Origin of the sequence: Arthrobacter sp. MP_M4 (assembly GCF_035984855.1) — a bacterium.
Taxonomy (GTDB): domain Bacteria; phylum Actinomycetota; class Actinomycetes; order Actinomycetales; family Micrococcaceae; genus Arthrobacter.
On record NZ_JAXCHX010000008.1, the window covers coordinates 1 to 54867 of the forward strand.

Consider the following 54867-nt stretch of genomic DNA (forward strand, 5'->3'; position numbering starts at 1 on the left):
AATGTGACCGTGGTAAGCCATATTTTCCCCCAGAACGGGGCATTTCGTGTTTAAAACGCCGGACCCGATCCAAGGATCATCGGTGGATCAAGGCTAAGTCCGGGGACGCGGTAACTGGGAACGAGCGGCGGCCTCCGGGCCCTATCGAAGTAAGGCCGGGGCGGTACTGGCGTTTTAGCGTGCGCTGCGGGTCGTGTCCGTGTAGCTTCCGGGACGCCCGACGCTGGCGGCACTGCTCAGGATATCCACTCCGGTGTAGCTGCCCGGACGGACGCTTCCGGACGCTGGACCGGCCAGGGTGTCCACTCCGGTGTAGCTGCCCGGACGGACCGTCCGCCCGGCATCGCGCCGGATGAGCGTATCAATGTCGGTGTACCGGCCGCGGGCGGAGCGGCCCGCCAGGGGAGTTCCAGCAGGCGAGCCGGTGGCGGAATGGGTCCCTGCGCTGGTGCGAATTCGGTCCTGGGTGATCATGGGATCTCCGATGCTAGGAATGCGTTGGCAGGCCGGGATGCAGGCCTTCTGAGATCCACTTTCCGCCCCCAGCCTCGTAGGTATCAAAGAAGGAGCAGTGATTGCCCGATAGGCAGCGGCTATGGTGCCTGCTCGCGGGGGAGATGCTCGAGGAACGTGAGATCCGTCTCCCAGCTAATGGCGGTTAGGGCGCGGGCCATGACGGAGCCCGGCTCCCGCGCCAGGGTGACAAGCCCAACGGGTATGGCGCGCTCCGGTTCCGTCAGGGGCGCTGCGGTCATCCCTGCGGGGACTCCGAAGACGTGAAGCCAGGCGGACGGCAGGACGGTTGCCCACGGCCCCGTCCTTACCAGCGCGAAGAGTGAGGACACCGAGTCCGTTTCCACCCTGGGTGAAGGCATCACGCCCACTTCGGCGAACACGTCATCGAGGCGTCGCCTGCCCTGCATCGCCGGATCCAACAGGCAGAGCGGGAGGGCGGCAGCGGCCGCCCAGGTTGCCGGCGGGGTTCCGGCTCCCGCGCCCCCGGCCGTCAGCAGGACGTACTTCTCCAGATACAGCTGGGCTACCTGAAACTCGTCCGGGAGGGGGTCCTGGACGTAAGTGATGCCGGCATCGATCTCGTAATTCTGCAGCTTGCGAAGAACATCCTCGGATCTCAGGTCAGACACTGCCTGCACCCGCGCCAGGGGGTGCATCGCGCAAAATGGGGCTGTCAGCAGGGAGACCGCGATCGAGGCCGTGGGAACGGAGCCGAAGCGCAGCCGGCCGCTGAGCCCGGCGCGCATCGCACCGATCTCCTCTTTCAGCCCGTCACGGTCCGCGAGGATCCTTCGGGCCCAGACCACAATCTCCAGGCCTTCGGCTGTGAGCCCTTCAAACTTGTTGCCCCGACGGATTATGGAAACGTCCAGCTCCGCTTCCAGCTTCCGGATCCCCTCCGACAGCGCCGGCTGGGAGACCGAACAGGACTGGGCCGCGCGGACGAAGTGCTGTTCGCGGGCCAAGGCGACGACGTACTCAAGTTGACGGAAGAACATGAGATCGGTTTACAGCACCCTCCCGGCCGGGCGCCAGCGGTCCACCGTGCCAGCTGGGGACTCAGTCGGTGAACAGCCCGGCCAGGTCCTCGGCTGTGAGCGCACCGCCCGTGAGCGCATCGCCTTCCATGACGTCGGCGAAGAGTCGGGATTTCCGGGCCTTGAGCGCCATGACCTTCTCCTCAATGGTGTCTTTGGCGACCAGCCGGTACACCATGACGTTCCGGGCCTGTCCGATCCGGTGCGTGCGGTCTACGGCCTGGGCCTCCGAGGCGGGGTTCCACCACGGGTCCAGCAGGAACACATAATCCGCCTCCGTCAGGTTCAAACCGAAACCGCCGGCCTTCAGGCTGATCAGGAACACCGGCGCAGCCCCGTTTTTGAACTCATTGACGACGTCGGTGCGGTTGCGGGTGCTGCCGTCGAGGTAGCAGAACTCGATGTTCTCCTCGACAAGACGCTCACGGACTTTGCCCAGGAATCCGGTGAACTGGCTGAAGATCAGGGCCCGGTGCCCTTCGGCCACCAGGTCCTCCAACTGCTCGAAAAGCACGTCGAGCTTGCTGGACCGCACTCCGGAGAGCGAGGGGTCGATCAGCGAGGGATCCAGGCTGAGCTGCCGCAGCAGCGTCAGGGACTGGAAAATGGTGAAGCGGTTCTTGTTGACGTCATCGATCAGTCCGAGGATCTTCTGGCGTTCGCGCTGCAGGTGCGTCTGGTAGACCTTCTGGTGCCGCGGATTCAGCACGACTTCAAGGATCTGCTCCTGCTTCGGCGGCAGGTCATGGATGACCTGTTCCTTGGTCCGCCGCATCATCAGCGGCCGGACCCGACGCCGGAGCTTGTCCAGCTGCGCCTTGTCACCGTTCTTCTCGACCGGTTTCTGGTAGTACTCGGCGAACCGCTTCGGGCTGGAGAAAAGGCCGGGCGCCACAATCGAGGTGAGCGCCCAGAACTCCATGAGGTTGTTCTCCAGCGGGGTGCCGGTGATCACCAGTTTAAAGACGGCCGGGAGCTTCCGGGCGCACTGGTACGCCTTGGACTGGTGGTTCTTGACGAACTGGGCCTCGTCCAGGACCAGCCCGGCCCATTCTTTGGAAGCGTAGGCCTCGAAGTCGATCCGGAACAAGGCGTAGGAAGTGATGATGATATCCGCGCCGGCCATCGCCTCGCCAGGGTTTGAACCGCTCTTCGCGAAGGTCTCGCTGACGGCGCGCACCGTGAGGCCGGGAGCGAACCGCGCGGCCTCGGCCTCCCAGTTGCCCACCACGCTGGTGGGTGCCACCACCAGGAAGGGCGCTGAGCCGGGGGAAGCAACAGCGGCACCACCGCCGTCGGACACTGCAGCGGGCACAGCTGCCGCGTCCTTGGCAGCGCAGATCAGGGCCAGCGCCTGCACGGTCTTGCCCAAGCCCATGTCATCGGCGAGCACCCCGCCCAGTCCGTGCCGGTACAGGAAGCTCAGCCAGTTGAAGCCTTCCAGCTGGTACGGGCGCAGCTCCGCGTTGAGGCTCGCCGGCAACGGCAGACCCTTCACTCCGCCTTCCAGCAGCCCGCCGACGGCCTCGCGCCAGGCCGCGGCCTGCTCGTCCACGAGGCCCAGTTGCGCGAGCTCGTCCCAGAGCCCGGCCTGGAAACGACTGATCTGCAGCGGCGCGTCCTTGTTGTCCTGCAGTTCCCGGGCCTCCTCGATCAGGGCCCGCAGCTGGTGCAGCTCGGGAAGATCCAGGGAGAAGTAGGCACCGCTGGGAAGCAGCATCTTGGTCTGGCCGGACGCCAGGGCGGAGAAGACCGCCGCAAAGGACACCGGCTGGCCCTCAAGGGAAATCTGGATGCCGAGGTCAAACCAGTCCCGCTGCTCGGTGGCCTTGGTGGAGATGGACACCACCGGGGCCTCTTCCGCTTCCCGGTAGTCGGCGATCTCGCCGGCCGTGTCCACGCTGACGCCGGGGACCTCCCGAAGCCGGGGGAGCAACTCCTCGGTGAATGCGAGGGTGTCCAGGCCGCTGAGCGCCGCGGAGGCCGCGAGCCGCGGTGTTCCCCAGCCGCCCGTAGCTGACTCGCCGAGGGCCGGGACCACGTCCCACGGTTGCCCGAGAGCTTCCAGGATGCGGGCCTCGGCGGGGTCGTCCCGGTAGCCGTGGTCGCCGGGATGGCGCCAGAGCGGCTGGGACGTGACGAGCGTGCCGGACTTGTAATGCCATTCCCAGTGCAGCCGGACCCGGTGGTCCGCGCCGTAATTGGCCAGCAGCGACAACGTGGGAACGGCGAGCTGGGGCAGCTCCACGGACTCGTCGGAGGCGGTGACCCGGGTGCTCTGCTTGAGCTTGGGGTAGAAGCCGGTCAGGAAGCGGCTCTCATCCCGGGACGGGATGTGCAGGGTGGTTCCGGCGGTGACGAACGTGAGCAGTTCCTCGCTGAGTCCCGCTTCCAGCGGCGCGAGCGTGATGACGGTATCCGCCGGTCCTGCCCCGGGCAGCGCGTCGGGCCCGGAAGTCAGGAAGATACCGTGGGCTGGGCGTCCGATGGTCCCGACCGATGCCGGGTCGACCACCTTGCCTTCCACGGTGATCACGGGGGCCAGCGACAGCCCGGCGTCGTTCCCGCCGGACGCAGCGGGTACGGCGGCGTCGGCCCCGCCTGCCGGGACCGGCGCAGCACCGAACCGGGCCAGGTTGAGCCCGACGGCGGCCGGCTGCTCCACTAGCCGCACGGGCTCCGTGCCCCGGCTGTGGACGAGGGCGACGCCGATCTTCCGGGCCTGGGCAAGCAGACTCCACAGGTTCTTGCCGGCGTAGGTGTTCAGGCCCAGCCACAGGCCGGTCCCGGCATGCTGGCGGTTGGCCTGGGCGGTGTGCGCGGCGAGGAATTCCTGCATCCACTCGACGTGGGATTCGTTGCATTCACGCCGGTAGCTGAGGTAGCTCAGGGTGTTCCAGGAGACGTCGCCGCGGATCCACTTGCCCTTGGCTCCCATGATCACGGGACGGGCCTTCAGCTGCCGGACACTGCGCAGCGGGTCCCGGCGCCCGGTATAAGAGAAGTGCGGGGCGGGCTCTTCGAGCTCAAACTGGAGGGCCAGCGGGATCCCGTTGGTGGACTGCGTGATTCCCGGCTGGGCGATCAGGGGGCTGAGCGCCTGTTCCCAGTCCGGCACCTCCAGGACCGGGGCCTGCCGCGACAGCCGGCTGACGTCGGCGGGAGCCAGCAACTGGACGCGGATCGCGGGATTGTCCTCGGCGGCAAACAGCAGTGCGGCCACGTGTTTGCAGTCCTTGCGGACCGGGCAGCTGCACACGCCCACGGTGCAGCTCCAGCCGCCCGCTTTCCGGACCAGTTTCGCTGTCGTCGAGTACGGGGCATCGGACCCGCCGCGCACCTTGCCGAGCATCAGCCCGGTGGCAGCGTCGAAGGAGATACCGGAAACGCGGCTCCCCATGGCGTAGGCGAGTCCGGCCGCGAGGGAGCGGTCGTTGATCGCGGGAGTCTGTATGGCCAGTGCCGCACTCTCGTCCGGATGGGATGGCATGTGCGCGCTACTTTCAGCAGTTGGTCATCAGACCCATCTTAGCGAGCGTGGCGGCACTCCCTGAACTGTGCCGGCGGCCATGTGGATATCCCGCCGGCTTCCGCTCCCGCCGGCAGTCAATACCCGGCGGCGGCGGTGGCCATGTCACCCGACGGGGTCGCGAGGTGCCAGACGCTGCCTACGCCCTGGCCCAGGATGTCACCGGCAGCCAGATCCTTGGCGTAGTAGTACACGGGCAGTCCGTTAAGGGTCAGCTGCTTCTTCCCGTCAAGTGTGGCGATGGTGCCCACGGTACCGGTGACGCCGTCGACCATCGGGGTGTCGGACGCAGCGAGGACTGCCGGCCATGCCGCCACGCAGCCTCCCGTGCACGCACTTGCGCCGGAGCCTTTGACGTCCTTTGTATAGAAGTAAACACTCATGCCCCGGCCGTCGACGACGATCCTGCCGGCTGCGGAATCGGAAACCTTGAGGTCCGGGGCTGCCGCTGCCGGCGTGGACCCGGGCGCCGAACCCGCCGCGGAGGACCCGGGCGGCGTGGAGGCGGCTGCCGGAGCCGTGGTACCGGCAGCGCCACCCGTGCCCCCTGTGCCCGCGGTTCCGGCGCAACCGGAGAGCATCGCTGCGAGCGCGAAAGCGGATAAGCCAATGCTGAGGTGCTTTTTCATCTGCTGCTCCTTGACTCGGACCGGCCACCTGGCGGGCCGGCGCTACCGAATACGACGGCCCTGGGGGAAGAATGGTTCACAGCAGGCACTGGACTGCGCCCCGGAATCCGCGCGTGAACCGTTCCGCCGGTCCGGACGTCTTAGGGGCACAGGCACAGGGAATGATGAAGCCAGGGAGGGCGGACATGCCACTGGACGAAGACGTGGTGGCGGCGATTTACCGCGACCACGGCCCGGCCCTTCGGCGCTTTGTGCTGAGCGCCTGCCGGGATCCGCAACTGGCCGATGACATCGTGCAGGAGACCGTGCTGCGGGTCTGGCAGCAGGCGCCCACCATCACCGGAAGCCTGCGCAGCTACCTGTTCCGGACGGCCCGCAACATCATGATCGACAACTACCGCAAGGCTCAGCGGCGGCCCCGCGAGGCGACGGACCGGGACCTGGCCGATCCGGCTGGCGGCGAGGAACGCGTGGACGAACTCCTTAGCCGGGTTCTGATGGAGGAGGCGCTGCTGCGGCTCAGCGCGGAACACCGGGACGTCCTGGTGGCCCTCCACTACCGCCGCTACACCGTCCAGGAGGCATCAGTCAGTTTGAACATCCCGAGCGGAACAGTGAAGTCCCGTGCGTTTTATGCCGTGCGGGCGCTCCGGCGAATCCTCGATGAAATGGGGGTGCAGCGGTGAGCGCCACGGAATTCCACCAGCTGCTGGGCGCTTACCTGCTCGGCGGGCTGGAACCCGACGAGGCTGCCGCCTTCGAGCGGCATTTGGGCGGCTGCGCAGCGTGCCGGCAGGAACTGGACGAACTCGCCAGCATTCCGGCGCTGCTGGATGCGCTCCCGGTGCCAGACGCCCTTGCCCTCGGCGCCGCTGCCGTAGCCACCGCGGCCGGGCGGGAACCGGAGGCTCCCGGTCCCGCGCGGACCGCCGTGCCGCCGCGGCTCCTCGACCAACTGTCCGCGCGGCGCCGGAAGGCACGACGCCGGTGGACCGGGGCGCTCGCGGCGGCGGCAGCGGCATGCCTGGCGCTCGGCGTCCTGGCTGCGCCGTTGTTCAACCAGCCGCCCAAACCGGACGCCAGCTACTCCGTCCAGGCCGGCGACGGGCTGCAAATCACGGTCGGTTTGGTCAAGAAGACCTGGGGCACCGAGCTCGCCGTCGAGGGCCGTAGCCTGCCGGTGGACGGAACCTTGTCGCTGTGGGTTAAGGCCAGCGACGGCGGCGAGGACCGCGCCTGCGCGTGGACCGCGACACCCAGCGGGCGGGTCAGGATCACCGGCGCCACGCCCCTGCAGCTCGCGGACATCGCCAGTGTGGAGATGCGGAACGGGCAGCAACAGACCATGGCGGTTGTCGCTGTGCCCCGGGGTTAGCCGGAGATCACATCTTGGCCAGTTTGGCGCGCACCATCATGAAGATGCCGTAGCAAATGAGGCCGGCGCCGATGGCCGCCAGCATGTACAGGCCGAACGGCTGGTCGCGGAGGCCTTTCAGGCCGCCGTCGAGCCCGGTGGACTCCTCGGGATGAGCCGTGATGGTGGCAATGATGACCAACATCCCCATCAGCAGCAAAGCGATTCCTTTCGCGGCGTAGCCCACGACGCCGAGAACGGTCACCGCCGTCCGGGCCTCCTTCGTGGCGGGAGGCCGGATGTGTTTGGCGAACGACTGCCGGAAACCGCGGATGGCGTAGATGATGCCGGCAACGGCGATCCCCGCGCCGACGGCGATCAGCAGAGCGAAACCGCCGGGCGCCTTCATCACGGACACGGACAGATCGCTGGTCGAGGAGGTGTGGTCTTTGCCGGCGCCGCTGGCGAAGGACAGCAGCGTAACGGCCAGGCCGGCATAGACCACGGCCTGGAGGGCTGCTTTGAGCTTGTTCGCGAGCTTCTTCTTGGCCGGCAGGTGGCCGAAGTCAAAGATGGCATCGCTGGTCTGCCAGATCGCCAGGGCGACGCAGGCGGCGAAGCAGGTCCACAACAGCAGCGGCCCCGCCGGCTGGCTGGCGAGCTGTTCAACGGCTCCGCTGACGTCAGCCTCGCCTTCCCCGCCCATGGCCAGCCGGATCGCAACCAGCCCGATCAGCAGATGGAGGACGCCGCTCACGGCAAAACCGGCACGGGCCAGCACCTCCAATGCCGGGGAATTGGTGATGTCTTCCGCCGCGTCCGCGGCGTCCTTCAGTTCTCGTTTGATGGCAGTCCCTCAACTGGCTCGCTATTTCCGCCGGACGTGAGTTCCGCCCGGTTGGTGCATCTTCGGTAATCGTGCCACGCGGAACCCGCGGGGAACAGCACTGCCGCGGATCAGTACCCTGTGGCGGCGTGCGGCCCCGGCGGCGCCCTTACCGGCGCCGGTAGCTGAGGTCGAAAATCAGCCGGCCCGCCTCATGCGCCTTGTTCTCGAAACTCGTCAGGATCCGGCCGTCGAACCGCGGGGCCCAGCCGCCGGCCTCATCGACGCCCTCGTTGGGACCGGTGTGCTCGGTGCTCACGGGGGCCCGGCCCTCCTTGACGGGGGCGCCTCCCACGAGCGACTCGACGCCGGATTCCCACACCTGGGTGAGCGGGCTCTCCGCGCCGCTGCGCTCGCCGTCGTGCTGGTTCTCAAAGTCAGGGGAGTCGGCAAGGACCTCGCGGACGTGGACGGCATAGTTGGACCAGTCCGTCGCGATCCGCCAGAGGCCGCCCGGCTTAAGCGCCCGTGCAGCGAGCTCGGCGAAGGCCGGCTGGATCAGTCGGCGCTTGTGGTGCCGGGACTTGTGCCACGGGTCCGGGAAGAAGACCCACAGCTCCGTGACGGACGCGGGCGGCAGCATTGTGGCCAGCACTTCGGGAGCATTCGCTTCCACAACACGGACATTGTTCAGGCCCCGGCTGTTGATCTTGATCAACGTGTTCGCCAAGCCGGGGGTATAGACCTCGACGGCGAGGAAGTCCTTATCCGGGTTCTCCTCGGCCGCGTGGCAGACGGCGTCGCCCAGCCCGGAACCGATCTCCACGATCAGCGGGGCCAGGCGCCCAAATTCGGTTTCGGCGTCGAAGATGTAGTCCGGGTGCACGGAGGTGTTGGCGATGTGCCGGGGGACTTCGACGGCCCACCGGTCAGAGTGCTCCTCCCAGGCTGCCTGCCGGCGGCCCTGCAGCCGGGTTCCGCGGCGCACAAAACTGACCGGCCGGCCGCCATATGTGCCGAAGGAGGCCTGGCTTCCGGGCGTTACGGGCCGCGCGGGCTGCGGTGTTTCGGGGGACTCTGGGAATTCACTCATCCCTTCCAGAATAGTGGAGTTCCGGCGTCCGGCCGGGCCGGGAGCGGCCGCCCCGGCGGTGGGCGTGTGACGCGGCCGCTGGTGCGGAGCCTGCCAGAATGGGGTTCGTGACCACACCGAAAAGCTCCCCGGGCCCTGCCCCCGTCAGGGCCGGTGACCGCCGCGCCGTGCTGGTGGACGCCGAAATCGACGACGTTCCCGCCTCGGAGCCCACCCGGGTGGGCAGCCGCCGCGCCCTGGCGTACCTGGCTGTATGCCTGGTGCTGATCGGCCTGAACCTTCGCACGGTCTTCTCCAGTTTCTCCGCGGTCCTGCCGGAGGTGACCGCCGACGCCGGCCTGCCGGGCTGGGCGGTCGTGGTCCTGACCACCGTGCCGGTGACGCTGCTCGGCGTGTTCGCTCCGCTGGCTCCCGTGCTGGCCCGCCGGTTCGGGGCCGAACGGGTGCTGCTGGGTGCCATGGCGGTTCTCACGGCCGGGCTGGTGCTGCGGCCGCTGGAAATTGGGGGTGCCGGGCACCTTCCCGCGCTGCTGGCCGGAACAGCGGCCTGCGGTGCCGCCATTTCGCTATGCAACGTGCTGCTGCCCGGCCTGGTGAAGCGTGACTTCCCGCACCGGCTGGGCCTAATGGGCGGGCTCTACACCACCGCGATCTGCGCTTCGGCGGCCCTGGGCGCCGGGTTCACCTACCCGGTCTTCACCGCGACGGGGCAGTGGACCACGGCGCTGCAGTTCTGGGCGCTGCCGGCCGGTGTCGTGTTGCTGTTGTTTCTGCCGCTGGCCATCAGGCAGCGCCACGGACGGCACCAGAGCGCGCACGGCGGCGTCAATGTGTGGCGCTCGGCGGTCGCCTGGCAGGTGACCATCTTCATGGTGCTGCAGGCGATGATGTCTTTCAGTGTCTTCGCCTGGCTGGCCCCCATCCTGCGCGAACGCGGAGTCGACGGCGCCACGGCCGGGCTGATTGTCTCCGCCTCGATCGTGCTGCAGATGCTGGGGTCCTTGTTCGCGCCGGCGCTCGCCACCAGGTTCCGGGACCAGCGGGGAATCAACACCGTGGTGGCGCTGATGACCGGCGCCGGTTTCGCGCTGAGCATCTTCGGCCCGCTGCAGCTGATCTGGCTGTGGACGGGACTGCTGGGCCTGGGCCAGGGCAGCCTGACGGCCGTAGCACTGACCCTGATCATGGTGCGTACCCGGGACGGACACACGGCCGCGCACCTGTCCGGCATGATGCAGGGCGTCGGCTATGGCATTGGTTCCACCGGCACTCTGTTGGTGGGCCAATTGCACCAGACCACCGGATCCTTCGCGGCGGCAGGGGTGCTCTTCCTCGTTGTCGGTTCGCTGGCCGCAGTGTTCGGCTACCGCGCCGGGCGGAACCGCTACATCGGCGGCTGAGGTGGTGTGACTGCCGCGACCGGGGGCGGCCCTTCAGGGCGACGTCGATGCTGTCCGCCAGCTGCGCCAGATAGGTGTGGACGTGCTTCTTGCCGCCCTGTGCGGTGAACCTCCCCTGCACTGATGACCGAAGTTCAGGTACTCCCCTGCTGGACCGCTGTGGCATGCTTCCCCTTAAGCCAACGTCCGGCTGCGCTGCCCGATTCCGCGCAACCGCGGTTGCGGCCCCACCCCTGCAGTCCCGCTCCCGTCTACCGATCAGGCCACCACCTTGCCCCGTAACGCCCCCGCTCCGACGCTGGAATCAGCCGGCATCTTCCACCGCGACTATCTGCTGGTGACGCTTGGTGCCTGTTCCTTGGTCTTCCTGGCCGCCTTCGAATCGCTTGCGGTGACCACCATCATGCCGCTGGTGAGCCGGGAGCTGAACGGGGCCGCTCTCTACGCCCTGGCGTTCGCCGGCCCGCTGGCCACCGGCGTCATCGGTATGGTGGCGGCGGGCAACTGGTCGGACCGGCGCGGCCCGGTGGGGCCGCTGTACGCTTCCGTGGCCATGTTCGTGCTCGGCCTGCTGGTCGCGGGTACGGCAGGGACTATGCCTGCCTTGGTCGCCGGGCGGCTGGTCCAGGGCCTGGGTGGCGGCGCCCTGACCGTGGCGCTGTACGTGGTGATCGCCCGGGTGTATCCTCCCGTGCTGCACCCGAAGATCTTTGCCGCGTTTTCCGCGGCGTGGGTGATTCCCTCAATGGTGGGCCCTTTTGCCGCCGGGCTGGTCGCCCAGCTGTTCAGCTGGCACTGGGTGTTCCTGGGCGTGGTGGGCCTGGTGGTGCCTGCCCTGCTGATGATCGTCCCTGCACTGCGCGGGCTGCGCGGCGCGCCCGACGGCGGAACCCGGGACAGTTCCACCCCGGCGCCTCCACCCGCGCGCCGGGCCTCGGGCCTGGGCAGGCTGGCCTGGGCCGCCCTCGCGGCGCTCGCCGTGCTCGCCCTGAACTTGACGTCCCTGCTTCCGGTGGCGGGCGGAGTCGCGGCCGTGGCGGCCGTGGCGGTGGCGTTCCTTGCTGTCCGGCCGCTGGTGCCGCCGGGAACGCTGGCCGCCCGCCGCGGCCTGCCCAGTGTCATCCTCACCCGTGGCCTGGCCTCGGCGGCGTTCTTCGGCGCAGAGGTCTACCTGCCGTATCTGCTGGTGGAGCGCTACGAATTCTCCCCGACGTCCGCAGGGCTGGCGCTCACGGGTGGCGCTGTGGCATGGGCCACCGGCTCAGCCATCCAGGGCCGTCTCGGGGCACGCCTGGATAACCGCCGCGCAGTCCGGATCGGCGCGGCCCTGGTGCTTCTCGGCGTCACCCTGGTCCTGGCAACCACTGTCCTTGGCTGGCCCGCCGCCGTCGCCATCGCCGCCTGGGTGTTCGCCGGCGGCGGCATGGGAGTGATGTACGCGCGATTGAGCGTGATGACGCTGGCGCTGTCCAGCAAGCACAACGAGGGTTTCAACAGTTCAGCGATGTCCATTTCCGATTCCCTGGGCGGGGCGCTTTCCCTCGCCACCACGGGCCTGATCTTCGCCGCATTTTCGACGACGGCGGCATCCTTCGGGGGCGTGTTTGCCATGACGGCGGTGATCGGCGTGGCCGCAGTGGTGGTCGCCCCGCGCGTGATGGTCCGCCGGTAAGGCGCCGCGCCCGGGACGATACCGTCCACGGGCCCCGCGAGGACCCTACTGCGACTCGCGTGGATGAAGGAAGTGATCGAGGAGCGGCGCGCGGAGGCGCCGGAGTATTCCGGCGCCTCCGCGCAGCGCCTGGCCTGCACTGGTGTCTAGCGTGTCGGTACTGTTTCGGAGCTGCGGACGGCCTTCCATTCCGCGATCCGGGCCTGCTGGAGCGGGGTCCGGCGGTTGAAGTACCAGGCACCGCCCAGGAGCAGGAACCAGGCCGGGGTGATCAGCAGGGCCAGACGGGTGTCGTCGGCCTGGCCGAGCGCGACCAGCATGAAGCCGAAGAAGGCGAGCACGACGTAGGGCATGAACCCAGAGCCCGGCATCTTGAACTTCGATGCGGCGTGCAGCGCGGGCCGGCGCCGGCGGAACACGATGTAGCTGATGAGGATCATCGACCAGACGAACATGGTCAGCACGGATGCCACCGACGTGACGATGGTGAAGGCTCCGATCACGGAGTCGCCGGCGTAAAGCAGGATCAGGCCAGCCAGCAGGAAGATGCAAGAGAACAGCAGGGCATTCTGCGGGACCTTGCGCGGGCTCAACTTCCCGAAGGCCTGGGGGGCGTTGCCGTCCTGGGCTAGGCCGTAGACCATGCGGGAAGTGGAGTAGATGCCGGAGTTGGCACTCGACGCGGCGGAGGTCAGCACCACCAGGTTGATGACCACCGCGGCGATGCCCAGCCCGGCGAGGGTGAACATGCCGATAAACGGGCTGCTGGCCGGGTCGATGCTGCGCCACGGGTTGACGGCCATGATGACCACCAGGGCGCCAACGTAGAACAAGAGGACCCGGATGGGGATGGAGTTGATGGCGCGCGGCAGGTTCTTCTCGGGATCCTTCGTTTCCGCTGCGGCCGTGCCCACGAGTTCGATGCCGGCGAAGGCGAAGATGGCGATCTGGAAGCCGAGGACAAAGCCGAACACGCCATGCGGGAACATGCCGCCGTCGTTCCACAGGTTGGACAGGCTGGCGACGGCACCGTTGGGGGAGGTGAAGTGGCTGGCGATCATGACGATGCCGGTGGCGATGAGGGCGAGGATGGCCACCACCTTGATGATGGCGAACCAGAACTCCGCTTCGCCGAACGCCTTGACGCTGGGCAGGTTCAGCAGGATCAGCACGACCGGTGTGATGAGGGCGGGGATCCACAGCGGCGTGCCGGGCGCGAGCTTGTCGACGTATCCGGCGATCGCGACGATGTCGGCCACGCCGGTCACCACCCAGAAGAACCAGTAGGACCAGCCGGTGACGAACCCGGCCCAGGGCCCCAGGAGGTCGCCCGCAAAGTCGCTGAAGGACTTGTACTCCAGGTTGGAGAGCAGGATCTCGCCCATCGCGCGCATGACGAAGAACAGCATGAAGCCGATGATCATGTAGACGAAGATGACGGACGGCCCGGCCAGGGAGATGGTCTTGCCGGAGCCCATGAACAGCCCGGTGCCAATCGCGCCGCCGATGGCGAGCAATTGGATATGGCGGTTGCCCAGGGCGCGGGCGAGGTGCGGTTCCTGGCCGTGGCTGCTGGGGGACTGCGGCGCGGTGGCCGGAGCAGCTGTGAAGGTACGTTCAGACATGGAGCTTCTTCCTCGTTACGGGCGGGCCGGGGGCGGAGGACGTCCCGCCGGGGCCGCGCGGATCCATCAGGCGTGTGATGGGGGTAACACGGTGGTGTGTGCATTAAGCGTAGAGGGCCGGGCCCGGGGGCGACGGCGGCACCTCGGTTCTGCCCGACGGTGGCCGGACGGGCAGGCCGCGGGAGGGCCGGGGTGCAGGAGGGGTCCGCGGCCGGGAGGGAAGTGGCCTTTCTCGGTGTGACGGCCGGTTTTCCCGACGTCGGACCTGCCGGCTGGTCCCGGTTTCCGGGGGGCGTCGCTGCGGTCGGCGGCGCCTGGCGCGGCTCGACATTTGTCGAGAAACCTGCACTCAGCTGTCGCCCCTTGTCCGGCGTCACATCGGGCCGCGGCTCCCGTGGCTTAGAAGCCGTCGCCCGCCTGCGACGATCTGCTAATGGGGTTGTGCCGGGTAAACCTCGGTGCCGCCGTCAGCGGCCCGGGCGAAACGGTCCCCGAGCAGGGAAATCTTCATGGTCGCGATGGATTGAGCTGCATCACATCGTGCTGGGAGGCTCAGTGCGCGGCGAGGCGGGTGGCGCGCAGCACGGCGTCTGTCAGGGCGGCGGCCTCGCCGTCGGGCCCGGTGACGCTGCGGTGCCGGGTGTCGACGACGTCGAGCCGCCATTCGGGCGCCTCAATTCCCAGCTCACGGGCCAGGGTTTCGGCTGTGTAGAACCGCTCCGGGGCGTGCTCGTGATGCTCGGTCCACGGCGGGAGCCCGTCCGGATGGTGGCCCACAATCAACAATGTTCCCCCGGTCCGCACGGCGGCGGCAGCCAGCTGCAGGGCCTGCTGCCAGGGCATCACGGTGGAATGCAGGAACTGTGCCGTCACCAGGTCGAAGAGCTCCTCCGGCACCCAGGTGGCGAGATCCTGCAGGACCCAGGTGATGTTCCCGCTCTGGCCGCGGTCGCGCGCGTGGGCTTCGGCGCGCTCCAGGGCGACGGCGGAGACGTCGACGGCGGTGACTGTCCACCCGCGGCTCGCGAGCCAGATGGCGTCGGCGCCTTCACCGCATCCCAGATCCAGGGCTGCGCCAGCGGGAAGGGCCGCGGCCTCCGCTATGAGTTGCGGGTTCGGCTCGCCGCTCCAGACTCTGGCCCGGCTGCGGTACTTCTCGTCCCACACCTGGGCGGCGCTGGCGTTGCTGTCCTGTTCGGAGTGTTCGTGCTCAGTCATCGTAGTCCTCACCAGTTGGGCGGTCCCCTTCCACATCATGGCAGGGGAATGCCGCCGGCGACACCGCCAGGTAGGAGTTGCCGCAAAATCGACACACGAACATCACCGTCCGGAAACGCCGTCGAAACCTCGGCGGTGGAGTCTGGAGCTGGAGAGCGGAATGACATCGAGGTGGATCCGGATCGGGGAAGGAGCAGCCCATGACTGCGGAGGACGCGCGGCAGGTTCACTCGAGCGGGGAGTTGTCGGCGGGGGATGAGATCGAAGCCTGGCATAACGGCAAATTGTTCCACCGGGGAAAAGTCATCCGGACGGTGAGGACCACGGACCTGTTTTGGATTGTGGATGCACGGACGGGCATGCGGCGTCTGATCGACACGGAGGCGCTGGTCATCCTGCGGGCCGAGGGTCCCGGCTATCGGCCGGCCATGCAACTGGCGGGTGCACCGTCACCCAGCGCACCGTCAACCACCGCACCGTCAACCACCGCACCGTCAACCACCGCACCGTCAACCACCGCACCGTCAACCACGGCGTATTCAGCCAGCGGGACTTCGGCATCGAACGTCCCGCTGTTCCAGGCGCCCGGCCTCGGGTCCTGACCCGAAAGTGGCCCCGGCTCCGCTAGATGATAGACTGGTCTAACTTGATGTGCAGTGATGCCCACTTTTGGTCTTGAACGACCAGCCCGGTTCATCAACCGGTTCCCCTGCTGGATTCCTATCGGAATCCTTTCAGGAGTGGGACTTTTTCATGTGAGAGGCACATCCTGCGTCGATGAACGCGTTCTATTTGGTCCTGGCCGCCGGCTTTTTCAGCAGCTGGCCGGTTGATCACCTGACTTTTCTTCGGCGAACCCCTGGCCCAACCGGCGCCGGGGGCCGATATCCGTATGGATACCGCCTGAAAGACCTTGAAACTTATGACTACTTTTGCTGCCCTCGGCACGCCTAAGGCTCTCGCCGACACCCTCACCGCCCAGGGGATCGTTGAACCGTTCCCCATTCAGGTCAAGACCCTGCCGGACACCCTGGCCGGACGCGACGTCCTGGGCCGCGGCCGCACCGGCTCCGGCAAGACCATTGCTTTCGCCATCCCGCTTGTAGCACGACTCGCTGAGCGGGAAGCGAAGCATTTCCGGAAGCCGGGCCGCCCGATGGGTCTGGTCCTTGCACCGACCCGTGAACTGGCCACCCAGCTGAACGCCACGATCGAGCCGATGGCCAAAGCCATGGGCCTGAACACCACCGTGATTTACGGCGGCATCTCCCAGGCCCGCCAGGAAAAGGCGCTGCGCGCCGGCGTTGACATCGTCATCGCCTGCCCGGGCCGCCTGGAGGATCTGATCCGCCAGCGCATCCTGACCCTCGAGGGCGTCGAGATCACTGTTCTGGATGAGGCCGACCACATGGCCGACCTTGGTTTCCTCCCGGTGGTCAAGAAGCTCATGGACATGACCCCCAGCCAGGGCCAGCGCATGCTGTTCTCCGCCACCCTGGATAACGGCGTGGACAAGATCGTCCAGCGCTACCTGTCCAACCCGCTGACCCACGCCGTGGATGAATCACAGGCCGCGGTCACCACCATGGAGCACCACGTGCTCGTGGTCAACGACCAGACCGTCAAGAAGCAGCTGATCGTTGAGCTCGCCTCGGGCTCCGGCCGCCGGGTGCTCTTCCTGCGCACCAAGCACCACGCCCGCAAGCTTGCCAAGACCCTGACCGACGCCGGGATCCCCGCCGTCGATCTGCACGGCAACCTCTCGCAGAACGCCCGTGACCGTAACCTGGCCGAGTTCTCCTCCGGCGAGGTCCGCGTGCTGGTCGCCACCGACGTCGCAGCCCGCGGCGTCCACGTCGACGACGTCGAGCTGGTCATCCACGTGGATCCGCCCACAGAGCACAAGGCTTACCTGCACCGCTCGGGCCGTACCGCCCGCGCCGGTTCCGACGGCACCGTGGTCACGCTGACCCTGCCGGAGCAGCAGTCGGACGTCAAAAAGCTCATGAAGGCTGCCGGCGTCGACGTCAACTTCGAGCGTGTCACCGCCAACTCGCCGCTGGTCGCCGAGCTGGTGGGCGAAATGGCCGACAAGATCGATCCCCGCACCCGCGCCGCACTGCTGGCCGCCAAGTCCAACCAGGGCGGCGGCAACTCCACCGGCGCCAACGCAGAGCGCAAGCGCGCCCGCCGCACCACCCAGGCGGCACCCACTGCGGGTGGCCGGGGTGGCCGTGGTGGACGCGGACGCGTCGGAACCGAGGCTCCCCGCACCGATCTTCCGCGTGCCGAGCGCCGTGCCGTGGCCTACGAAGGCCAGGCCGCCGCACGCAACGCCGCGGACCGCGTCATTGAGCGCAACGAGGACCGGATGGATGCCGAGCGTGCCGAGCGCCGCAGCACCCGGGCCCGCTCGACCTCTTACGGCGCCCACCGCAACGATGTTCCGGCTGCGGGTGGCCGTGCCGCGGCCGGCCGCGGCTCTGACGGACGCGCTGCCGAAGGGCGCAGCGACGCCCGGGGCGCCTCGGCTCCCCGCAGCGGCGCACCCCGCAGCGGCGCACCGCGCACAGGCGGTGCTCCCCGTACGGGCGGCGCCACCGGGGGCGCCCGCAGCGGTCGTCCGGCCACAGGCCAGCGTGCAGCAGCCGGCGCCAAGAGCGGCGGCAGCAAGACCGGCGCCAACGCCGCGGTTTGGTCCTCCAACACCGGCGGCACCTCGGGCGGATCCTACGCAGGCGGCGGCAACGGCCGCTCCAGCGAAGGCCGTCCGGCACGCAGCGGCGGCCCCCGCCGCGCGTCCGCACCGGCCTCGAACGAACGCCGCAGCCGCTAAGGTTTCGGTTTTCCGCTACGCAAAGTAGCTCGCGCTACGCGAACGGACGGCCGCTACGGGGATCCCCGCAGCGGCCGTCCGAAAGTGCGGCGGCTGTCCGGAACTGCCGCGGAAAACCGCCGGCTACCAGCCGCGGGCGCGCCACTCCTCCAGGTGCGGGCGTTCCGCACCGAGGGTGGTCGGCTTGCCATGGCCGGGGTGCACCACGGTGTCATCCGGGTACACCTCGAAGAGCCGCTCTCTGACATCGCTGATCAGTTGGGCGAACCGCTGGGGATCCTGTTGAGTGTTGCCCACTCCGCCGGGGAAGAGCGAATCTCCCGAGAAGACGTGCGCCGGGCCCGCCGGGTCCTGGTACACCAGTGCGATCGACCCCGGGGTATGGCCGCGCAGGTGGACTGCTGTCACGTCGAAGCCGTCGAAGTTGCCGGCGTCCCCGTGACCCAGCAGCACATCCACCGGCACCGGCAGCCCGGGGGCGTCATCGGTCCCGGCCGCCGTTTTAACGCCGGTTGCCTCCACCAGACCCGGCAGCGCGCGGACGTGGTCCCAGTGTTGGTGGGTGGTGGCAATCAGTGCCAGCTTCGGTGCCGCGGAGGTATCTGCGGCCGCGTCGGCTAGCAGCCCCTGGATGGCGGTCAAATCATCGGCCGCATCGATCAGGAGCTGCGCACCGGATTCCTTGCCGGTGAGCAGATACACGTTGTTATCCATCTCGCTGACCGAAATCCGGCGGATGGTGATGTCCCTTAACGAATAAATAAGCGAGTCCATGGGTTTCAGTCTACGAAAGACGCTATTCGCGGCCCTGTGACACCCAGTTGGGGTTCGCGGAGCGGGAGCCGACGACGGCGTCCGCGGCGGCGTCGAGCGTCGCCAGTTGCGCCGGGGTGAAGTCGAGCGTCAGGGCTCCCAGGTTCTCGTCGATCCGGTCTGCTCTGCGGGTCCCGGGGATGGGAACCACGGGCAGCCCCAGCTTTCGGCCCTGCGCCAGGAGCCACGCCAAGGCCACCTGGGCCGGTGTGGCAGTCTGCCCGGCGTCAGTCAGTTCAGCAGCTACTCCCCTGACCGCGGCCACTACGGCCTGGTTGGCGTCCACTGCGTCTTCGGCGAAGCGGGGGATGTTGCGGCGGAAATCGTTGCTGCCCAGCTTCGCAACGTCCACGGTGCCGGTGAGGAATCCCCGGCCCAGCGGTGAGTAGGGCACAAATCCCACCCCCAGTTCAGCCGCGGCAGGGACCACGTTGCGTTCCACGTCGCGGCTCCAGATGGACCACTCGCTCTGGACAGCGGCGATCGGGTGGACGCTGTTGGCTTCCCAGAGCTCCTCGGCCGTCACCTCGGACAAGCCGAGGTGCCGCACCTTGCCGGCCCGAACCAGCCCCGCCATGGCCTCCACGGTTTCCACAATCGGAACGCGGAGGTCGCGGCGGTGCATGTAATACAGGTCGATGGTGTCGGTTCCCAGGCGGGTCAGGCTGCGGTCCACGGCCTCCCGGACATAGGCCGCGTCGCCGCGGATGTCGGAGTAGCCGGCGGCAGGGTTGCCCACCAGGCCGAACTTGCTGGCGAGCTGTACCTCGCCGCGGCGTTCCTTCAGCAGTTTGGCGATCAGCTCCTCGTTGCTGCCGCCGCCGTAAATGTCCGCCGTGTCGATGAAGCTGACCCCGGCATTCACCGCGTGGTGCAGGGTGGCCAGGGCCTCCACCGGATCCACGTCACCGTATACCGGGGTCAGGGCCATGCCCCCGAACCCCAGGGGGCTGACGCTGAGGCCGTCACCGAGCTGGACTGATGCTGCCGTCATCTTGGGTCTCCTAGTTGCTGCCGGAAGTGCCGTCCTAGCCAAGAACCCCGGCGGGCCGGCGGCTATTCCGGCGTCGGTCCTGGTGCCTCCGGCGTCGCCGGCAGCAGCTTCAGTCCGGCCGCGCAGCCCACAATTCCGGCGATAAACAACAATTTCAGCGGGCTTGCAGGCTCGACGCCGGTCGCCATCGCCCAGCCGACAGTCAATGCCGCGCCGATTCCCACCCAGACGGCGTAGGCGGTGCCGAGGGGAATGCTCTTCACGGCCAGGCCCAGTCCCGCCATGCTCAGCGACGCGGTCACCGCGAACACGAGCGTGGGCACGGGTTGAGTGAAGCCGTCGGAGAGGCCCAGCGCCGTGGCCCAGACTGCTTCCAAGACGGCGGACGCGAGCAGAATAAGCCAGGCCAGAGTGTTCGCGGGGGCACCTCGGGTAGCCATCATGCCACCAGCTTCAGGCCGGCCACGCAAGCCACGATTCCGCCGAGCAGCAGGATCCGGCCGGCGGTCGCGGGCTCAACTTTGGTGGCCATCGCGTACGCGGAGGTGAGCACCACGCCGACGCCCACCCAGACGGCATAGGCGGTGCCGGTGGGGATGGACTGCATGGCAATGGCGAGGCCGCCGGTACTCGCCAGAACGGACACGAGGAAAATAGCGGCCGGTTTGATCCGGCGTCGGCCGCTGACCTGGGAAGTCCGGTGCAGGGCGGCGGCCCACACCGCTTCGAGTGAGCCGGACAAGATGAGAATCAACCACGACATGAGTGCTCCTGTGGCCAGTCTTGTCGCGTGCCGGGTACTGATCCGTCGTCCGGAGGCCACGGAGAAGGCGGCCTTCATTCCAGCCTAGCAACGCCCCCTGCGGACTGGCGAACTCCGGGACCTTAGCTCGCGACCGCATCGATCGATACGACTGCCAGGAAGCCGCGGCCAAGGATTTCGGGGGAGGCCGTGTCCGAACCGACGACGGCGTCGTAGCGTTCCAGGGTCGTCGGTTCGGCACCGGCCGTTCCCCCGGGCGCCACCGCGGCCTGGCCCTGCAGCAGGATGCCGAGCTGGCCCGCGAACACCGGATGCGCCCGCTTTTTCGAGAGCTCGATAATGGAGGTGTAGCCCTTGAATGCGTCGCGGCGGGTGATGACGTTCAGGTCGCGGATGTCGCCCGTGGGGAGCGCCCCGGCCGCGGCGGCATCGCCGGAGAACCGGAACGGCCGGTACTTCTCGAGCGGGTGCTCGGCGCCGTCAACGCTCAGCAGCAGCAGCTCGCCCTCCACCACAGTGAGGACGCGGTCCATGCCGGGGAATGCCGAGAACTCACCGGCCTTGGACACGTCGGCGATGCTCACCCGCCAGTCCCAGCCGTCCGATGATCCGGCGCCGTCCTGACTGTCTCCGCTGTCCTGGGTGGCCGAGGAATGGCGGGCCACTTCTCGGGTCACCCCGCCGCCCTTGCGCCAGGGGTGGGCTTTCAGCTCGGCATAGCGGATGATGTCCATGGCTCAACCCTATCGGCCAGGCCGCCGGCAGGTTCCGGGCGGTCTCATCTGCAGGAAACGTCATACCGGAGCCGGGTACGCCAGGAGGTCACAGGCTTGCTAACGTCGGAGTCAGGCATCACAGCAGAAGGAGCCGAATGTTCGTCAAAGTATGCGGGCTCAGCACCCCCGAGTCGGTCCTGGCCGCCGCGGAGGCGGGGGCGGACGCCGTCGGCTTCGTCCTGACCCGCAGCGAACGCGAGGTGACGCCAGCGCGGGCCCGGGCATTGCTGGCGCACGTCCCGGCCGGACTCCTGGCGGTCGGCGTCTTCCGGGACGAAGCCGCGGCAGACGCCGTCGCGCTGGCCCGCGACGCCGGGCTGGACTGGGTCCAGCTCCACGGCGCCCGCACCCCGGAGGACGTGCGGGCCGTGCACGACGCCGGGCTCAAGCTGATCCGCGCCGTCACCATGTCCGCCGCCCCCGCGGTGTTCACCGATTGGGGCGAGGACCTGCTCCTGATCGATGCCGCCGTCCCCGGCTCCGGCGAGGCCTGGGACTACGCCTCGGTCCGCGCTAAGGGACTCACCGGACGCAAGTGGCTGTTGGCCGGCGGCCTGGATCCCGCCAACGTTTCCGGCGCCGCCGCGCAGGCCGGCGCGTGGGGTGTGGACGTCTCCTCCGGCGTCGAGTCCTCCCGCGGCGTGAAGGACCTGGCCAGGGTCCGGGACTTTGTATACGCGGCAAAATCCACCGATCCCCGGCCCTGACCCGGCCGCAGGAATGGGGCGCCACCGTCCGGTGCGGGCCCTTACCTGGTGCGCCGTGGTTTTTGCTCCGCGCCGCGCAGTCGCAGGGGCCCCTGCCCCGTCAAGTATCAGTGCCGCCACCGGGCGGAATGGTTCATTTTTCACGTGCGTCACCCTTTGCAGGTGAGTGCGGGTCCGCACCGGATTTCCCGGCGTCGCCCGGTTCGCGTGTTGACGAGGCTTTCGTGCCGCGGGGTTTGCCCCATAGTGGTTCCAGGGCCGCGATTTCCACAGGTGTTGCGGTTCCGAACGGAGGGCTGGCCGGGGCCTCGGGCGCCCTGCGTTCCTGGCCGCGGGTGGCCCAAAGACTTACGCCGATGGACACACCGAGTATGGCGGCGATGACTCCCAGGGAGATCGGTGTGGGGATGTAGTAGATGTCGATTTTGAGGAGCATTTTGATGCCGACCCAGATGAGGACGAGCGCGAGTCCGATCTTGAGGTAGATGAAGCGGTGGATCATGTCAGCGAGCAGGAAGTACATGGCACGGAGGCCCAGGATGGCGAAGGCGTTGGCGGTGAAGACCAGGAACACTTCGTCGGTGACGGCGAAGATCGCGGGGATGGAGTCCACGGCGAAGATGATGTCGGTGACCTCGATGAGGACCAGCACCGCAAGCAGCGGGGTGGCCAGCAGGACGCCGTTCCTGCGGATCACGAAACGCTGGCCGTGGAAGTCATCCGTCATGGGCACGTGCCGGCGGAAGAGTTTCAGGGCCCGGGACTTTTCCGGGTCAAGCATGTCGTTGCGGTGGCGGATCATCCGGTAGCCGGTGAGGAGCAGGAACGCCGCGAAGATGTACAGCACCCACTCGGCGCTGGCGATGATGACGGCGCCCGCCCCGATGAAGACGCCACGGAAGATCAGGGCGCCCAGGACGCCGAAGAATAGCACCCGGTGCTGGTATTCGCGGGGTACGGCGAAGTAGGTGAAGATGATCGCCCAGATGAACACGTTGTCCACGGCCAGGGATTTCTCGATCAGGTATCCGGCGAAGTATTGCTGGCCAAACTCCGCGCCGTAGATCTGCCAGATCAGGGCCCCGAAACCTACTCCGAAGGCAACCCAGACAGCTGACCATAAGGCCGCCTCACGGACACGGATCACGTGCGCCCTGCGGTGCGCGAACAGGTCCACGGCCAGCATCAGAACGATAAAAGCAACAACGGCCAACCAGGCCCAAAAAGGAACATTCATCAGGAATCCGCTTCCAGTCAGTTCAACCCAACTGGAGGTCTTTCCCGGTCCCAAGGGACCTGTCCCACCGGGCCGCTCAGGGTCGGCCGTACTGACGACGGAACATTCAGGGGATACTCCCCTCCAATACAAGTGCAACACATTTCACCCGTTCCGACAATGGCCGCGGGTCACCCAGGCGACCGGACTCGCCCGCCGTCTGCCGGGACGATGAGGGAAATACCGCGGGTGCATTTGGCCCATGAAGCGGTGGAGGCTGTGGGTAGGACTTTTCAGCGTGGCGTTGAAGTCCGCCGGCTCCGCCACGCCAGTCTGGCTGCCAGCTAGACGTGGTGTCGGTATGGTCAGTTCATGGACAGCGGCACCTTGGTCAATTTTTTGTTGGTTCTTTTTTTCGTGTTGTTAGGCGGGGTATTCGCCGGCACGGAGATGGCGTTGGTGTCCCTTCGCGAGAGCCAGGTGCGTCAGATAGAGAAGGGCGGGAACGGCGGTGCAAGGACTGCCGCTTTGGCCCGGAGCCCCAATCGATTCCTCTCGGCTGTCCAGATTGGGGTGACGCTTTCTGGCTTTTTCTCGGCCGCCTACGGTGCTTCCACGATTGCACCCGATATAGAACCGCTCCTGGAAAGGTTGGGGTTGGGCGTCGCGGCAGAGCCGGTGTCCTTTATCGGGATGACGTTGCTGGTGGCATATCTGTCCCTGGTGCTGGGTGAGCTGGTCCCGAAAAGGTTGGCGATGCAGAGTGCGGTTGGCTTCACGAAGGTTCTGGCCCCTCCGCTGATCATCTTTTCGCAGGTTATGCGGCCGGTCATCTGGATGTTGTCTGCTTCAACCGATGCGTTGGTGAAGCTCTTGGGCGGGGATCCCCACGCCAGCCGGGACAGTGTCAGCTCTGAGGAACTTTGGGACATGGTAGCGGAGAGCGACATGCTGGAAGAACATAGTCGAAGCATCCTGACTGATGTGTTCGGGGCCGCGGACCGTTCCCTGCAGGAAGTCATGCGTCCTCGCCGGGAGGTTACTTTCATCAGTGGCGAAGTGAGTATTGCGGCCGCACGCAGCATGGTCAGGGACGGTCCGTTCTCGCGCTATCCCGTGATTGGCCGGACCGCGGATGACGTCCTCGGTTATATCCACATTCGTGATTTGATGCCCCTGGGCGAGGAGCATCACGAAGGAACGGTGAAGGAAATTGTTCGTGAGATTCTCCCGCTGCCGGGAACGAACAGGGTGCTGCCTTCGCTGGCGAGAATGCGCCGGGAGGGTCATCACATAGCGCTGGTGGTTGATGAATATGGGGGCACGGATGGCATTGTCACCTTGGAAGATCTGGTCGAGGAGCTGGTGGGCGAAATCTACGATGAGTACGACACCGGGGCCGACCACGAGGATCGCGTCAGCGTGGTCAATGGATCTACCGACGTCGACGGCGGCCTGATTCTGCAGGAGTTTGAGTCAGCGACCGGAATCGTGCTGCCGGAGGGACATTATGAGACAGTCGCCGGCTTTGTCATGGACCGCCTCGGCCGCCTGCCCCATACGGGGGACCGGGTGGAGGTGCCGGGGCACCTGTTGACTGTGGTCGCGATGGACGGTCTGCGCACTACACGGGTTCGGGTGACGCCGGTGAATGCTCAGCCACCGGAACTTTGAGCAGTTCCGGGCGGCGTGCAGGCACTCGGCCGTAGCCTCAGCAGAAGTAGCCATGACGACGCCGATGATGGCACTGAGACAGGATCGACGCCTTGGAACGGACGCCGGGCATCAGCACCAGCCGCGCGTTTCTGTCGGCCGCAGGCTCGGGCGATCCTAGAAAAGCAGCAGCACGAAGCCGCCTACCGTGGACAGGATGCCCACACCAGCGAGGATCCACCCCAGGGTCCAGGCGGCGTTGTCGTGCTTGGGCGGGGTCCGCCCCCAGCGGGACGGATGGCATACGTCGTAGAAGAGGTCGACGTCGGTCCCGACCACTAGCCCGCCCGACTCGGCGGACGGCAGCAGCGACCGGTGGTCGGCGTCGTAGTGGTCAGTCCAGCTGTAACCGGTGAACCCGCCGGCGCTGATCACTGTGCCGGTGGTCCGGGTCCACTCGCACCGGCGCCGCCGGGCGATCCAGCCCCACGCCAGCAGCGGCAGGCCCAGGACGAAACCCACCCACGTCATGACTTCGAGAATGGGGCCGAGCAGGTCCGCGACGGATGCCATCTGCGTGTGCGGGCCGCGGCGTCAGTGGCTGACGCGCGGGCGGCGCGCGGGCGGCGCGGTGACTGCGCCCACGGGGACGCGGACGATCATCAGGGCAAGCTTCGGGATTGCGGGCATGGTCCAAGTATCATGCCCGCGCCCGTGTTCGCAAAGCTCCCCGCCGCCGGTCCGCGTCACAGGACATTTTTCGCAAATTCTTCAGGGTGAACCCCTAGAGCGGATCGGTCTCCGGCGGGGGACAATGAAGCCATGAAGACACTCCTCAATCTCATCTGGCTGCTCTTTGGTGGACTTTGGTTGGCGATCGGGTATTTCGCAGCCGGCATCATCTGCTGCTTGCTCATCGTCACCATCCCGTGGGGGCTGGCATCGTTCCGGATTGCCAACTACGCACTGTGGCCCTTCGGCCGCACCGTGGTGGACCGTCCGGGCAGCACGGGGGTGTTCTCCCTGCTGGGGAACGTCATCTGGCTGCTTGTGGCTGGCATCTGGATCGCGATCGGCCACGTGGTCACCGCCTTCGCGATGGCAATCACCATTGTGGGTATCCCGTTAGCCATCGCCAACCTCAAACTCATTCCGGTCTCGCTCATGCCGCTCGGCAAACAGATCGTCCCGAGCGACAGGCCGTTTGTCACTACCTACAGCAAGGCCTACCGCTAACCCTTTTTAGAGGAGGAATCCAGCCATGTCCGAGCCCGTCACGGAAGATCCAGCCCAGGCCGGACCGGGGAAATTACCCGCCCCGCCGGAGGACCTCATGCTGGTGATCACGCGTGAATTCCAAGCCCCCATCGCCCGGGTGTGGTCTGCCCTGACGGACCCGGACCAGGCCCCGGCATGGTGGGGGCCGCGCGGATTTCACACTCCCCGCGGAAGCATCGATGCGGATCCGGAGATCGGCGGCCTTTACCGCGCCTGCATGGTCCAGGACCGCACCGGCGAGGAGCTGTGGTGGAGCGGAGTCCACACGGACATCGAACCGCCCCACCTCTTGGTCTTCACCCACGCCTGGGACAAACCGGACGGAACTCGCGGCTTCGAGACCGAGGTTACCTTCGAGCTGGAGGAGATCGACGACGGCACCCGGATGTCCTTCCTCCAGGGTCCCTTCGACACGATCGATAACCGCGACAGTCACGGCGTCGGCTGGCGTGAGTCCTTCGACCGGCTTGCCGAACACCTGCGCCGGAGTGGCTGAGCACGTAGGCGGAGCACTCCGCTCAACCGAGTTCGGCCCGCAGGTTCCGCCGCGCCGGCTCCAGCCACAGTTCCCGGCCCCGCTGGGTGTGGAATAGCGGGTCCAGTTGCAGGAGCCGGCGGACGACGGCGGCGCGTCCGGCGGCGAAGTCGTCATCGGCGATGTGCGCGAAATCCTGCCGGACGGCGGCCAGATACCTTGCGTAGGCAGCCGGTTCCCCGCCCAGCACGGACAGGTCGGCATCGCTGAGCAGGGCCGCGTCGCGGTCCCCGGTTTCCGGCTGATGGTCCGCCGTCATCCGCACCAGGCGGGCCACGTCGTCGACGTCGGCCGGGGGAAGCCCGGCCCGGGACAGCCGCTCCTCGGCGAGCCGGGCAGATTCTTCCTCGTCCTGGCCCGCGATGCCGCGGTACACGGCGTCGTGGAACCATGCGGCCAGCAGCACCGTGCGCGGCGGTCCGGCCGGACCGGCGAGGAGATCGAGGGCCTCAAGGACCGCCAGAAGGTGGGTGCGGCCGTGGTACTTCCGGTGCTCCTCGCCCCAGCGGTCCAGCAGGTCCAGGAAGAGGGAGTCGTGGCCCGGCAGAACGTTGTTCCAGCGGGTCAGCAGCGGGAGCTTGAGGGAGCTGCTGCGCCGTCGGGCCGGGATCCGCAGCCCGCTGGCAATGAGCTTTCGGACCAGAATCCGGCCCTCCACGGGGACGGCGCCGGCCGCAATCAGGTCGTGGTACCTGGCCTCGGCGACGTCGTAGTGGTCGCCGTCGAAGGCCCGTTCCGGAACGCCGGAGGCCGCCGCGAAAGCGTGCAGTTCTTCCAGCGAGGTGTCCGAGACGAGGTGCGAGAAGTGCGTTCCGTGCGCCGGCCACAGCGGCGGGTCAACATAAATCGCCATGAAGGAAGTTTATTCCGGCTACTGATCAGCCCTGGTGGGCGTCCACATCCGCGGTGCCGGACTGCTCTTCCTGCCGGGCCCGGGCCGGGTGCGGAGTGGACCGTACACCTTCGCCCTTTTCATTCAATTCGGTTTCATGCTCCGCCGCCGCGATGACGCCGGGAGTAATGGCGTTCTCTGAGTTCCAGGCCTTAATGGCGGCCCAAGCCACTGCCACGAGGGGAACGGCGAGGATCGCGCCAATAATGCCGGCGAGGATGGTGCCGGCCGTGAGCGCCAGCAGGATGACGAGGGCGTGGACGTTGAGCGCCTGGCCCATGACCACGGGCTGCAGGAAGTTGCCTTCCAGCTGGTTGACGACGATGACGACAAGGATGACGATCAGGGCCGCGAGCGGACCGTTGGCCACCAACGCCACGAGCGCCGCGAGGATGCCGGCCAGGGTGGCGCCGATCAGCGGGATGAAGGCGCCGATGAACGTCAGCGCGGCGAGCGGCAGGGCGAGCGGGACGCCCATAATCACCAGCGCCAGGCCGATGAAGAACGAGTCCACCAGCGCCACGATCGAGGTTCCGCGCACGTAACCGCCGAGCACATTCAGGCTCCGCTCCCCGGCCCGGCGTGCTTTGACCAGCTTCTCGCCCTTGAACGCCCGCAGCGCGAAGGCCCAGATCCGCTCGCCGTCTTTGAGGAAGAAGAACAGGATCACTGCCATGAGCAGGGCGCCGGTGACGAAGTTTCCGGCGGCGCTAAGGCCGGAGATGGCGCCCGCGCCGACGGTGCTGCTGGTGGCGAAGTCAATGGCCGCGGTGCGCGCCTGCTGGATCTGCTGGTCATCGATGGGGATCGGGCCGGTGCGGATGAAGTCATACACGCGGTCAAAGCCCTGGGTGGCCTTGCTGGCCAGCTCGTCAGCCTGGTTCAGGACGGCGAAGACGATGCCGGTGATGACGGCGCCGAACGCGAGCAGAAGGGCCACGAACGACACGGAGGTGGCGGCGGTGCTGTGCCAGCCCCGGCGGCGAAGCCATTGGACCAAAGGCGCGATCGCTGCGGCCAGGATGAGAGCCAGCAGCGCGGGAATCACCACGAGCCGGACCTGGATCAGGGCATAGACCACCACCACGGTCAGGACCAGCAGCAGGAGGACCTGCGCGGTCCGGATGCTGGCGCGGCCCAGGCTGTCGCTCCAGGGTGTTGTCTGTTCCGGACTGCCCATGCTGTTCTGTCTCCCACGCTCGATTGGTCATGCTGCTTACTAACGTTCTCACAGCCGGAGGGTTCCGCGCCCGGGGTGTGGCCCGATTGCCTCTAGCGGGGTAGGTCCGTCGCCGGGAGCACCGCTCTGGACTCCCCCGGGGGAAAGGGCCAAAATGCCAGCAGGATGTCGTCCGGACTCGGCCAGCGGTGGCCTATCGCGTCGAGGCGGCCGAGTATGTCGACGCGGAAGGGCGCCCGACGTCCAGCCTCGACTACGACCGGTTCGCCCGGCTTGCCGGAGGGAAAGTCCTGAGCCTGCTGCGCCCCGACCTGGAGCGCGCCGCTTTGGCTGCGCTCGACGACGTGCCCGCCGGCCGGGTCCGGGTCCATTACGGGGCGCAGGTGTCAACAGTTCGGGGTGGGGACGCCGGGGTCCGGGTCAGCTGCGATGGTTGGCCGGGCGTCGCACTGGCCGCGGACGTTCTCGTGGGTGCGGACGGTATCCATTCCGCCGTTCGGGACCAGGTCTTCGGCCCCGAAGTAGAGTATCTGCACCGCCTGGGCATGCGGGCAGCCGCCTTCACCGTCTCCGAACCGATCCTCAATGCACGCTTCCGGAACAAATTCATCCTCACCGACAGCATCGGCCGGATGGCAGGCCTCTACAGCCTCCGTTCGGACGAGGTGGCCGTCTTCATGGTCTACCGGGACGCCGAAAGGGCGCCAGGATATCCGTCACCTGAAAGTGCAAGGGGGCGGTTGCGGCGCGAGTTCGCCGGACTCGGCAGCGCGGTCGACCGGCTGCTGGAGCTGTGCCCCGAGCATCCGTACGACGACGTCGTCGCACAGATCCTCATGCCGGACTGGCAGAGGGGACGTACCGTCCTTGTGGGAGACGCGTGCGGGGCCGTGTCGCTCCTCGCGGGCCAGGGCGGTTCGCTCGCAATCGCCGGCGCCGCGCTGTTGGGGGACATTCTGGGACCCGTGGCCTCACCTGAGGGGATCAGCACGGCGCTCGCCGACTTCGAGGGAAGCTGGCGCCCCGTAGTCGGGGAGGCCCAAGCGGCAGGGAGGCGCACCGCGTCATCGTTCCTCCCCGCCAACCGGACCCAGCGCCTTTTGCGGCAGTGGATCATCCAAGCCACCCATCTGCCGGGAATCGACCGGTTGGTGGCCCGCCGGATCGTGGGCAGAATCGCAAAGTAAGCTCGGGAAAGTCGTGGCTTTTCCGAGGTGCGGACCAAAAGACGGTCAGCCGCCGCAAATGCGGACTAGAGTGTCCGTATGCCTAATATTCGCGTCTCCGAAGCCGCCCGGCTGCTGGGCGTCAGTGATGACACCATCCGGCGCTGGACCGAGAACGGGAGCCTGACCCCGCACAGGGATGACGCCGGGCGCCTCGCCGTGGATGGGCTGGAACTCGCGCGGCTCGCCCGGGAGCAGGCCCAACTCCCGGATGACCCGGCCAGGGCGGGCAGTTCCGCCCGCAACCGCTTCGTCGGGCTGGTCACGGCCATCACTGCCGACACCGTCATGGCCCAGGTGGAGCTGCAGTGCGGACCGTTCCGGGTGGTGTCGCTGATGAGCAGCGAGGCCGTCCGGGAATTGGGGCTGGAACTCGGTTCGGTGGCGACCGCCGTCGTCAAGGCCACCACTGTGATCATTGAGACCCCCAAAGGCAAGGGCGCCGTATGAGTGCTGTCCTGAGGGCGGGCGCGCTGCTGGCGGCGGGACTACTGGCCGCAACCCTGGCCGGCTGCGGCGTGCCGGCTTCCGGGGGAGCCGGCAAGAGCCTCACGATCTTTGCCGCGGCGTCCCTCAAGGCGCCCTTAACTGCCCTCGCCGAACAGTTCGAGGCCGGCAACCCAGGCACCAGGGTGACTCTCAGCTTCGCCGGGTCCGCCGACCTCGCTACCCAGATCAGCCAGGGCGCCCCGGCGGACGTCTTTGCCTCCGCTGACACCACAAACATGGCCAAGCTCACCGGCGCCTCGATGGTGGAAGGGTCCCCCCGGAACTTTGCCACCAACGTGCTGACCATCGCCGTGCCCCCGGCCAACCCGGCGTCGGTTGCCTCTTTCGCCGATCTCGCGAAGCCCGGGGCAAAGGTTGTCATCTGTGCAGCCCAGGTTCCCTGCGGCGCGGCCGCAGCTGCCGTCCAGAAGGAAACCGGCGTGACATTGACGCCGGTGAGTGAGGAATCGTCCGTCACCGACGTTTTGGGCAAAGTCATGTCGGGGGAGGCCGACGCCGGACTGGTCTACGTCACGGACGTCAAGACCGCCGGGGACAAGGTGCGGGAGATCCCGTTCGCCGAGTCGGCCAAGGCCGTGAACACCTACCCCATCGCGGCCATGCGGACCGGCAGGAACAAAGACCTGGCTGCGGCTTTCATTGCCACGGTCACCGGCCCCGAGGGCCAGAAGGTGCTCCGTGGCGCCGGCTTCGGAACCCCGTAGGGCCGCATGAAAGGGCGAAAGGACAGGGCTTACAGCGGAATTCCGCGCTGGGTCGTCGCCATGGCCGCCGTCGGGGCCATGCTGGTGCTGCTCCCGCTCGCGGCCATGGTGGCCAGGGTCAACTGGCCGGACTTCATCCCGCTGGTCACCTCCGAGTCGTCCCTCACCGCACTGGGGCTGAGCCTGCGCACAGCGGCCACGAGCACGGTCCTGTGCGTGCTGCTCGGAGTGCCGCTGGCGCTGGTCCTGGCCCGCGGTGACTTCCCGGGCCAGCGGCTGCTGCGCTCCTTCATTCTGTTGCCGCTGGTTCTGCCCCCGGTGGTGGGCGGCATCGCGCTGCTGTACGCCTTCGGCCGCCAGGGCCTCCTGGGCAGGAGCCTTGAAATCGCCGGCATCCAGATCGCGTTTTCCACGACGGCGGTCATCCTCGCCCAGACCTTCGTGGCCCTGCCGTTCCTGGTCGTCAGCCTCGAGGGCTCGCTCCGCTCGGCAGGTAGCCGGTATGAAGCCGTGGCCGCAACCCTCGGTGCGCGGCCTAGCACGGTGCTGCGCCGCGTGACCCTGCCGCTGGTCCTGCCGGGCCTCGCTTCCGGTGCTGTGCTGTCCTTCGCGAGGAGTCTGGGTGAGTTCGGCGCCACGCTGACTTTCGCGGGAAGTCTCCAGGGCGTCACCCGTACGCTTCCGCTGGAAATCTACCTGCAGCGCGAGACCGACGCCGACGCCGCCGTTGCGCTGTCGCTGCTGCTGGTCGTGGTGGCGGTCGTCGTCGTCGGGCTCTCCTACCGGGGTTCCGGGCCTTCCGTGTCGGGCAATATCGCCGGCCCGGGCGCGGGCACGCCGGGGCGGGTGGCGTCTTGACGTTCACGTTCGACGCCGCCCTTGCTGCCCGCCGCTTTGAGGTCTCGCTGAGTCTGGCGCCGGGCGAGACGGTCGCCGTACTCGGCCCGAACGGGGCGGGAAAGTCGACGCTGCTCGGTGTGATCGCGGGGCTGCTCCGCCCGGACGCCGGCCGGGCCGAGGTGAATGGCCGGGTGCTGTTCGACCTTGGCGGGGGCGCGCAGACCTGGACTCCGCCGCACCGCCGCGGGACCGCCCTGCTGTCGCAGGATCCGCTGCTGTTTCCGCACCTGAGTGCGCTGGAGAATGTGGCGTTCGGGCCACGCAGCGCCGGGGTGCCCAGGCGGGAGGCCCGGGAAACCGCCCGGCGCTTGCTGGCCGAGGTCGACGCCGCCGACCTCGCGGACCGGCGGCCGGGGGACATGTCCGGCGGTCAGGCCCAACGCGTGGCTGCGGCCCGTGCCCTGGCCGTGGATCCGGACGTACTGCTGCTGGACGAGCCCTTGTCCGCCCTGGACATCCACGCGGCCCCGCTGCTGCGGCGGCTGCTCAAACGGGTGCTCGCCGGGCGCCGCGCCATCATCGTCACCCATGACGTGCTGGATGCCTATATGCTCGCGGACCGGATCATTGTGATGGAGGAGGGCCGGATTACCGAGGACGGCCCCACCCGTGACGTCCTCCGGCGGCCGCGCAGCCGCTTCGCCGCGGGCCTGGCGGGGCTGAACCTCGTCGCTGGGACGGTGACACCCGCCGGAATCCGGTCGGCTGGGGGCCTGGACTTCGCCGGCCAGCACGACGCGCCGCTGACCGCCGGACAACCCGGCGTGGCAGCCTTCCCGCCGTCGGCCGTGTCCGTGTTCCTGACCGAGGCGCACGGCAGCCCGCGGAACTCCTTCCGCGTCACGGTCACGGACCTGGAACCGCACGGCGACCAAATCCGGGTCCGCGCCGGCGAGCTGTCCGCGGACGTTACCCCGGCCGCCTCAGCGGATCTGGGTCTGGCGCCGGGGCTGGTGGTCTACTTTGTGGTCAAAGCGGCGGCCGTGGCCATCTATCCGGCCTGACGGCGTCAGGGCCGGGCGGCACCTGGCCGGCCACCGGCGTGACGGCGTCAGGAAGGGAATGCCCGTTACCAGGACACGTGCGCGGCGCCCACTGGCGTGCTCGCCGTAAGCCCGGGCCTCGCCGCGTCGCCGGCCCGGCCCGGGCAAGTTACCCACGGTCCTTGCGGACGGGGTGCTGGCTGACGATTGAGACGCGGTTGAAGGCGTTCATAGTGATCACCAGCCAGCTGATGGCGGAGAACTCCACCTCGCTGAGGTGTTTCCGGGCCGCGGCACCCTCGTGTTCACGGGCGCCGGCGTCGGAGATGTTGGTGATGGCCTCGGCCAGGGTCAGGGCGGCGCGTTCCTTCTCGGTGAAGAGGGCAGTGTCGCGCCAGGCCGGGAGGACGGCGAGGCGCTGGGCTGATTCACCGTTCTTGACGGCGTCGCCCACGTGCAGGTCCAGGCAATATGCGCAGCCATTGATCTGTGAGATGCGGACATTGAGCAGTTCAATCAGCGTCCGGTCCAGGCCGGCCTCGTCTGCGGCCTCTTTCGCTTTCAGCCCCAACCCGTTGAGGGCCCGCCATGCGGCGGGATGCTCCTTGTCCAGGAACACGGACCGGGTGGTGTGCTGCGCTGGTGCTGTTTCATCCATGCGAGAAGACTACCCATGCGAAACACCGAGAAAAGTACGTGACAGAGTTGTCATACCTGTGACAGAATGACGTTACAGTGAAAATCACGCAGGAGCGCCTCCTCGGTCGCTCCGCAGGCCAGCTCCGCCGACATCGGACCAGGCCCATCATTCGACGGTCGGCTCCTTGGGGGAGCCGACCGTCGAAGAGGTTTAAGGGCCCTGCACCTCACGGGCATGCCCATTCCGGGCGCAGGCGGATGGACATATGCGGATTATGCCCAGTGGCCTGCGCGGGCAACGGGCATGTCCATCAGGGCGTGTCCGCGCCGGCTCGCCGGAACGCGGCTGCGGGGCCTCCGGCCCTAGACACCCGTTTCGCCGTGGGCAAACATGGAACCAAAGGAACCGAACGCAGAGTTGAGCGGAGTAGACTCAACTCTAGTATCCGCATGTTCCCGGAAGGAGCTCTCTTTGGACGCGAAATTCACCACCAAGAGCCAGGAGGCTCTTGCGGCAGCCGCCATGAATGCCTCGACGGCCGGCAACCCCCAGCTCGAACCCGCCCATTTGCTCAAGGCGCTGATGGACCAGCGCGAGGGCGTCGCCGTCGCACTCCTCCGTGCCACCGGCGCGGACCCGGATTCCGTCAGCGTCCAGGCCAGCACCGCCATCAAGGCCCTGCCGTCAACCTCCGGTAGCTCTGTACAGCAGCCGCAGCTGTCCCGCACAGCCCTGCAGGCGATCAAGAATGCCCAGAACGAGGCCGACCGGCTCGGCGACTCGTTCGTCTCCACCGAACACCTCCTCCTGGGTCTCGCGTCCGGAAGCGACGCCGTGGGCAAGCTGATGCGCGACGCCGGCGCCTCCCACGAGGCCATGCTCGCGGCCCTGCCCGGCGTCCGCGGAGACCGCAAGGTGGACAACGCCGATCCTGAAAACAGTTTCCAGGCGCTCGAGAAGTACGGTACCGACCTCACCGCGATCGCCCGTTCCGGCAAACTGGACCCGGTGATCGGCCGCGACGCCGAGATCCGCCGGATCATCCAGGTGCTGAGCCGCCGGACCAAGAACAACCCCGTGATCATCGGTGAACCGGGCGTCGGCAAGACCGCCGTCGTCGAAGGCCTCGCCCAGCGCATCGTCGCCGGCGACGTCCCCGAAAGCCTGCGCGGCAAGACGCTGATTGCCCTGGACCTTGCGTCCATGGTGGCCGGCGCCAAGTACCGCGGTGAATTCGAGGAACGACTCAAGGCCGTCCTGGAGGAAATCAAAGGCTCCGACGGCCAGATCGTCACGTTCATTGACGAGATCCACACCGTAGTGGGTGCCGGCGCGTCCGGGGACAGCTCCATGGACGCCGGCAACATGCTCAAGCCCATGCTGGCCCGCGGCGAGCTTCGGCTGATCGGCGCCACCACCCTGGACGAGTACCGCGAAAACATCGAGAAGGACCCGGCCCTGGAACGCCGGTTCCAGCAGGTCTTCGTCGGCGAACCCAGCGTCGAGGACACCATCGGCATTCTGCGCGGGCTCAAGGAACGCTACGAGGCGCACCACAAGGTAGCCATTGCCGACTCCGCCCTGGTGGCCGCGGCCACCCTCTCCAACCGATACATCTCCGGCCGGCAGCTGCCGGACAAGGCGATCGACCTCGTGGACGAGGCCGCCTCCCGGCTGCGCATGGAGATCGATTCCGCGCCGGAGGAAATCGACCAGCTGCGCCGCTCGGTGGACCGTCTGACCATGGAAGAACTCGCTCTGGCCAATGAGATGGATCCGGCATCGGTGGAACGGCTCGCCGCCATCCGGTCCGATATGGCCGATAAGAAGGAAGAGCTGGCCGGTCTCAACGCCCGCTGGGAGGCCGAGAAGGCAGGACTGAACCGGGTCGGCGACCTCAAGGCGAGGATTGACGAACTGCGCTCCGCCGCCGAAAAATTCCAGCGCGAGGGCGACCTCGAGGCTGCCTCCCGGATTCTGTACGGCGAACTTCCCGCCCTGGAACGGGAACTCAACGAAGCCGCGGAGGCCGAGTCGGCCCGGGTTGCCGGCGGCGGCGCCAAACAGGACCTCATGGTGGCCGAGGAAGTCACCGCAGACGACATCGCCGAGGTGATTTCGGCCTGGACCGGCATCCCGGCCGGGCGGATGTTGCAGGGGGAGAGCCAAAAGCTCCTGGACATGGAACACGTGCTGGGCGAGCGGCTCATCGGCCAGTCCAAGGCCGTTACCGCCGTCTCCGATGCAGTCCGCCGTGCCCGCGCCGGGATCAGCGACCCCAACCGGCCCACCGGGTCCTTCCTGTTCCTGGGCCCCACCGGCGTCGGCAAGACCGAACTGGCGAAGGCGCTGGCCGACTTCCTCTTCGACGATGAACGCGCCATGGTGCGCATCGACATGTCCGAGTACTCGGAGAAGCACTCCGTCGCCCGCCTCGTCGGGGCGCCCCCCGGCTACGTGGGCTACGAGGAGGGCGGCCAGCTGACCGAGGCGGTCCGCCGCCGCCCGTACTCCGTGCTCCTGCTCGACGAGGTGGAGAAAGCCCACCCCGAGGTGTTCGACATCCTGCTGCAGGTGCTCGACGACGGCCGCCTCACCGACGGCCAGGGCCGCACCGTGGACTTCCGCAACGTGATCCTGGTGCTGACCTCGAACCTGGGCAGCCAGTTCCTCGTGGACCCGTCCCTGGATGCGAACGCCAAGCGGGACGCCGTCATGGCCACCGTGCACGCCTCCTTCAAGCCCGAGTTCCTGAACCGGCTCGATGAAGTGGTGCTGTTCGACCCGCTGACCGTGGAGGAACTGTCCCGGATCGTGGAGCTGCAGGTCAAGGAACTTGGTGAACGCCTCAAGGGCCGCCGCCTCAACCTCGAAGTGACCGAAGGGGCCCGCGCGTGGCTCGCAGTGACCGGCTTCGACCCCGCCTACGGTGCGCGGCCGCTGCGCCGCCTGGTGCAGCGGGAAATCGGTGACCGGCTGGCCAAGGCCATCCTGGCCGGGACGATCACCGACGGCGACACCGTTCTCGTGGACACCGCCCCGGACCTCATCGAACTCACCATGGGCGGGACGAACGCCACCGGCCGGCCCGACGGCGGCGCCTCCACCGGCAGCGGACTCTCCGTCCGCCGCAAGGAATAACGCCCCCGGGCGCCAGGCCAATACCAAGACAACTGCCAGCCGGGCAACGCTCCGGCTGGCAGTTCCGTCGGCAAATCCCTAGGGGATCAGAGATTCCACGATGACGTTTCCGGTGTCGGCGGTGACATGGCAATCCACGCGGCGGTCACCCTTGTCCCAACTTGTGGAGCTCGGGTAGGCCAGTTTGTAGCTCAGCACGTAGTCGGCCTGCTTCTCCGTCAGCGGCGCTGCCTTGCACGCATCCAGGGCCTTCTGCTTGAGCGGGTCCCGGCCGGGATAGGAGTCGCCGTCGCCGTAGTGCTCGGCCGCGACCAGCTGGGCCGAATGGCCAGCGGAGCAGTCGACCACCGTGGACGTGGGCGCTTCGGCGTCGAAATCCTTGAAGCAGTCGCCGAGCCGGAAGTCGAGGGGGCCCACACTTTCCAGCGGAAGCGGTCCCCGGCTCGCAGGCTCGGACGACGCCGGAGCGGTGGCGGATGTGTCAGCGGCGGGCGGCTGGGTGCCGCCATTCATGGAGACCAGCCACCAGATCAGCAGACCGGCCACGACGACTGCGGCGGCCACGGCGGCGGCGATCTTCACGGACGTCTGACGACGGACCCGGCCGCCCGGGTCCATCGCCGTGGATGGAGCAGCGTCCGGGACCGCCGGCATTGGCGGCGTCGACGGGTGCGGCGGCGTCGCTGGTTGCGGGGGAACCAAGGGGGCGCCGGCCGGAACGGCGGGGGCGGACCGGTCGCCGCTTGCTGCTGCAGGGTGAATCCCAGGCGTCCCGGCGTCGCCGGGGCTGTCGTTCTCTTCGGTCACTGGGACTTCTCCACTTCCGTGCTTCTGAGCCGGGGCTGGACGCCCGGGCGGGGGTCCGTTTCCGGCAACCCACTACGGAACTCTATCCAAGATGCCGGGCGGCCTGCTTGCCGGCGGGGGCCCGTTCGGGGCGGGGGCGCAGGCTACATCGTCCACGGCCGCCGCCGCGGGGAGCAGTTCCCCCTGAAAGCATGTAATCTAGGTGTACGACAAACTGACCAAACATTCCGGGGCCTCACTAACGCCAATGGTGACCACCTCCGGTCCGAGTACAAAAAGGGGGTCACGCCATGGGGCGCGGCCGTCAAAAGGCAAAAGCTACCAAGCAGGCTCGGGACATCAAGTACTACTCCCCGAACACTGACTACACAGCCCTCCAGCGCGAGTTGAAGAGTTCTGAGGTTCGTGCGCCGAGTCGTTTCTCGAGTGAGCCTGTAGAGCCGGATTATTCGGCCTATGTTGATAAGTACGCGGACGATGTGGAAGAGGACGACGACGAGGTTCATACCCGTCGGATAAGTTAGTCGATACTTCTTCCCGGCATGCCCTTCCGCTAGCGGAATGCCGGCCACATGATTTCAGGCCCGCCGGCCGCCCCTTCGCGGGGGAGGACGGCGGGTTTTCTGCTGCCCCGCTTTCCGGCCGGCCAGGTGCCGCGGTTGTTCCCAGCCCGCCTGCAGGGCTAGGTTGAAGCTGCCGGTTTCCCCGGCTCCGCATCAGGAACGTTCCGGAAGGACTGCCATGACCATTCGCACGGGATTCACCGAAGGCGAGGTCTGCTGGACGGATCTTCAGACCAGAGACGTCGCGGCGGCCAAGGAGTTCTACTCCGCAGTCTTTGGCTGGCGTTTCAAGGACCTGCCCACCCCGGACGGGCGGAGCTACGCGCAGGCGTACCTGGGTGGGGACCTGGTCACGGTGATTGCGCCGCAGAATCCGCAGCAACAGTCCGCCGGGGCGCCCGGGCAGTGGAACGTGTATCTTGCCTCCGCCGACGCCCGGGACCTCGCGGCCGCCGTTGTGGATGCCGGCGGAGCACTCGAGTTCGGCCCCGAGCCGGTGGGCGATTCCGGCGTCATGATCTTCTTCGCCCCGCCCGGAGGCGGCAGCACCGGTGCCTGGCAGGCCGGAAGCCATTTCGGCACGGCCCGCAGCGGCGAGCCCGGTTCGCTGGCGTGGGCCGAACTGCTGACGCCCGAGCCGCAGCCCGCCGTCGCCTTCTTCCAGGAGGTCTTCGGGCACGAGGTCACCGAATACCCGCAGGACGACGGCGGCCGGTACTCCACGCTCATGGTGGACGGAGCGGAGGTGGCCGGGGTCGCCGCGGTTCCGGCGGAGGCGCAGGGCGCCCTCAGCCCGGGGTGGCAGGTCTACTTCGGGGCAGCCAGCGTCGGGGACGCGGTCGCAGCGGCCGTGGCCGCCGGGGGCGTGGTCCTGATCGAACCGGACGAGGTGGACGAAGCCGGCGCCATCGCCACCCTGGCGGATCCCCAGGGCGGCGTGTTCAGCGTCCTGGAGGTGTAGCGTTCCGCAGCCTTAACCAGATCGAGGGCTCCGCGAGTGCCGATTTGACGCTGCGAAACGGACGCGGTCCCACGCCGCAGGTTTCCCTGGCCGAGCCTGCGAGGCGAGGAACCGATGGGGAGCCCTCGACGAGGCTGTGCCGGGAAGTCAGGCGTAGGCGTTGACCAGTCGGACGGCGCCGCCATCCACGCCCTTGGCGCCCTGCACGTAGTCCGGGCCGGACTTGAGGACTGCATCGGAGTTGTCCTCCACGGTACCCATGACCCAGGCCGGCAACCCGCGTTCGGTGAGGCGGTTCACCGCGGCATCGGCGGCTTCGGGGGACACAATCGCCACCATGCCGACGCCCAGGTTCAGCGTGCGCTCCAGGTCAACCAGCGGAACGTTGCCCAGCTCGGCGACGAGCCGGAAGATGGCCGGCAGTTCCCAGGTGGCGCGGTCCACGGTGGCCAGCAGGCCCTGCGGGAGGACGCGGGCCAGGTTGGCAGCGAGGCCGCCGCCTGTGACGTGGCTGAAGCCGTGCACGGCCTGGCCGGCTGCGGAGCCGTTAACCGGGAAGGTACGGGCCAGGTCCAGGCAGTCGGCGGCGTAGACCCGGGTCGGTTCCAGGAGTTCCTCACCGAGCGTGCGGCTGAATTCGGAGACGTGCCGGTCCAGTGCCCAGCCGGCGTGGTTGATGACGCGGCGGACCAGGGAGTAGCCGTTGGAGTGCAGCCCGGAGGAGGCCATGCCGATCACCACGTCACCGGCGCGGACGCGGTCCGGGCCGAGGAGCTGGTCGGCTTCGACAACACCGGTGGCGGCACCGGCGACGTCATACTCGTGCTCGCCCAGCAGGCCCGGGTGCTCGGCGGTCTCGCCGCCCACCAGGGCTGTCCCCGCAACGGAACAGGCGGCTGCGATGCCGCGGACAATGTCGGCGATGCGCTCCGGAACCACCTTGCCGCAGGCGATGTAATCGGTCATGTACAGCGGCTCGGCGCCCACCACCACGATGTCATCGACCACCATGCCGACCAGGTCGAAACCGATGGTGTCGTGGATGTCCATGGCCTGGGCGATGGCCACTTTGGTACCGACGCCGTCGGTGGACGTCGCGAGCAGCGGGCGCTTGTAGGTGAGCAGTTTCGAGACGTCGTAAAGTCCCGCGAAGCCGCCGACGCCGCCCACTACCGAGGAGTTGTGGGTCGCCTTGATGGCGTCCTTCATGAGTTCGACGGCGCGGTCTCCCGCTTCGACGTCGACGCCGGCGGAGGCGTAGGTGATGCCGACGGCGTTCTGGGCGGCGTTCATGTCAGCGGCCGGGGATGCGGGAGTCATGCGGGGTCTTTCTTGTCGGCGGCAATGGAGCGATCAATGCGATCGTCGTCGGTGAGCAGGGCTTCGAATTCGGCATCCGGTCCGGGATCGCACCCGGTGGCGCCAGGCTTGGCGGCAGGGTCCTCCGTCAGCGAGGTGCCGGGCTCCACGCCGACAGCCACCGCTTCGGGGCCCGCGGTCGCAGGCGTCGGGCCGGCGGCGCCGGCCGGGACAGGCGGAAGACCGCCGAGATCGGTGCGCTCGAGCAGGTTCTTGCCAAGCTTGTCGGCGCCCGGAAGCTCGATCGGGTAGTTGCCGGTGAAGCAGGCGGTACAGAGGCGTTCACGCGGCTGACGGGTGGCACCGATCATGCCGTCCTCGGAGATGTACGCCAGCGAGTCCGCGCCGATGGCCTGGGAGATCTCATTGATGGTGGCGCCGTTGGCGATCAGCTCGGCGCGGGACGCGAAGTCGATGCCGTAGAAACACGGCCACTTCACCGGCGGGGAGGAGATCTTGACGTGGACGGAGGCGGCGCCGGCTTCGCGGAGCATCCGGACGATGGCCCGCTGGGTGTTGCCGCGCACGATCGAGTCGTCCACCACCACCACGCGCTTGCCGCGGATCACGGATTCCAGCGCGTTGAGCTTGAGCCGGATCCCCAGCTGGCGGAGTGTCTGGGACGGCTGGATGAACGTCCGGCCCACGTAGGCGTTCTTGACGAAGCCGTGCGCGAAGGGGATGCCGGATTCCTCGGCGTATCCCACGGCGGCGGGGGTCCCGGACTCCGGGACCGGGATGACGATGTCCGCTTCCTGGGTGTTTTCCCGGGCCAGCTGGCGGCCCATTTCGACGCGGGATTCGTATACGGACCGGCCGGCAATGGAGGCGTCCGGGCGGGCGAGGTAGACGTATTCAAAGACGCAGCCGGCCGGCGTCGCCTCGGCGAAACGCTGGGACCGGACGCCGTCCTCGTCGATCGCGATGAATTCGCCGGGTTCGATTTCGCGGATGAAGCTGGCTCCCACCGTGGCGAGGGCGGACTGCTCGGAGGCGACCACCCAGCCGCGCTCCAGCCGGCCCAGGCACAGCGGGCGGATGCCGTACGTGTCGCGGGCCGCATAGAGGGTGCCTTCATCCATGAAGACGAAGCAGAAGCCGCCCTTGATTTTGGGCAGCAGCTCCAGGGCGGTCTGTTCCAGCGTCTTGCCCTCTTCGCCCTCCAGCAGGGCGGTGACCAAAGCCGTGTCCGAGGTGTTGCCCTGCTTCATTTCCCCGCTCAGGTGGCCGCCGTTGCGGTCCACGATCATGGCTTTGAGCTCGGCGGTGTTCGTCAGGTTGCCGTTATGGGCGAGGGCCACGGTCCCGGTGGCGGTGGCGCCCAGGGTCGGCTGCGCATTGGCCCAATGGCTCGCGCCGGTGGTGGAATACCGGCAGTGGCCTACCGCCAGGTGCCCGGTCAGGGTGTTGAGCGTGGTCTCATCGAAGACCTGGGAGACGAGGCCCATGTCCTTGTAGACGTTGATCCGGGTGCCGTCGCTGGTTGCTATGCCAGCGGACTCCTGACCGCGGTGCTGCAGTGCATACAGCCCGTAATAGGTGAGTTTTGCAACCTCTTCGCCGGGAGCCCAGACCCCGAAGACGCCACAAGCATCCTGGGGGCCTTTTTCGCCAGAGAGAAGATCATGAGAAAGTTTTCCATCGCCGCGTGCCACTGGTCGATTATCTCACGTTGTGCGGCGGGACTTTCCCGGGCGCCGGATTATGACCTCGGGCCGGCTCACGCCCCCTGCTGGTCCTCCGGCTCGGGCACCGAATCGGGAACGGACTCGACGACGGCGCGCTCCGCCCGGCGGACGCTCAGGCGGTCCAGGATCAGCGCGGCAATGCCACCCACAATGGCCCCGCCCACACCGCAGAGGGTCAGGAAGAAACCGAACACGGAGCCGGCGTCGTAGTTTTCATCGCCCGGAACGCCGTACGCGAGGACGGCGGCCACGCCGATGCCCAAGAGCCCGCCGAGGACCAGGAACGGCACGTATTTCGGGGCGCGGCGCACCGTGACCTGGCGCCGTTCGGGGACATGCTGCTCGCCTGCGGTGCCGGGGTTTTCGGGGGTAGACATGCCGTTAATCGTACTGCCCGGGAAGCATTGCTACCGCAGGGTGGTGGGAGGACACTGAGTGGTGGGGGAGGGCCCGGACCGGCCAGGGAGAACCATGACAGCCTCAGCAGAGCGGATCCGGGATCAGCAGCGGAGCACCTGGGACGAGTTCTCCGCTGGCTGGCGGAAATGGGACGCCGAAGTGCTCGGCTGGCACGCACCGTTCGGCGACGCCGTCCTCCAGGAGGCACGGCTCCGCCCGGACTCCACCGTCCTCGACGTCGCCTCCGGAACCGGCGAGCCGGGCCTCACCGCGGCAACCCTTGCCCCGCGCGGCAGCGTCGTCCTGCTGGACCTCTCAGAGGGCATGCTCCGGGTCGCGGCCGAGAAGGCGGCGTCCCGCGGGCTGCCGAACGTGGCCACCAGGGTGGGCGACGCCGCCGCTCTTCCGTTCGAGGATGCCACCTTCGATGCCGTCCTCTGCCGCTTCGGTTTGATGTTCTTCCCCAGTGTTTCCGGCGCGGTGGATGAAATGGTCCGCGTCGCCAGGCCGGGTTCGCGGATCAGTGCCGCCGTCTGGGGCCGGGCTGCCGAGAACCCGTGGGCCACCCTCATCCTCGGGACGATCGCGCGCCATACCGAATTGCCGGTCCCGGCAACGGGCGCCCCCGGGCTGTTCCGGTGCGCCGCAGCGGGGTTTATGGCACGGGTCTTTCAGGAAGCAGGGCTGGTCGAGGTCAGCGAGCAGAAGGTCAGCACAGACCTGGTCCAGGGCTCACCGGATCTCTACTGGGAGTTCATGACGGAGATCGCGACCACCGTCGGGGCGGGCCTGGCCGGCGCGGACCGGGATTCCCGGGACCTGATCCGGGCGGACGTGTTCCACATGCTGGGCCGCTACGAACACCGCGGCGCCATCCGGCTCCGTTCCACAGCCACCATCGTGGCCGGCACGCGGGCCTGGCCCTAACCGGGGAGCCGCCGGCCTCAAGCCTGGATCGCCGGACCGGAGGCGTCGGCGATGATGGCCCGGACGGAGTTGTTGCGCTTGTCGTGGGTGAGCTCCACCAGGCCCAACGCCTCCAGCAGGGGCGGAAGGTACATCCCGAACCGGCCGCGGTATCCCTTCCGCAGCCCGTACCATCCGCCGATGGGGTTTTCCGGATCCCGTCCCCACGCCTCGACGGATCCTGCAGCGGCCGGCTTGTTCTCATCGGCGGCGCCCAGCGGCACCCACTCGCCCCGCTCCATCAGCCACAGCGGCAGGTCTTCGAGGGCGCGGAGGTGGTACTTCAAGGTGGTGGAGCCAACCTGGCATACCAGGGCTGGAGGATCGGATACCTCGTCCCGGTACATTGTGTACTCGGAAGTTCCCGGGGCTGTTTTGAGCACCCAAGGGTCCTGACTGGTTCCTGCTGCCACGTGGTGTCTGCCTTCGGTTGGTGCCGGTCTCCGGCGCTGGTCGCACCGATCCTACCCAGTGCGCCGGGGTGGGGGCGAGTGCCTAGACGCCCAGCTGCTCCTTCAACGCGGCAACATGGCCCTGCGCCTTGACCTGGTACTGGGCCAGTGCGACCTTGCCTTCGGGATCCAGGACCACCGTGGAGCGGACGATTCCTTCGGTGACTTCACCGCGGACCAGCTTTTCGCCCCAGGCTCCGTAGGCCAGCGCCACCGCGTGGTCCTCGTCGGCGAGGAGCGGAAAAGTCAGGGCGAAGTCGCCGGTGAAGTGTGCCAGCGCCTCGGGCGCATCGGGGGAGATGCCCAGCACTTCATAGCCGGATAACTGCAGGGACGCCAGGTTGTCCCGGAAGTCGCAGGCCTCGGTGGTGCAGCCCGGGGTGGCGGCCTGCGGGTAGAAATACACAATGACGTTCTTGCCGCGGTAATCGGCCAGCGAGACCTGATGTCCCGCGGCGTCCGGAAGGGAGAAATCCGGGGCCGGGGTTCCGGGCTGCAGCTTGACGGTGAGGTTCTGGCTCATGGCGGGTCCTTCGCTGGGAGACGGGTGAGACGTGCTCTGTGGTGCACAACAGCGGGTGCGGATCCGCTATTCCGGCCGCGGGAAGGGAACTGTCAGCCGGCGGCGGACGGGCGGATGGCCCAGCTGAACGCGGTGGCGGCCGGTTCCTTGTACTCGAGGGCGATGCATCCGTCGTAACCGAGCTCGCGGCTGCGGGCGATCCAGCTGCCGAGGGGAAGCCCCCCGGTACCGGGAGCCCCACGGCCAGGGCTGTCGGCGATCTGGATGTGGCCGAAGTCCTTGGCGTGCTGTTCGATGACGGCGGCGACGTCGTCACCGTTGACCGAGAGATGATAAAAATCGGCGAGGAGCCGGAGGTTCTCCGCGCCGGCCTCCTGCCGGACCAGCGAAATGACCCGGAGGGCATCATCTGCCCGGAGCAGCGGGTAGCGCGGGGCGCCGCTGACCGGTTCGAGCAGCACCGTACCGCCGATGCGGGCCACGGCTGCGGCCGCGGCGGCGAGATTCCGGACGGCCAGCTCGTCCTGGGCTTCCGGAGCAATCCCGTCCTGGCGGTTGCCGTAGAGGGCGTTGAACGCGGTGCAGCCGAGCCGCCCGCCGATGCCCGCCACCGCGTCGGCGTTGTCCCGGAACTCGCTGGAACGGCCCGGCCAGGACACCAGCCCCCGGTCCCCGGCCGGCATGTCGCCGGCGTAGAAATTCAGGCCGGCCAGCCGGACGCCTGCATCGGTGATGGCCCGCTCGAAGTCGGTGACCTCGGCGTCACCGGGAACGGAGCCGGCGAAGGGCCACCAGAACTCCACGGCGTCAAAGCCGGCGGCCTTCGCCGCGGCGGGCCGCTCAAGCAGAGGCAACTCGGTCAACAGGATGGAGCAGTTCACGGAATACATTCCACGCACCCGTCGCTACCCTTTCGAGGGGTCCTTGCGGGCCGCCAGGCCCACCAGAGCCCCGACGCCGATCCCGATCAGGAGGCCGGTGAACGGCTTGTCGGCGGTGGCGACGCCGATGGCAAAGCCGAGGGCTGCGCCGATCAGCATGCCGATCCACAGGGATTCGTATTTCACCCCCTCAGGCTAGCAAGCCCGGCAAACACCGGTGCGCTTATAGTCGGATCATGGAACAGCGAATCTTAGGCAAGACCGGACGGAACGTCTCCATCGTTGGATTGGGGACCTGGCAGCTGGGCTCGGACTGGGGCGCCGTGGACCCCGCGCAGGCGCAGGCCATCCTGGCCGCGTCCGCGGAGGCCGGGGTCACGTTCTTCGACACCGCGGACGTGTACGGCGACGGCCGCAGCGAGCAGGCCGTCGGCGTGTTCCTGGCGGCCAACCCGGGCCTGGAGATCACAGTGGCCACCAAAATGGGGCGCCGGGCCGAGCAGCAGCCGCAAAACTACAACCTCGCCAACTTCCGCGAGTGGACCGACCGGTCGCGGCGCAACCTCGGCGTCGAGCAGTTGGACCTGGTCCAGCTGCACTGCCCGCCCACCGCCGTGTACAGCAGCGCTGAAGTCTACGACGCCCTGGATACGCTCGTGGCCGACGGTGCCATCGGCAACTACGGCGTCAGCGTCGAACGGACCGCCGAAGCCCTTGAAGCCATCCGCCACGAGGGCACGGCGACGGTGCAGATCATCCTGAATGCCTTCCGGCTCAAACCGCTGGATGAGGTGCTGCCCGCAGCGCAGGCAGCCGGCGTCGGCATCATCGCCCGCGTACCGCTAGCCTCGGGGCTGTTTTCCGGCAAGTACACCGCGGACACATCCTTCGCGGCGGATGACCACCGGAACTACAACCGCACCGGCTCGGCGTTCGACGTCGGGGAGACCTTCTCCGGCGTGGACTTCACGCAGGGACTGGCAGCGGTAGCCGAGTTCGAAGAACTAGTGCCCGACGGCGTCAGCACCGCCCAGGCGGCCATCGCCTGGATCACGGCCCAGGATGGCGTCAGCACGGTGATCCCCGGCGCGCGGAACCCGCAGCAGGCCCGCGCCAACGCCGAAGCGGCGGGGGCCAGCGGCATCGACGCCACGTTCGACGTCGGCGTCCACGAAATCTATGACCGCCACTTCCGCTCCGCCATCCACCCCCGCTGGTAGCGCCTACGTTGTGGTTGGCATGCCGGCCGTCACCGAAGGCGGGTACCAAAGGCGTCCGCCTTCAACGCGGGCGAAGGACGTCAGGGTGTGGGGCTTGGCGGAGGCCACCGTCATGATGTCCAGCACCGCTACGTTCCGCACCAGCAACGAGTCGCCGATCAGCGACCGGTGGCAGCGCCACGGGACGGCTTCCGCGCACATGATGGCCGCATCGCTGCTCCGCCCCCGTTCCAGCAGCTCACCGACGGCGGCGGCAAACTCTTCGGTCTGCATATAGTCCGCGTAGCCCCGGAACGACGCGTTTCGCCAGGCGCCGTTGGGACTGTCTTTACTGGTACGCCGCAGGCCGCCCAGGGAAGCCATCCGGCGGTAGGTGATCCCGCTGGCCCGCACGCTCGCCGCGAGCGAGTCCTCGTTGAACTGCGGATTGTGCCGTGACTTCGGAACGGTGCGCACATCGATCAGCTTGTTAACGCCGTGGGCCTGGAGCAGGCCGAGAAATTCGTCGATGGGATGAGTGGAGTGCCCCACCGTGAAGATGGTCATGTCCGTCATGCCACCAATAATAGGGGGAAGGGGGGCCGGTGCCTGCGGCACAGCGGCCCGGATAGTCTGACTGACCTGCGAGCAGAAGGGAACCGGCGGAACATGACGGCATCCTCGATCGAAGGGTTCGTTGAGCGGCTCGCCGCGGTGGAGACCGGGCCGGCATGCCACAACTTTTTCGACCACACTGCACCCGGAAACGCCGAGCGGCGGCGGAACCTGGCGATCTACCTGCAGGAACTGCGGGACCGCTCCCCGCAGGTGCTGCTGGTGGGTGAAGCCCCCGGCTTTCGCGGCATGAGAATTACCGGCGTTCCCTTCACCAACAGGACCATGTTCGGGGGTCCCCCGAACAGCCTGGGGATCTTCGGGCCGGAACAGGGCTACGGGCTTCCGGCCGATGCCCCAGGCGTCGCGGCTGAGCCGACAGCCACCGTGATGTGGGAGGTGCTGGCCGAACTCGACTTCCTCCCCCTGCTTTGGAGCGCCTGCCCCTGGCACACCTACCAGCCCGGCAGGCCGCTGTCCAACCGCACCCCGGCGGCCGCCGAAGCCGCCCTCGGAACTTCCTTCTGGCAGGAGCTGGTCGGGATCTTTCAGATCGAGACCGTGGTGGCCGTGGGGAATGTGGCCCACCGCAGCCTGCAGCGGAGCGGCCTGGAGGCACCGAAAATTAGGCATCCTGCCCATGGCGGCCGGTCCGGTTTCAAACGGGGACTTGAACAGCTGCTCGCCGCCGGCGTCGCGCAATGAAGTCCCGGGGCCGTATCTGCCGCAGGTGCGTCCGGTAACCGCAGTGCCCTGCACGTTAGTGTGGGAAGAGACCCACCCTCGGACGAAAGGCAATGTCATGAGTGATCCGAACGAACCCGGCACCGACCCCGCAGACCTGCGCGGTCCCGGCGACCCGGACGCCGTCGAAGTCCGCCAGCCGCACGCCGAACCCGGTCAGGCCGGGAACATCCGCGAGGACCAGCTGACCCAGGCCGCCGGGACGGTGCCGGCCGCCTATGTCGGTTCCGGCGCTCCGGAGGCGGAGGACAAACCGGAAGACGCCGCCGACGCCGGTACCTGGGATGACCAGATCTGACCGGCCGCCGCTGTGCGGAACCGTTGTTTCATAGCTCCCGCACAGCTGGACTGGTTAGCTTAGGCACCTATGGACGAGACCACCCCGCAGCAGCGCAGAAGCCGTCCCGGCAGTAGCGGTCTGACCCGACGGCCGCGCACCCGGGCGTTCCGCCGCGCCCGGGCAGCACTGCTGGCGGTTTGCGCCGCCGTCCTGGCTGTGGCGCTCGGTGTCGGCATTCACTCGGCCACGCAGTCCCGGCCTGCAGACTCCGGGCGGGCCGGTGCCCCGTCAGGCGGTGGAACGGGCAGCCCCGCGTCCGTGCCGGCGTCGGATGTGGCGGCCGTGGATCCGGCGCTGGACGCCCGGATCGACGCCATCATCGACGGCGCCAGCGACTACGAGATCGGCGTCGCACTCCTTGACCTGTCGGACGGAGGGCAGACGGCCGGAGCCGTGCATAACTACGGTGTGGACGGGGCCTTCGTCGCCGCGAGCACAGCCAAGGTTCTGGCCGCCGAGGCGTACTACCATCTGGTGGAAACCGGAGAGGCCTCGCTCGATGATCCGCTGGGGGCCTACACCGCGGGCTTCCAGCTGCAGGAAATGATCCAGCAAAGCGACAACGACTCCTGGTCACTGATCATGGACGCCGTGGGCCACGAGGAGCTGACGGAGTATGCCGCCTCGATGGGCGTGGACTACAAGCCCGAAGGCAACGAGCTCACCCCCGCGGGCATGGCCCGGATCCTCGCCGGACTCTACTCGGGAACGCTGCTGGAACCGGCCAACACCGCCCAGCTGCTGGGCTATATGCAGAACACCAACGACGAGACCCTTATCCCGGCGGCCACACCTCCCGGCATCGCCGTGTTCCACAAGTACGGTCTGCTGGAGGGGGAGCTGCACGACGCCGGCATCCTCACCCGGGACGGTACCGCCTTCGCCCTGGTGGTTTACACCAAAGGCGAGGACCTCAGCAGCGTCCCGGAACGGACCGGCGTCATCCACGAGGTGACGGAGGCCGTCGTCGAAGCCCTGTTCTAAGGTCAGGTGCTTCGGCGGCACGGCCTCCGTCGCCAGCTCGGGACGGGGGAGTTACTTCGCCAGGAACTTCAGCAGCAGCTCGTTGACCTCGGCGGCGTGGGTCCACAGCATGCCGTGCGGGGCGCCCTCGATTTCCACATATTCGGCACCGGGCAGCGCCTTGGTGAACTGCCGCCCGGTGGTGTCGATCGGGAGGATGTTGTCTGCGGTGCCGTGGACGATCAGCGCCGGGACGTCGATCTTGGGGATGTCGGCGCGGAAGTCCGTGAGCCAGCTGGGCTGCGCGGCGGCGGACGCGGTGGGGCCCCCGGAGGTTGCCAGGTTCCAGCCCGCACGCATGACTTCCTCACTGAGCCGGGGGGTGCCCAGGAAGGTGTCGCTGTTGTAGAAATTCTTGAAGAACTCGGTGAAGAAGGCGTACCGGTCGGCGGTCACGGCTTCATACAGACCGTCGAACATGGACTGCGGAACGCCGGCAGGGTTGTCGTCGGTCTGCAGCAGGTAGGGCTCCAGCGAGCCGAGGAACACAGTCTTCTCCACCCGGGCCGACCCGTAGGTGCCCAGATACCGGCCTACTTCGCCGGTTCCCATCGAGAAGCCCACCAGCACGGCCTCGTTCAGGTCCAGGGTGGTGAGCAGGGTGTCGAGGTCCGCGGCGAAGGTGTCGAAGTCGTAGCCGTCCGTGGGCTTGCTGGACTGGCCGAAGCCGCGGCGGTCGTAAGTGATGACGCGGTACCCGGCGCCCAGCAGGGCAGTGGTTTGCTTCTCCCAGGACGATCCGTCCAGCGGATAACCGTGGATCAGAACCACGGGCTGCCCTGCTCCGTGGTCTTCGTAGTAGAGCTCGATGTCGGTGCTGTTCTCGGTTCCAACCTTGATGTAAGCCATATAAGCAGTCCTCTCGGTACGGTACGGTTCGGAAGTCAGGTGGTGCGGGAGCGGCCCAGCGGTGTTGCCGCTGGATGGTGCCGCTGTACGGAACCAACGCCGGCCGGCAACGTGGTGTTCCCGGCAATTCCCATCCACATACCCCAGGGGGTATAGTTGAGGGGACGAACCTACCCAAGGAGAACCAGATGTGCCGACAGGTTGCATGCAAGAAGTGCGGTAAGACCACCTGGGCTGGCTGCGGCCAGCACGTTGACCAGGTCATGCGGGGCGTCAAGAGCGCCGACCGCTGCAAGGGCCACGAGGGTGAAGTCGCCACCAAGACCGGCTTCTTCGCCAAGATCTTCGGCCGCTAACACCGGTTCCCGACTGCCAAAGCCCCCGCTGCACGTATTGCAGCGGGGGCTTTGGACGTTGTCCAGCCCGAGCGGACCGGCTAGCTCAGCAGCGCCTTCGACACCACGGCCGTCAGGTCGTGGATCAGGGCCAGGCGTTCCTCGCTTTCGTTGTCCTCGCCCCAGGTGTAGATGGCCAGCGCGTAGGAGCGCTCGCCGGAGCTCAGGAGCGCCGCGTCGTGGACGTACCCCTCCACCTCGCCGTATTTGTGCTGCACGTTGACCTCCGGCCCGACGGCAGCGGGAATGAGCCGTTCGTTGTTGGTCTGCTGCATGTAGCCCAGCAGTTCCGCGGTGTGCTCCTCATTCAGCAGTTTGCCGGTGGAGAGCTGCTGGAGCAGTCCCGCCATTTCAGCCGGTGTCAGCAGGTTCTCTTCGGGGTCATAACTGATGCCGATCGAGGCGGCGTACTCAATCAGTGTGGGGTAGCCGATGTCCTGCATCAGCAGCAGCCAGGCGTCGTTGCTGCTGGCGTTGACCATGGCCTTGACCTGGAATGCGGCGTCGTAGCTCCCCAGCGGCACGTCCAGCGACTTCTGGCCCGTCTCCACCAGGTGGTAGTAGGCGGCCGCAGTGATGATTTTTGACGTGCTCGCCGCTACGAATTCGGATGCGTCGCCGTAGCTGCGCGTTTCCCCGCCGTGGGTGTCCAGCAGGGCGACGCCCACCCGGTAGCCGGAGTTCCGGGCAAGGATCCGCCGGATCTCGGCGTCGAGGTCGACGGCGGCTTCCGGGGCCTGCTCCGACGGTTCCGCGGCCGCGGGCTGCTCCCGCGGTCTCTGCGGACCGGCCAGGAAATCCCTCGCCGGAACCGGCCCGGTCTGGACGACGCCGAGAATCACCACACCGAGCAACACGAGGACCGTCACCACCCAGACCAGGACCGCCCGGGAGTTGCGGGATTTTGCGGCCGGGCGGGGTGGTCCCGAGGAGTTCATGGCGCAGGACCTTCCGGGTCAAACACAGGGGGTGGTTTCCTGCAATGTATGCCGGGCCGCTGGGCATGTCCACGCACCGCGCGGGTCAACGCAAAGGTGAGGGCAATCTCGCAGGCCGGGTCATCACAACAGCGCTGGCCCACCGCGCCCGTCCCGCTAGGCTGTCAGCTATGCCGAGCACAATCACTGTCAGCCTGCCGGACGCCGGCCTGCGGGAATACCTTCAGCCCCACCCCGGCGTCACCATCCTCGAATGGGACCTGACCGGGGACCCGCCCCGGCCCCGCCTCGACATCGTGGTTCCGCCCTACCTGGGCGGACCGGCCGTCCTGCGCGGTCTGGATGCCGTGGAGACCGCGCTGGTGCAGAGCCAGTTGATCGGGTACGACGGCGTGGACGAGTTCCTGCCCGCCGGCCGGGTCTTCGCCAACGCCGCCACCGTCCATGAAACCTCCACCGCCGAACTGGCCCTCGCCCTGGTCCTCGCCAGCCAGCGCGAGCTCCCGCGGCTGCTGCGCAACCAGCAGGCCGGCCGCTGGGAGGCCCGCCCCACCGCCAGCCTCGCGGACCAGCGCGTGCTGATCGTGGGCTATGGCGGCGTCGGCAAAGCCATCGAGGACCGGCTGCTGCCGTTCGAAACCACCGTGACCCGGGTGGCCCGCACGGCACGGACCGATGCCCGCGGCCCCGTCCACGGCATCGACGAACTGCACAGCCTCCTCCCGGAGCACGGCATCGTGATCGTGGTGGTGCCGCTCAGCGACGCCACCTGGCACCTGATCGACGACGCCTTCCTTGCCGCCATGCCCGACGGCGCCCTGCTGGTCAACATGGCCCGCGGCCCGGTCGCGGACACCGCTGCCCTGGTCAAGCACACCGCCGCCGGCCGGATCCGCGCGGCGCTGGATGTCACCGACCCCGAGCCGCTGCCGCAGGACCACCCGCTGTGGACCACCCCCGGGGTCATCATCAGCCCGCACGTCGGCGGAGCCAGCGCGGCCATGCGTCCGCGGATGGGGAAGTTGCTGCAACGCCAGATCGAGCTCATGCTCGCGGGCGAACCGCCGGTGAACGTGGTGCTGGGCGGCTGAACCGCCGCGGGGTGGATGTACTCAAAGAGTTCGAGGCGGCCGTGACCGTCCGGCGGCGATGCCGGCATTCTCACGGCTGATGTTCATGCCCTTCACGCCACCGAGCCGGCCCGGTCCAGGTCCCGCGTCGACGGGCTGCGCGCCACCATATAATTTGAGCATGCCAATCACGCGCCTTGACCGAGGCAACTTCGTCCAGCCGAACGCCCTCAAGCCATCCGGAAGTGAGCTGTGAGCGGCGGTCTCGTCGCCCTGCTGGACGACATCGCAGCCCTGGCCCGGATTGCGGCCGCCTCGGTGGACGATGTCGCAGCCGGAGCGGCCAAGGCGGGGGCCAAGGCCGCGGGCGTGGTCATTGACGACGCCGCCGTCACGCCGCAGTACGTGTCCGGGGCGGACCCGTCCCGCGAACTGCCGATGATCAAGCGGATCTTCTGGGGCTCGTTGCGAAACAAACTTTTGATCATCCTGCCGGCGCTGCTGCTCATCAGCGCCTTTATCCCGGGGGTCATTCCGTTCATCCTTATGCTGGGCGGCACCTACCTCTGCTATGAGGGTGCCGAGAAGGTCTGGCACAAGCTCCGCGGCCACCACGAGGCCGATGAAGAGACGCCGGCGGTCGACCGGGGCCCGGAGGCGGAGGCCAAGGTCACCAAGGGCGCGATCACTACGGACTTCATCCTCTCCTGCGAGATCATGGTCATCGCGATGAACGAGGTGTCCGCCGAGTCACTGTGGGTCCGGGCGGTCATCCTGGTGGTTGTGGCGCTCGTGATCACGGTGGCCGTGTACGGCGCCGTCGCACTTATTGTCAAAATGGACGACATCGGCCTGCACCTGACCACCAAGGAGTCCGCGGGCTCCCAGCGCTTCGGCGAGCTGCTCGTCAAGGGGATGCCCGCCGTGCTGTCCGCCATCACCCTGATCGGGACGGTCGCTATGCTGTGGGTGGGCGGTCACATCATGCTGCAGGGGGCCTACGACCTCGGCTGGCACCTGCTGTATGACCTGGTCCACGTCCTCGAAGCTCCTTTCGCCGGCATTCCGGTGGTGGGCGGCTTCCTGGCCTGGCTCGTGAACACCCTGTGCTCGGCCGTCCTTGGTCTCGCCTGGGGCCTCGTCGTCATGGCTATCCTGCACCCGCTGCTCAAAGTACTGCCGTTCGGCAAGAAGGAGGGCGGGCACGACGAGGGCGACGTCCGCGCCGCCGTCGACTAAGATCCAACCCGGATCCGCCCTGAGAGGAACCGGTTCCGCTCCCAGCATCCCGACGTAAACTGACCTTCGAATCACTCTGCGTGACACGTGGCTTGGAGTACGGATGCTCTGGAAACTGCTCCTCGAATACCTGAGGCCGCAGCGGCGGCTGCTGCTCGCCGTCGTCGTCTTCCAGCTGGCGCAATCCATCGCCTCGCTGTACCTGCCCACCCTGAACGCGGACATCATCGACCAGGGCGTGGCGCGGGGGGACACGGACTACATCCTGCGCACCGGCGGCGTGATGCTGCTGGTGACCCTCCTGCAAATCATCTGCGCCATCGCCGCCGTGTACTTCGGCGCGAAGGCCGCGATGGCGCTGGGCCGGGACGTGCGCGGCGCGATCTTCAGCCGGGTGGCGGCCTTCTCCGAACAGGAAGTAACCCGCTTCGGCGCACCAAGCCTGATCACCCGCTCCACCAACGACGTGCAGCAAGTCCAGCAGCTGGTGCTCATGTCCGCCACGCTCATGGTCACCGCGCCCATGCTCAGCGTCGGCGGGGTGATCATGGCGATCCGGCAGGACGTGCAGCTGTCCTGGCTGATCGCTGTCAGCGTTCCGGTGCTGCTGGTGGCGGTGGGGCTGATCATCATCCGGATGGTGCCGCTGTTCCGGCTCATGCAGACCCGGATCGACACCGTGAACCGGGTGCTCCGCGAACAGCTCACCGGCATCCGCGTGGTCCGCGCCTTCGTTCGCGAAGACATCGAAACCGCCCGGTTCGCCCGGGCCAACGAGGACGTCACGGACACCGCCCTGCGCGCCGGCCGGCTGATGGCCCTCGCCTTCCCCGCCGTCATGCTGGTGCTGAACGTCTCGTCCGTGGCGGTGATCTGGTTCGGCGCGTTCCGGATCCAGGACGGGTCCATGCAGGTGGGCACCATGATCGCGTTTCTGAGTTACCTCATGCAGATCCTGATGTCCGTCATGATGGCCACCTTCATGGCCATCATGATCCCCCGCGCCGCCGTCTCCGCCGACCGGATCGGCCAGGTGCTGGGCACCGAATCCAGCGTCCGGCCGCCGGAGCACCCGCTGGACTTCTCCGGCCGGACCGGCCGCGGCGAACTCGAAATGCGCGACGTCGGATTCGCCTACCCGGGTGCCGAGCAGCCAGTCCTCGCCGGCATCAGCTTCACCGCCCGCGCCGGGCAGACCACCGCGATCATC

56 protein-coding genes and 1 riboswitch (1 of these 57 only partly in view) are annotated in these 54867 nt (G+C 67.7%); of the genes, 27 read left to right on the top strand and 29 right to left on the bottom strand.

Features of this window, described 5'->3' with window-relative positions; all coding sequences use genetic code 11:
• Positions 1 to 174: 174 nt before the first annotated feature.
• From RCH15_RS08310 to RCH15_RS08325, 4 genes are all read right to left on the bottom strand, one after another.
• Complete coding sequence (locus RCH15_RS08310; RefSeq protein WP_326959917.1) at positions 175 to 474, bottom strand: hypothetical protein; 300 nt, start codon at positions 472 to 474, stop codon at positions 175 to 177.
• A gap of 119 nt (positions 475 to 593) precedes the next feature.
• Entirely contained in the window at positions 594 to 1514 is a 921-nt protein-coding gene (locus tag RCH15_RS08315; RefSeq protein ID WP_326959919.1) for a LysR family transcriptional regulator, read from the bottom strand.
• A gap of 61 nt (positions 1515 to 1575) precedes the next feature.
• On the bottom strand, positions 1576 to 5043 hold the full coding sequence (locus RCH15_RS08320; protein ID WP_326959921.1) for a DEAD/DEAH box helicase: 3468 nt from the start codon (positions 5041 to 5043) through the stop codon (positions 1576 to 1578).
• 116 nt (positions 5044 to 5159) lie between these two features.
• The gene (locus RCH15_RS08325) at positions 5160 to 5711 is read right to left on the bottom strand and encodes a COG4315 family predicted lipoprotein (protein ID WP_326959923.1); all 552 of its coding nucleotides are present in this window, start codon (positions 5709 to 5711) and stop codon (positions 5160 to 5162) included.
• Positions 5712 to 5896: 185 nt separating this feature from the next.
• Here RCH15_RS08325 and RCH15_RS08330 point away from each other — a divergent pair, with 185 nt between their 5' ends.
• Positions 5897 to 6397 (top strand): sigma-70 family RNA polymerase sigma factor, encoded by a 501-nt coding sequence (locus tag RCH15_RS08330; RefSeq protein ID WP_326959925.1) that lies wholly within the window; start codon positions 5897 to 5899, stop codon positions 6395 to 6397.
• Positions 6394 to 7086 (top strand): anti-sigma factor family protein, encoded by a 693-nt coding sequence (locus RCH15_RS08335; RefSeq protein WP_326959927.1) that lies wholly within the window; start codon positions 6394 to 6396, stop codon positions 7084 to 7086. The genes RCH15_RS08330 and RCH15_RS08335 overlap by 4 nt, the downstream gene beginning before the upstream one ends.
• Before the next feature lie 7 nt (positions 7087 to 7093).
• On the opposite strand, the gene RCH15_RS08340 is transcribed toward RCH15_RS08335, so the two are convergent.
• Both RCH15_RS08340 and trmB read right to left on the bottom strand, forming a co-directional pair.
• Positions 7094 to 7900, bottom strand: a complete 807-nt coding sequence (locus tag RCH15_RS08340; protein WP_326960137.1) for a DUF1206 domain-containing protein — start codon at positions 7898 to 7900, stop codon at positions 7094 to 7096.
• A gap of 160 nt (positions 7901 to 8060) precedes the next feature.
• Positions 8061 to 8984 (bottom strand): tRNA (guanosine(46)-N7)-methyltransferase TrmB, encoded by a 924-nt coding sequence (trmB, locus tag RCH15_RS08345; protein WP_326959929.1) that lies wholly within the window; start codon positions 8982 to 8984, stop codon positions 8061 to 8063.
• A gap of 98 nt (positions 8985 to 9082) precedes the next feature.
• Between trmB and RCH15_RS08350 the strand changes: the two genes are divergently transcribed.
• On the top strand, positions 9083 to 10384 hold the full coding sequence (locus RCH15_RS08350) for an MFS transporter (protein WP_409017573.1): 1302 nt from the start codon (positions 9083 to 9085) through the stop codon (positions 10382 to 10384).
• Positions 10385 to 10655: 271 nt separating this feature from the next.
• Positions 10656 to 12056 (top strand): MFS transporter, encoded by a 1401-nt coding sequence (locus tag RCH15_RS08355; RefSeq protein ID WP_326959931.1) that lies wholly within the window; start codon positions 10656 to 10658, stop codon positions 12054 to 12056.
• 146 nt (positions 12057 to 12202) lie between these two features.
• Here RCH15_RS08355 and RCH15_RS08360 read toward each other — a convergent pair whose 3' ends face one another.
• Positions 12203 to 13681 carry an amino acid permease gene (locus RCH15_RS08360; RefSeq protein WP_326959933.1) on the bottom strand — a complete coding sequence of 493 codons (1479 nt, stop codon included), beginning with the start codon at positions 13679 to 13681 and terminating at the stop codon, positions 12203 to 12205.
• 552 nt (positions 13682 to 14233) lie between these two features.
• Positions 14234 to 14899: an SAM-dependent methyltransferase gene (locus tag RCH15_RS08365; protein WP_326959935.1), complete on the bottom strand. Its 666-nt coding sequence runs from the start codon at positions 14897 to 14899 to the stop codon at positions 14234 to 14236.
• Between the two features lie 200 nt (positions 14900 to 15099).
• Between RCH15_RS08365 and RCH15_RS08370 the strand changes: the two genes are divergently transcribed.
• Together RCH15_RS08370 and RCH15_RS08375 are read left to right on the top strand one after the other, a co-directional pair.
• Positions 15100 to 15501, top strand: coding sequence for a hypothetical protein (locus tag RCH15_RS08370; RefSeq protein WP_326959937.1), 402 nt, complete (start codon positions 15100 to 15102; stop codon positions 15499 to 15501).
• Between the two features lie 320 nt (positions 15502 to 15821).
• Entirely contained in the window at positions 15822 to 17735 is a 1914-nt protein-coding gene (locus RCH15_RS08375) for a DEAD/DEAH box helicase (protein ID WP_326959938.1), read from the top strand.
• 123 nt (positions 17736 to 17858) lie between these two features.
• Here the strand turns inward: RCH15_RS08375 and RCH15_RS08380 are convergent, their stop codons facing one another.
• From RCH15_RS08380 to RCH15_RS08400, 5 genes are all read right to left on the bottom strand, one after another.
• On the bottom strand, positions 17859 to 18509 hold the full coding sequence (locus RCH15_RS08380) for an MBL fold metallo-hydrolase (protein WP_326959940.1): 651 nt from the start codon (positions 18507 to 18509) through the stop codon (positions 17859 to 17861).
• A 22-nt stretch (positions 18510 to 18531) separates the two neighbouring features.
• The gene (locus RCH15_RS08385) at positions 18532 to 19542 is read right to left on the bottom strand and encodes an aldo/keto reductase (RefSeq protein WP_326959942.1); all 1011 of its coding nucleotides are present in this window, start codon (positions 19540 to 19542) and stop codon (positions 18532 to 18534) included.
• A 62-nt stretch (positions 19543 to 19604) separates the two neighbouring features.
• On the bottom strand, positions 19605 to 19982 hold the full coding sequence (locus RCH15_RS08390; protein WP_409017219.1) for a DMT family transporter: 378 nt from the start codon (positions 19980 to 19982) through the stop codon (positions 19605 to 19607).
• On the bottom strand, positions 19982 to 20305 hold the full coding sequence (locus RCH15_RS08395; RefSeq protein WP_326959946.1) for a DMT family transporter: 324 nt from the start codon (positions 20303 to 20305) through the stop codon (positions 19982 to 19984). The genes RCH15_RS08390 and RCH15_RS08395 overlap by 1 nt, the downstream gene beginning before the upstream one ends.
• 9 nt (positions 20306 to 20314) lie before the next feature.
• A riboswitch (guanidine-III (ykkC-III) riboswitch) is annotated at positions 20315 to 20382 on the bottom strand.
• 45 nt (positions 20383 to 20427) lie between these two features.
• Entirely contained in the window at positions 20428 to 21039 is a 612-nt protein-coding gene (locus tag RCH15_RS08400; RefSeq protein WP_326959948.1) for a HutD/Ves family protein, read from the bottom strand.
• Positions 21040 to 21176: 137 nt separating this feature from the next.
• Here RCH15_RS08400 and RCH15_RS08405 point away from each other — a divergent pair, with 137 nt between their 5' ends.
• Positions 21177 to 21788, top strand: coding sequence for a phosphoribosylanthranilate isomerase (locus tag RCH15_RS08405; RefSeq protein ID WP_326959950.1), 612 nt, complete (start codon positions 21177 to 21179; stop codon positions 21786 to 21788).
• 133 nt (positions 21789 to 21921) lie between these two features.
• Here the strand turns inward: RCH15_RS08405 and RCH15_RS08410 are convergent, their stop codons facing one another.
• Entirely contained in the window at positions 21922 to 23025 is a 1104-nt protein-coding gene (locus tag RCH15_RS08410; RefSeq protein ID WP_326959952.1) for a TerC family protein, read from the bottom strand.
• Positions 23026 to 23376: 351 nt separating this feature from the next.
• Here RCH15_RS08410 and RCH15_RS08415 point away from each other — a divergent pair, with 351 nt between their 5' ends.
• Positions 23377 to 24678: a hemolysin family protein gene (locus RCH15_RS08415; protein ID WP_326959954.1), complete on the top strand. Its 1302-nt coding sequence runs from the start codon at positions 23377 to 23379 to the stop codon at positions 24676 to 24678.
• Positions 24679 to 24834: 156 nt separating this feature from the next.
• Here the strand turns inward: RCH15_RS08415 and RCH15_RS08420 are convergent, their stop codons facing one another.
• Positions 24835 to 25230, bottom strand: coding sequence for a hypothetical protein (locus RCH15_RS08420; RefSeq protein WP_326959956.1), 396 nt, complete (start codon positions 25228 to 25230; stop codon positions 24835 to 24837).
• Between the two features lie 249 nt (positions 25231 to 25479).
• Here RCH15_RS08420 and RCH15_RS08425 point away from each other — a divergent pair, with 249 nt between their 5' ends.
• Together RCH15_RS08425 and RCH15_RS08430 are read left to right on the top strand one after the other, a co-directional pair.
• Complete coding sequence (locus RCH15_RS08425) at positions 25480 to 25893, top strand: YccF domain-containing protein (RefSeq protein WP_326959957.1); 414 nt, start codon at positions 25480 to 25482, stop codon at positions 25891 to 25893.
• A gap of 25 nt (positions 25894 to 25918) precedes the next feature.
• On the top strand, positions 25919 to 26431 hold the full coding sequence (locus tag RCH15_RS08430; RefSeq protein WP_326959959.1) for an SRPBCC family protein: 513 nt from the start codon (positions 25919 to 25921) through the stop codon (positions 26429 to 26431).
• A 22-nt stretch (positions 26432 to 26453) separates the two neighbouring features.
• Here RCH15_RS08430 and RCH15_RS08435 read toward each other — a convergent pair whose 3' ends face one another.
• Both RCH15_RS08435 and RCH15_RS08440 read right to left on the bottom strand, forming a co-directional pair.
• Positions 26454 to 27323, bottom strand: coding sequence for a DUF4031 domain-containing protein (locus RCH15_RS08435; protein ID WP_326959961.1), 870 nt, complete (start codon positions 27321 to 27323; stop codon positions 26454 to 26456).
• 25 nt (positions 27324 to 27348) lie between these two features.
• Positions 27349 to 28542, bottom strand: coding sequence for an AI-2E family transporter (locus tag RCH15_RS08440; protein ID WP_326959963.1), 1194 nt, complete (start codon positions 28540 to 28542; stop codon positions 27349 to 27351).
• A 188-nt stretch (positions 28543 to 28730) separates the two neighbouring features.
• Between RCH15_RS08440 and RCH15_RS08445 the strand changes: the two genes are divergently transcribed.
• The 5 genes from RCH15_RS08445 (at position 28731) to RCH15_RS08465 (ending at position 32886) form a co-directional block, all read left to right on the top strand.
• Positions 28731 to 29729, top strand: a complete 999-nt coding sequence (locus RCH15_RS08445; protein WP_326959965.1) for an FAD-dependent monooxygenase — start codon at positions 28731 to 28733, stop codon at positions 29727 to 29729.
• A 78-nt stretch (positions 29730 to 29807) separates the two neighbouring features.
• Positions 29808 to 30218 carry a TOBE domain-containing protein gene (locus RCH15_RS08450; protein WP_326959967.1) on the top strand — a complete coding sequence of 137 codons (411 nt, stop codon included), beginning with the start codon at positions 29808 to 29810 and terminating at the stop codon, positions 30216 to 30218.
• Positions 30215 to 30982 carry a molybdate ABC transporter substrate-binding protein gene (modA, locus tag RCH15_RS08455; RefSeq protein ID WP_326959968.1) on the top strand — a complete coding sequence of 256 codons (768 nt, stop codon included), beginning with the start codon at positions 30215 to 30217 and terminating at the stop codon, positions 30980 to 30982. The genes RCH15_RS08450 and modA overlap by 4 nt, the downstream gene beginning before the upstream one ends.
• 6 nt (positions 30983 to 30988) lie before the next feature.
• A complete protein-coding gene (locus RCH15_RS08460) occupies positions 30989 to 31840 on the top strand; it encodes an ABC transporter permease (protein ID WP_326959970.1) in 852 nt (283 codons plus the stop codon).
• A complete protein-coding gene (locus RCH15_RS08465; RefSeq protein ID WP_326959972.1) occupies positions 31837 to 32886 on the top strand; it encodes a sulfate/molybdate ABC transporter ATP-binding protein in 1050 nt (349 codons plus the stop codon). The genes RCH15_RS08460 and RCH15_RS08465 overlap by 4 nt, the downstream gene beginning before the upstream one ends.
• A 148-nt stretch (positions 32887 to 33034) precedes the next feature.
• Here RCH15_RS08465 and RCH15_RS08470 read toward each other — a convergent pair whose 3' ends face one another.
• On the bottom strand, positions 33035 to 33523 hold the full coding sequence (locus tag RCH15_RS08470; protein WP_326959974.1) for a carboxymuconolactone decarboxylase family protein: 489 nt from the start codon (positions 33521 to 33523) through the stop codon (positions 33035 to 33037).
• A gap of 453 nt (positions 33524 to 33976) precedes the next feature.
• On the opposite strand from RCH15_RS08470, the gene clpB reads away from it, so the two are divergent.
• A complete protein-coding gene (clpB, locus tag RCH15_RS08475; RefSeq protein ID WP_326959976.1) occupies positions 33977 to 36646 on the top strand; it encodes an ATP-dependent chaperone ClpB in 2670 nt (889 codons plus the stop codon).
• Positions 36647 to 36724: 78 nt separating this feature from the next.
• Here clpB and RCH15_RS08480 read toward each other — a convergent pair whose 3' ends face one another.
• Complete coding sequence (locus tag RCH15_RS08480; protein WP_326959977.1) at positions 36725 to 37453, bottom strand: septum formation family protein; 729 nt, start codon at positions 37451 to 37453, stop codon at positions 36725 to 36727.
• A 290-nt stretch (positions 37454 to 37743) separates the two neighbouring features.
• Here RCH15_RS08480 and RCH15_RS08485 point away from each other — a divergent pair, with 290 nt between their 5' ends.
• Together RCH15_RS08485 and RCH15_RS08490 are read left to right on the top strand one after the other, a co-directional pair.
• The gene (locus RCH15_RS08485) at positions 37744 to 37977 is read left to right on the top strand and encodes a DUF3073 domain-containing protein (protein WP_326959979.1); all 234 of its coding nucleotides are present in this window, start codon (positions 37744 to 37746) and stop codon (positions 37975 to 37977) included.
• A gap of 217 nt (positions 37978 to 38194) precedes the next feature.
• Positions 38195 to 38977: a VOC family protein gene (locus RCH15_RS08490; protein ID WP_326959981.1), complete on the top strand. Its 783-nt coding sequence runs from the start codon at positions 38195 to 38197 to the stop codon at positions 38975 to 38977.
• 147 nt (positions 38978 to 39124) lie between these two features.
• Here RCH15_RS08490 and purM read toward each other — a convergent pair whose 3' ends face one another.
• From purM to RCH15_RS08505, 3 genes are all read right to left on the bottom strand, one after another.
• Positions 39125 to 40297 (bottom strand): phosphoribosylformylglycinamidine cyclo-ligase, encoded by a 1173-nt coding sequence (purM, locus tag RCH15_RS08495; protein WP_326959983.1) that lies wholly within the window; start codon positions 40295 to 40297, stop codon positions 39125 to 39127.
• A complete protein-coding gene (purF, locus tag RCH15_RS08500) occupies positions 40294 to 41991 on the bottom strand; it encodes an amidophosphoribosyltransferase (RefSeq protein ID WP_326959985.1) in 1698 nt (565 codons plus the stop codon). The genes purM and purF overlap by 4 nt, the downstream gene beginning before the upstream one ends.
• 65 nt (positions 41992 to 42056) lie before the next feature.
• The gene (locus RCH15_RS08505; RefSeq protein ID WP_326959987.1) at positions 42057 to 42401 is read right to left on the bottom strand and encodes a hypothetical protein; all 345 of its coding nucleotides are present in this window, start codon (positions 42399 to 42401) and stop codon (positions 42057 to 42059) included.
• Between the two features lie 94 nt (positions 42402 to 42495).
• Here RCH15_RS08505 and RCH15_RS08510 point away from each other — a divergent pair, with 94 nt between their 5' ends.
• Positions 42496 to 43350 (top strand): class I SAM-dependent methyltransferase, encoded by an 855-nt coding sequence (locus RCH15_RS08510; protein ID WP_326959989.1) that lies wholly within the window; start codon positions 42496 to 42498, stop codon positions 43348 to 43350.
• Positions 43351 to 43367: 17 nt separating this feature from the next.
• Here the strand turns inward: RCH15_RS08510 and RCH15_RS08515 are convergent, their stop codons facing one another.
• The 4 genes from RCH15_RS08515 to RCH15_RS08530 form a co-directional block, all read right to left on the bottom strand.
• Positions 43368 to 43802: a DUF6855 family protein gene (locus RCH15_RS08515; protein ID WP_326959991.1), complete on the bottom strand. Its 435-nt coding sequence runs from the start codon at positions 43800 to 43802 to the stop codon at positions 43368 to 43370.
• Between the two features lie 82 nt (positions 43803 to 43884).
• Positions 43885 to 44364 carry a thioredoxin-dependent thiol peroxidase gene (bcp, locus tag RCH15_RS08520; protein WP_326959993.1) on the bottom strand — a complete coding sequence of 160 codons (480 nt, stop codon included), beginning with the start codon at positions 44362 to 44364 and terminating at the stop codon, positions 43885 to 43887.
• A gap of 92 nt (positions 44365 to 44456) precedes the next feature.
• The gene (locus tag RCH15_RS08525; RefSeq protein ID WP_326960140.1) at positions 44457 to 45254 is read right to left on the bottom strand and encodes a hydroxypyruvate isomerase family protein; all 798 of its coding nucleotides are present in this window, start codon (positions 45252 to 45254) and stop codon (positions 44457 to 44459) included.
• Positions 45255 to 45269: 15 nt separating this feature from the next.
• On the bottom strand, positions 45270 to 45431 hold the full coding sequence (locus tag RCH15_RS08530) for a hypothetical protein (RefSeq protein ID WP_326959994.1): 162 nt from the start codon (positions 45429 to 45431) through the stop codon (positions 45270 to 45272).
• Between the two features lie 50 nt (positions 45432 to 45481).
• Between RCH15_RS08530 and RCH15_RS08535 the strand changes: the two genes are divergently transcribed.
• Entirely contained in the window at positions 45482 to 46465 is a 984-nt protein-coding gene (locus RCH15_RS08535; RefSeq protein ID WP_326959996.1) for an aldo/keto reductase, read from the top strand.
• A 3-nt stretch (positions 46466 to 46468) separates the two neighbouring features.
• Here RCH15_RS08535 and RCH15_RS08540 read toward each other — a convergent pair whose 3' ends face one another.
• Positions 46469 to 47020 carry a DUF488 domain-containing protein gene (locus tag RCH15_RS08540; protein WP_326959997.1) on the bottom strand — a complete coding sequence of 184 codons (552 nt, stop codon included), beginning with the start codon at positions 47018 to 47020 and terminating at the stop codon, positions 46469 to 46471.
• 93 nt (positions 47021 to 47113) lie between these two features.
• Between RCH15_RS08540 and RCH15_RS08545 the strand changes: the two genes are divergently transcribed.
• From RCH15_RS08545 to RCH15_RS08555, 3 genes are all read left to right on the top strand, one after another.
• Complete coding sequence (locus tag RCH15_RS08545) at positions 47114 to 47764, top strand: uracil-DNA glycosylase (RefSeq protein WP_326959999.1); 651 nt, start codon at positions 47114 to 47116, stop codon at positions 47762 to 47764.
• A 97-nt stretch (positions 47765 to 47861) separates the two neighbouring features.
• On the top strand, positions 47862 to 48101 hold the full coding sequence (locus tag RCH15_RS08550) for a hypothetical protein (protein ID WP_326960001.1): 240 nt from the start codon (positions 47862 to 47864) through the stop codon (positions 48099 to 48101).
• Positions 48102 to 48170: 69 nt separating this feature from the next.
• Positions 48171 to 49127, top strand: a complete 957-nt coding sequence (locus RCH15_RS08555) for a serine hydrolase (protein WP_326960003.1) — start codon at positions 48171 to 48173, stop codon at positions 49125 to 49127.
• Between the two features lie 51 nt (positions 49128 to 49178).
• On the opposite strand, the gene RCH15_RS08560 is transcribed toward RCH15_RS08555, so the two are convergent.
• Positions 49179 to 50015: an alpha/beta fold hydrolase gene (locus RCH15_RS08560; RefSeq protein ID WP_326960005.1), complete on the bottom strand. Its 837-nt coding sequence runs from the start codon at positions 50013 to 50015 to the stop codon at positions 49179 to 49181.
• Positions 50016 to 50203: 188 nt separating this feature from the next.
• Here RCH15_RS08560 and RCH15_RS08565 point away from each other — a divergent pair, with 188 nt between their 5' ends.
• Entirely contained in the window at positions 50204 to 50371 is a 168-nt protein-coding gene (locus tag RCH15_RS08565) for a hypothetical protein (protein WP_326960007.1), read from the top strand.
• An 80-nt stretch (positions 50372 to 50451) separates the two neighbouring features.
• Here RCH15_RS08565 and RCH15_RS08570 read toward each other — a convergent pair whose 3' ends face one another.
• Positions 50452 to 51348: a serine hydrolase gene (locus tag RCH15_RS08570; protein WP_326960009.1), complete on the bottom strand. Its 897-nt coding sequence runs from the start codon at positions 51346 to 51348 to the stop codon at positions 50452 to 50454.
• Positions 51349 to 51518: 170 nt separating this feature from the next.
• Between RCH15_RS08570 and RCH15_RS08575 the strand changes: the two genes are divergently transcribed.
• The 3 genes from RCH15_RS08575 to RCH15_RS08585 all read left to right on the top strand — a co-directional run.
• A complete protein-coding gene (locus RCH15_RS08575; RefSeq protein WP_326960011.1) occupies positions 51519 to 52439 on the top strand; it encodes a 2-hydroxyacid dehydrogenase in 921 nt (306 codons plus the stop codon).
• Between the two features lie 231 nt (positions 52440 to 52670).
• Positions 52671 to 53657, top strand: coding sequence for a DUF808 domain-containing protein (locus tag RCH15_RS08580; protein ID WP_326960013.1), 987 nt, complete (start codon positions 52671 to 52673; stop codon positions 53655 to 53657).
• A gap of 103 nt (positions 53658 to 53760) precedes the next feature.
• A protein-coding gene (locus RCH15_RS08585) for an ABC transporter ATP-binding protein (RefSeq protein ID WP_326960015.1) crosses the window boundary here: on the top strand, positions 53761 to 54867 show its 5' portion. 633 nt of this gene lie beyond the right edge of the window; only the first 1107 of its 1740 coding nucleotides appear in the window; its start codon is at positions 53761 to 53763; the stop codon falls past the right edge of the window.

Bases quoted from the DNA above. Each gene is read 5' to 3' on its own strand.
- RCH15_RS08325 (WP_326959923.1), bottom strand. From the start codon at position 5,711: ATGAAAAAGCACCTCAGCATTGGCTTATCCGCTTTCGCGCTCGCAGCG.
- RCH15_RS08470 (WP_326959974.1), bottom strand. From the start codon at position 33,523: ATGGATGAAACAGCACCAGCGCAGCACACCACCCGGTCCGTGTTCCTG.
- RCH15_RS08395 (WP_326959946.1), bottom strand. From the start codon at position 20,305: ATGTCGTGGTTGATTCTCATCTTGTCCGGCTCACTCGAAGCGGTGTGG.
- RCH15_RS08430 (WP_326959959.1), top strand. From the start codon at position 25,919: ATGTCCGAGCCCGTCACGGAAGATCCAGCCCAGGCCGGACCGGGGAAA.
- RCH15_RS08370 (WP_326959937.1), top strand. From the start codon at position 15,100: ATGACTGCGGAGGACGCGCGGCAGGTTCACTCGAGCGGGGAGTTGTCG.
- RCH15_RS08570 (WP_326960009.1), bottom strand. From the start codon at position 51,348: ATGAACTCCTCGGGACCACCCCGCCCGGCCGCAAAATCCCGCAACTCC.
- RCH15_RS08545 (WP_326959999.1), top strand. From the start codon at position 47,114: ATGACGGCATCCTCGATCGAAGGGTTCGTTGAGCGGCTCGCCGCGGTG.
- RCH15_RS08375 (WP_326959938.1), top strand. From the start codon at position 15,822: ATGACTACTTTTGCTGCCCTCGGCACGCCTAAGGCTCTCGCCGACACC.
- RCH15_RS08400 (WP_326959948.1), bottom strand. From the start codon at position 21,039: ATGGACATCATCCGCTATGCCGAGCTGAAAGCCCACCCCTGGCGCAAG.
- modA (WP_326959968.1), top strand. From the start codon at position 30,215: ATGAGTGCTGTCCTGAGGGCGGGCGCGCTGCTGGCGGCGGGACTACTG.
- trmB (WP_326959929.1), bottom strand. From the start codon at position 8,984: ATGAGTGAATTCCCAGAGTCCCCCGAAACACCGCAGCCCGCGCGGCCC.
- RCH15_RS08310 (WP_326959917.1), bottom strand. From the start codon at position 474: ATGATCACCCAGGACCGAATTCGCACCAGCGCAGGGACCCATTCCGCC.
- RCH15_RS08330 (WP_326959925.1), top strand. From the start codon at position 5,897: ATGCCACTGGACGAAGACGTGGTGGCGGCGATTTACCGCGACCACGGC.
- RCH15_RS08555 (WP_326960003.1), top strand. From the start codon at position 48,171: ATGGACGAGACCACCCCGCAGCAGCGCAGAAGCCGTCCCGGCAGTAGC.
- RCH15_RS08425 (WP_326959957.1), top strand. From the start codon at position 25,480: ATGAAGACACTCCTCAATCTCATCTGGCTGCTCTTTGGTGGACTTTGG.
- RCH15_RS08385 (WP_326959942.1), bottom strand. From the start codon at position 19,542: ATGACGGCAGCATCAGTCCAGCTCGGTGACGGCCTCAGCGTCAGCCCC.
- RCH15_RS08360 (WP_326959933.1), bottom strand. From the start codon at position 13,681: ATGTCTGAACGTACCTTCACAGCTGCTCCGGCCACCGCGCCGCAGTCC.
- RCH15_RS08535 (WP_326959996.1), top strand. From the start codon at position 45,482: ATGGAACAGCGAATCTTAGGCAAGACCGGACGGAACGTCTCCATCGTT.
- RCH15_RS08420 (WP_326959956.1), bottom strand. From the start codon at position 25,230: ATGGCATCCGTCGCGGACCTGCTCGGCCCCATTCTCGAAGTCATGACG.
- RCH15_RS08510 (WP_326959989.1), top strand. From the start codon at position 42,496: ATGACAGCCTCAGCAGAGCGGATCCGGGATCAGCAGCGGAGCACCTGG.
- RCH15_RS08365 (WP_326959935.1), bottom strand. From the start codon at position 14,899: ATGACTGAGCACGAACACTCCGAACAGGACAGCAACGCCAGCGCCGCC.
- bcp (WP_326959993.1), bottom strand. From the start codon at position 44,364: ATGAGCCAGAACCTCACCGTCAAGCTGCAGCCCGGAACCCCGGCCCCG.
- RCH15_RS08575 (WP_326960011.1), top strand. From the start codon at position 51,519: ATGCCGAGCACAATCACTGTCAGCCTGCCGGACGCCGGCCTGCGGGAA.
- RCH15_RS08410 (WP_326959952.1), bottom strand. From the start codon at position 23,025: ATGAATGTTCCTTTTTGGGCCTGGTTGGCCGTTGTTGCTTTTATCGTT.
- RCH15_RS08390 (WP_409017219.1), bottom strand. From the start codon at position 19,982: ATGGCTACCCGAGGTGCCCCCGCGAACACTCTGGCCTGGCTTATTCTG.
- RCH15_RS08415 (WP_326959954.1), top strand. From the start codon at position 23,377: ATGGACAGCGGCACCTTGGTCAATTTTTTGTTGGTTCTTTTTTTCGTG.
- RCH15_RS08490 (WP_326959981.1), top strand. From the start codon at position 38,195: ATGACCATTCGCACGGGATTCACCGAAGGCGAGGTCTGCTGGACGGAT.
- purM (WP_326959983.1), bottom strand. From the start codon at position 40,297: ATGACTCCCGCATCCCCGGCCGCTGACATGAACGCCGCCCAGAACGCC.
- RCH15_RS08435 (WP_326959961.1), bottom strand. From the start codon at position 27,323: ATGGCGATTTATGTTGACCCGCCGCTGTGGCCGGCGCACGGAACGCAC.
- RCH15_RS08485 (WP_326959979.1), top strand. From the start codon at position 37,744: ATGGGGCGCGGCCGTCAAAAGGCAAAAGCTACCAAGCAGGCTCGGGAC.
- RCH15_RS08550 (WP_326960001.1), top strand. From the start codon at position 47,862: ATGAGTGATCCGAACGAACCCGGCACCGACCCCGCAGACCTGCGCGGT.
- RCH15_RS08505 (WP_326959987.1), bottom strand. From the start codon at position 42,401: ATGTCTACCCCCGAAAACCCCGGCACCGCAGGCGAGCAGCATGTCCCC.
- RCH15_RS08560 (WP_326960005.1), bottom strand. From the start codon at position 50,015: ATGGCTTACATCAAGGTTGGAACCGAGAACAGCACCGACATCGAGCTC.
- RCH15_RS08440 (WP_326959963.1), bottom strand. From the start codon at position 28,542: ATGGGCAGTCCGGAACAGACAACACCCTGGAGCGACAGCCTGGGCCGC.
- RCH15_RS08405 (WP_326959950.1), top strand. From the start codon at position 21,177: ATGTTCGTCAAAGTATGCGGGCTCAGCACCCCCGAGTCGGTCCTGGCC.
- RCH15_RS08460 (WP_326959970.1), top strand. From the start codon at position 30,989: ATGAAAGGGCGAAAGGACAGGGCTTACAGCGGAATTCCGCGCTGGGTC.
- RCH15_RS08450 (WP_326959967.1), top strand. From the start codon at position 29,808: ATGCCTAATATTCGCGTCTCCGAAGCCGCCCGGCTGCTGGGCGTCAGT.
- RCH15_RS08320 (WP_326959921.1), bottom strand. From the start codon at position 5,043: ATGCCATCCCATCCGGACGAGAGTGCGGCACTGGCCATACAGACTCCC.
- RCH15_RS08565 (WP_326960007.1), top strand. From the start codon at position 50,204: ATGTGCCGACAGGTTGCATGCAAGAAGTGCGGTAAGACCACCTGGGCT.
- RCH15_RS08315 (WP_326959919.1), bottom strand. From the start codon at position 1,514: ATGTTCTTCCGTCAACTTGAGTACGTCGTCGCCTTGGCCCGCGAACAG.
- RCH15_RS08540 (WP_326959997.1), bottom strand. From the start codon at position 47,020: ATGACGGACATGACCATCTTCACGGTGGGGCACTCCACTCATCCCATC.
- RCH15_RS08350 (WP_409017573.1), top strand. From the start codon at position 9,083: ATGGGGTTCGTGACCACACCGAAAAGCTCCCCGGGCCCTGCCCCCGTC.
- RCH15_RS08525 (WP_326960140.1), bottom strand. From the start codon at position 45,254: ATGTATTCCGTGAACTGCTCCATCCTGTTGACCGAGTTGCCTCTGCTT.
- RCH15_RS08380 (WP_326959940.1), bottom strand. From the start codon at position 18,509: ATGGACTCGCTTATTTATTCGTTAAGGGACATCACCATCCGCCGGATT.